The organism is Pseudoduganella albidiflava (genome assembly GCF_004322755.1).
In the GTDB taxonomy this organism is placed as follows: Bacteria; Pseudomonadota; Gammaproteobacteria; order Burkholderiales; family Burkholderiaceae_D; genus Rugamonas; species Rugamonas albidiflava.
This window is the reverse complement of sequence record NZ_CP036401.1, coordinates 1,942,686-2,000,356: the sequence shown is the minus strand read 5'-3', so window position 1 is coordinate 2,000,356 and position 57,671 is coordinate 1,942,686. Positions and strand designations below refer to the sequence as shown.

General features: G+C 67.7%; 41 protein-coding genes (2 of these 41 cut by a window edge). 21 read left to right on the top strand and 20 right to left on the bottom strand.

Going from position 1 to position 57,671, the window contains the following annotated elements; all coding sequences use genetic code 11:
- Nucleotides 1–533, bottom strand: the 5' portion of a protein-coding gene (locus EYF70_RS08555; RefSeq protein ID WP_131145020.1) for a LysR family transcriptional regulator. The gene continues 352 nt to the left of window position 1, outside the view; only the first 533 of its 885 coding nucleotides appear in the window; its start codon is at nucleotides 531–533; the stop codon falls past the left edge of the window.
- Nucleotides 534–624: 91 nt separating this feature from the next.
- Between EYF70_RS08555 and EYF70_RS08550 the strand changes: the two genes are divergently transcribed.
- Complete coding sequence (locus EYF70_RS08550) at nucleotides 625–1,725, top strand: NADH:flavin oxidoreductase/NADH oxidase (RefSeq protein ID WP_131145019.1); 1,101 nt, start codon at nucleotides 625–627, stop codon at nucleotides 1,723–1,725.
- 113 nt (nucleotides 1,726–1,838) lie between these two features.
- On the opposite strand, the gene EYF70_RS08545 is transcribed toward EYF70_RS08550, so the two are convergent.
- Both EYF70_RS08545 and EYF70_RS08540 read right to left on the bottom strand, forming a co-directional pair.
- Complete coding sequence (locus tag EYF70_RS08545) at nucleotides 1,839–2,132, bottom strand: hypothetical protein (protein WP_131145018.1); 294 nt, start codon at nucleotides 2,130–2,132, stop codon at nucleotides 1,839–1,841.
- A 128-nt stretch (nucleotides 2,133–2,260) separates the two neighbouring features.
- The gene (locus EYF70_RS08540; protein WP_131145017.1) at nucleotides 2,261–2,650 is read right to left on the bottom strand and encodes a hypothetical protein; all 390 of its coding nucleotides are present in this window, start codon (nucleotides 2,648–2,650) and stop codon (nucleotides 2,261–2,263) included.
- Between the two features lie 199 nt (nucleotides 2,651–2,849).
- On the opposite strand from EYF70_RS08540, the gene EYF70_RS08535 reads away from it, so the two are divergent.
- The gene (locus EYF70_RS08535) at nucleotides 2,850–3,668 is read left to right on the top strand and encodes an arylamine N-acetyltransferase family protein (protein ID WP_165497596.1); all 819 of its coding nucleotides are present in this window, start codon (nucleotides 2,850–2,852) and stop codon (nucleotides 3,666–3,668) included.
- A 483-nt stretch (nucleotides 3,669–4,151) separates the two neighbouring features.
- On the opposite strand, the gene EYF70_RS08530 is transcribed toward EYF70_RS08535, so the two are convergent.
- Nucleotides 4,152–7,322 carry a TonB-dependent receptor gene (locus EYF70_RS08530; protein ID WP_131145015.1) on the bottom strand — a complete coding sequence of 1,057 codons (3,171 nt, stop codon included), beginning with the start codon at nucleotides 7,320–7,322 and terminating at the stop codon, nucleotides 4,152–4,154.
- Nucleotides 7,323–7,431: 109 nt separating this feature from the next.
- The gene (locus EYF70_RS08525; RefSeq protein ID WP_131145014.1) at nucleotides 7,432–10,449 is read right to left on the bottom strand and encodes a TonB-dependent receptor; all 3,018 of its coding nucleotides are present in this window, start codon (nucleotides 10,447–10,449) and stop codon (nucleotides 7,432–7,434) included.
- 265 nt (nucleotides 10,450–10,714) lie between these two features.
- On the opposite strand from EYF70_RS08525, the gene EYF70_RS08520 reads away from it, so the two are divergent.
- Nucleotides 10,715–12,007, top strand: coding sequence for an SGNH/GDSL hydrolase family protein (locus tag EYF70_RS08520; RefSeq protein ID WP_229420759.1), 1,293 nt, complete (start codon nucleotides 10,715–10,717; stop codon nucleotides 12,005–12,007).
- Nucleotides 12,008–12,046: 39 nt separating this feature from the next.
- Here the strand turns inward: EYF70_RS08520 and EYF70_RS31015 are convergent, their stop codons facing one another.
- From EYF70_RS31015 to EYF70_RS08510, 3 genes are all read right to left on the bottom strand, one after another.
- Nucleotides 12,047–12,220: a hypothetical protein gene (locus EYF70_RS31015; RefSeq protein ID WP_165497595.1), complete on the bottom strand. Its 174-nt coding sequence runs from the start codon at nucleotides 12,218–12,220 to the stop codon at nucleotides 12,047–12,049.
- Between the two features lie 286 nt (nucleotides 12,221–12,506).
- Nucleotides 12,507–16,343, bottom strand: coding sequence for a beta-galactosidase (locus tag EYF70_RS08515; protein ID WP_131145012.1), 3,837 nt, complete (start codon nucleotides 16,341–16,343; stop codon nucleotides 12,507–12,509).
- Nucleotides 16,344–16,463: 120 nt separating this feature from the next.
- Nucleotides 16,464–17,450 carry a GlxA family transcriptional regulator gene (locus EYF70_RS08510; RefSeq protein ID WP_131145011.1) on the bottom strand — a complete coding sequence of 329 codons (987 nt, stop codon included), beginning with the start codon at nucleotides 17,448–17,450 and terminating at the stop codon, nucleotides 16,464–16,466.
- Nucleotides 17,451–17,568: 118 nt separating this feature from the next.
- Between EYF70_RS08510 and EYF70_RS08505 the strand changes: the two genes are divergently transcribed.
- Nucleotides 17,569–18,414, top strand: coding sequence for an MBL fold metallo-hydrolase (locus EYF70_RS08505; protein ID WP_131145010.1), 846 nt, complete (start codon nucleotides 17,569–17,571; stop codon nucleotides 18,412–18,414).
- 9 nt (nucleotides 18,415–18,423) lie between these two features.
- Here the strand turns inward: EYF70_RS08505 and EYF70_RS08500 are convergent, their stop codons facing one another.
- Nucleotides 18,424–20,757 carry a pectinesterase family protein gene (locus EYF70_RS08500; RefSeq protein ID WP_131145009.1) on the bottom strand — a complete coding sequence of 778 codons (2,334 nt, stop codon included), beginning with the start codon at nucleotides 20,755–20,757 and terminating at the stop codon, nucleotides 18,424–18,426.
- 308 nt (nucleotides 20,758–21,065) lie between these two features.
- Between EYF70_RS08500 and EYF70_RS08495 the strand changes: the two genes are divergently transcribed.
- Genes EYF70_RS08495 through EYF70_RS08480 form a run of 4 tightly spaced genes read left to right on the top strand, consistent with a single transcriptional unit; the run spans nucleotide 21,066 to nucleotide 28,969 of the window.
- Nucleotides 21,066–23,885 carry a TonB-dependent receptor domain-containing protein gene (locus EYF70_RS08495; RefSeq protein ID WP_165497594.1) on the top strand — a complete coding sequence of 940 codons (2,820 nt, stop codon included), beginning with the start codon at nucleotides 21,066–21,068 and terminating at the stop codon, nucleotides 23,883–23,885.
- A gap of 7 nt (nucleotides 23,886–23,892) precedes the next feature.
- Entirely contained in the window at nucleotides 23,893–25,512 is a 1,620-nt protein-coding gene (locus tag EYF70_RS08490; RefSeq protein ID WP_131145007.1) for a glycoside hydrolase family 43 protein, read from the top strand.
- On the top strand, nucleotides 25,509–26,885 hold the full coding sequence (locus EYF70_RS08485; protein WP_131145006.1) for a glycoside hydrolase family 88/105 protein: 1,377 nt from the start codon (nucleotides 25,509–25,511) through the stop codon (nucleotides 26,883–26,885). Before EYF70_RS08490 ends, EYF70_RS08485 begins: the two co-directional genes overlap by 4 nt.
- A gap of 14 nt (nucleotides 26,886–26,899) precedes the next feature.
- Entirely contained in the window at nucleotides 26,900–28,969 is a 2,070-nt protein-coding gene (locus tag EYF70_RS08480; protein WP_131145005.1) for a GDSL-type esterase/lipase family protein, read from the top strand.
- Nucleotides 28,970–29,048: 79 nt separating this feature from the next.
- Here the strand turns inward: EYF70_RS08480 and EYF70_RS08475 are convergent, their stop codons facing one another.
- The 5 genes from EYF70_RS08475 to EYF70_RS08455 form a co-directional block, all read right to left on the bottom strand.
- On the bottom strand, nucleotides 29,049–30,461 hold the full coding sequence (locus EYF70_RS08475) for a DUF6630 family protein (RefSeq protein ID WP_229420758.1): 1,413 nt from the start codon (nucleotides 30,459–30,461) through the stop codon (nucleotides 29,049–29,051).
- A gap of 128 nt (nucleotides 30,462–30,589) precedes the next feature.
- Nucleotides 30,590–31,171, bottom strand: coding sequence for a DNA-binding protein (locus EYF70_RS08470; protein WP_131145004.1), 582 nt, complete (start codon nucleotides 31,169–31,171; stop codon nucleotides 30,590–30,592).
- Nucleotides 31,172–31,180: 9 nt separating this feature from the next.
- Nucleotides 31,181–32,389 (bottom strand): cation:proton antiporter, encoded by a 1,209-nt coding sequence (locus EYF70_RS08465; protein WP_131145003.1) that lies wholly within the window; start codon nucleotides 32,387–32,389, stop codon nucleotides 31,181–31,183.
- A gap of 414 nt (nucleotides 32,390–32,803) precedes the next feature.
- Nucleotides 32,804–33,607 (bottom strand): ThuA domain-containing protein, encoded by an 804-nt coding sequence (locus tag EYF70_RS08460; protein WP_165497593.1) that lies wholly within the window; start codon nucleotides 33,605–33,607, stop codon nucleotides 32,804–32,806.
- A 70-nt stretch (nucleotides 33,608–33,677) separates the two neighbouring features.
- On the bottom strand, nucleotides 33,678–33,926 hold the full coding sequence (locus EYF70_RS08455; RefSeq protein WP_229420757.1) for a hypothetical protein: 249 nt from the start codon (nucleotides 33,924–33,926) through the stop codon (nucleotides 33,678–33,680).
- 169 nt (nucleotides 33,927–34,095) lie between these two features.
- Between EYF70_RS08455 and EYF70_RS08450 the strand changes: the two genes are divergently transcribed.
- From EYF70_RS08450 to EYF70_RS08415, 8 genes are all read left to right on the top strand, one after another.
- Nucleotides 34,096–34,800 carry a hypothetical protein gene (locus EYF70_RS08450; protein WP_131145001.1) on the top strand — a complete coding sequence of 235 codons (705 nt, stop codon included), beginning with the start codon at nucleotides 34,096–34,098 and terminating at the stop codon, nucleotides 34,798–34,800.
- 96 nt (nucleotides 34,801–34,896) lie between these two features.
- Complete coding sequence (locus EYF70_RS08445) at nucleotides 34,897–36,366, top strand: alkaline phosphatase (RefSeq protein ID WP_131145000.1); 1,470 nt, start codon at nucleotides 34,897–34,899, stop codon at nucleotides 36,364–36,366.
- A 75-nt stretch (nucleotides 36,367–36,441) separates the two neighbouring features.
- Nucleotides 36,442–37,836, top strand: coding sequence for an alkaline phosphatase (locus EYF70_RS08440; protein ID WP_371861731.1), 1,395 nt, complete (start codon nucleotides 36,442–36,444; stop codon nucleotides 37,834–37,836).
- A gap of 115 nt (nucleotides 37,837–37,951) precedes the next feature.
- Entirely contained in the window at nucleotides 37,952–38,704 is a 753-nt protein-coding gene (locus EYF70_RS08435; RefSeq protein ID WP_131144998.1) for a hypothetical protein, read from the top strand.
- Nucleotides 38,705–39,076: 372 nt separating this feature from the next.
- Nucleotides 39,077–40,204, top strand: coding sequence for a lipase family protein (locus tag EYF70_RS08430; protein ID WP_131144997.1), 1,128 nt, complete (start codon nucleotides 39,077–39,079; stop codon nucleotides 40,202–40,204).
- A gap of 214 nt (nucleotides 40,205–40,418) precedes the next feature.
- Entirely contained in the window at nucleotides 40,419–42,491 is a 2,073-nt protein-coding gene (locus EYF70_RS08425) for a hypothetical protein (protein WP_131144996.1), read from the top strand.
- A gap of 275 nt (nucleotides 42,492–42,766) precedes the next feature.
- A complete protein-coding gene (locus tag EYF70_RS08420) occupies nucleotides 42,767–43,732 on the top strand; it encodes an AAA family ATPase (RefSeq protein WP_131144995.1) in 966 nt (321 codons plus the stop codon).
- A complete protein-coding gene (locus EYF70_RS08415; RefSeq protein WP_131144994.1) occupies nucleotides 43,729–47,394 on the top strand; it encodes an SAV_2336 N-terminal domain-related protein in 3,666 nt (1,221 codons plus the stop codon). The genes EYF70_RS08420 and EYF70_RS08415 overlap by 4 nt, the downstream gene beginning before the upstream one ends.
- Before the next feature lie 10 nt (nucleotides 47,395–47,404).
- On the opposite strand, the gene EYF70_RS08410 is transcribed toward EYF70_RS08415, so the two are convergent.
- The 3 genes from EYF70_RS08410 to EYF70_RS08400 all read right to left on the bottom strand — a co-directional run bounded on the left by EYF70_RS08410 (nucleotide 47,405) and on the right by EYF70_RS08400 (nucleotide 50,023).
- Nucleotides 47,405–48,229, bottom strand: a complete 825-nt coding sequence (locus tag EYF70_RS08410; protein ID WP_131144993.1) for a sterol desaturase family protein — start codon at nucleotides 48,227–48,229, stop codon at nucleotides 47,405–47,407.
- A 9-nt stretch (nucleotides 48,230–48,238) separates the two neighbouring features.
- Nucleotides 48,239–48,979 carry an FxDxF family PEP-CTERM protein gene (locus EYF70_RS08405; protein WP_131144992.1) on the bottom strand — a complete coding sequence of 247 codons (741 nt, stop codon included), beginning with the start codon at nucleotides 48,977–48,979 and terminating at the stop codon, nucleotides 48,239–48,241.
- A 243-nt stretch (nucleotides 48,980–49,222) separates the two neighbouring features.
- Nucleotides 49,223–50,023: a hypothetical protein gene (locus tag EYF70_RS08400; RefSeq protein ID WP_131144991.1), complete on the bottom strand. Its 801-nt coding sequence runs from the start codon at nucleotides 50,021–50,023 to the stop codon at nucleotides 49,223–49,225.
- 166 nt (nucleotides 50,024–50,189) lie between these two features.
- Between EYF70_RS08400 and EYF70_RS08395 the strand changes: the two genes are divergently transcribed.
- On the top strand, nucleotides 50,190–52,034 hold the full coding sequence (locus EYF70_RS08395; RefSeq protein ID WP_131144990.1) for an AI-2E family transporter: 1,845 nt from the start codon (nucleotides 50,190–50,192) through the stop codon (nucleotides 52,032–52,034).
- A gap of 79 nt (nucleotides 52,035–52,113) precedes the next feature.
- Here EYF70_RS08395 and arfB read toward each other — a convergent pair whose 3' ends face one another.
- Nucleotides 52,114–52,509: an alternative ribosome rescue aminoacyl-tRNA hydrolase ArfB gene (gene arfB / locus EYF70_RS08390; protein ID WP_131144989.1), complete on the bottom strand. Its 396-nt coding sequence runs from the start codon at nucleotides 52,507–52,509 to the stop codon at nucleotides 52,114–52,116.
- Nucleotides 52,510–52,601: 92 nt separating this feature from the next.
- On the opposite strand from arfB, the gene EYF70_RS08385 reads away from it, so the two are divergent.
- The 4 genes from EYF70_RS08385 (at nucleotide 52,602) to EYF70_RS08370 (ending at nucleotide 56,106) form a co-directional block, all read left to right on the top strand.
- The gene (locus tag EYF70_RS08385; protein WP_131144988.1) at nucleotides 52,602–52,988 is read left to right on the top strand and encodes a hypothetical protein; all 387 of its coding nucleotides are present in this window, start codon (nucleotides 52,602–52,604) and stop codon (nucleotides 52,986–52,988) included.
- An 82-nt stretch (nucleotides 52,989–53,070) separates the two neighbouring features.
- The gene (locus EYF70_RS08380; RefSeq protein WP_131144987.1) at nucleotides 53,071–54,633 is read left to right on the top strand and encodes a TerC family protein; all 1,563 of its coding nucleotides are present in this window, start codon (nucleotides 53,071–53,073) and stop codon (nucleotides 54,631–54,633) included.
- Complete coding sequence (locus EYF70_RS08375) at nucleotides 54,633–55,244, top strand: exopolysaccharide biosynthesis protein (protein WP_174800391.1); 612 nt, start codon at nucleotides 54,633–54,635, stop codon at nucleotides 55,242–55,244. Before EYF70_RS08380 ends, EYF70_RS08375 begins: the two co-directional genes overlap by 1 nt.
- Nucleotides 55,245–55,263: 19 nt before the next feature.
- The gene (locus EYF70_RS08370) at nucleotides 55,264–56,106 is read left to right on the top strand and encodes an undecaprenyl-diphosphate phosphatase (protein WP_131144986.1); all 843 of its coding nucleotides are present in this window, start codon (nucleotides 55,264–55,266) and stop codon (nucleotides 56,104–56,106) included.
- 142 nt (nucleotides 56,107–56,248) lie between these two features.
- On the opposite strand, the gene EYF70_RS08365 is transcribed toward EYF70_RS08370, so the two are convergent.
- Together EYF70_RS08365 and EYF70_RS08360 are read right to left on the bottom strand one after the other, a co-directional pair.
- A complete protein-coding gene (locus EYF70_RS08365; protein ID WP_229420756.1) occupies nucleotides 56,249–56,698 on the bottom strand; it encodes a GNAT family N-acetyltransferase in 450 nt (149 codons plus the stop codon).
- 263 nt (nucleotides 56,699–56,961) lie between these two features.
- Nucleotides 56,962–57,671: the final stretch of a sensor domain-containing diguanylate cyclase gene (locus EYF70_RS08360; protein WP_131144985.1), read on the bottom strand. It continues 919 nt past the right edge of the window; 710 of the gene's 1,629 nt are visible here — the last part of the coding sequence; its start codon lies beyond the right edge, outside the window; the stop codon is at nucleotides 56,962–56,964.

The window sequence follows — 57,671 nt, the reverse complement described above, 5'->3', positions numbered from 1 at the left end:
TCGCTCCAGCCGCGCACGTCGGAAGCCGCCGGCACCACCAGCTCCAGCGCTTCCTCGGCGAACGGCGCGGCGGCCAGGCGCGCATCGTCCGGTTTCAGGGCGACGATGCCCAGGTCATAGCGCTTGTCGAGCACCTGGGCCAGCGTTTCGCGGTCGGGCGCGAAGCGGTGGCGGATCGCCAGGCCGGGATGGGCAAGCTGGAAGTCCAGCAGCAGCGGATAAAGGAACAGGCCCAGGCTGCCGGGCGTGACCAGCCCGACGTCGCCGCAGCAGGCTTCCTCGTCGGCGATGCGCACGGCCAGCCGCCGGTCGGCTTCCTCGATCTCGGCGCAGTACTGCAACAGCGCGCTGCCGGCGGGCGTCAGCTCGATCGCGCGTGGCCGCCGGATCAGCAGGGGCCCGAGCCGGTCTTCCAGCTGGCGCACATGCTGGCTCACGGCGGCCTGCGTTAGCCCCAGCCGTTCCGCGGCGCGGGTGAAGCTGCCGGTATGGGCCAGCGCGGTAAACGACTGCAGCCATTGCGGCGGATGCATAACAAACTCTAATGGGAGAGATAAGGTGCCATCAGTTTACATGATGCCGGGCCGCGCTTACAGTGCTTCCTCCTCATTTTTTCGAACACACATGTCCGCACTCTTCACTGAATTCACCCTCAAGGATGTCACGCTGCGCAACCGCATCGCGGTACCGCCGATGTGCCAGTACAGCGCCGTCGACGGCTATACCAATGACTGGCACCTGGCCCACTACACGAGCATCGCGCGCGGCGGTGCCGGCCTGGTGATCGTCGAAGCCACCGCTGTCTCGCCGGAAGGCCGCATCACGCCGGGCTGCACGGGCCTGTGGGAAGACGGCCAGGCCGAGGGCATGGCGCGCATCGCCGCCGCCATCAAGGCCGGCGGCGCGGTGCCGGGCATCCAGATCGCCCATGCCGGCCGCAAGGCCAGCGCCAACCGTCCGTGGGAAGGCGACGACCATCTTGCCGAAGGCGACCCGCACGGCTGGCAGACCATCGCGCCCTCGGCGATCGCCTTCGGCGCCAACCTGCCGAAAGTGCCGCAGGCGATGACGATCGCCGACATCGAGCGCGTGAAAGCCGACTTCGTGCAGGCCGCGCGGCGCGCCCGCGATGCCGGTTTCCAGTGGCTCGAGCTTCACTTTGCCCACGGCTACCTGGCGCAAAGCTTTTTCTCGGCGCACTCCAACCAGCGTGACGACATCTATGGCGGCAGCGCGGAAAACCGCGGCCGCTTCCTGCTTGAAACGCTGGCCGCCGTGCGCGAGGTATGGCCGGAGAACCTGCCGCTGACGGCCCGCTTCGGCGTCATCGAGTACGACGGCCGCGACGAGGAAACCCTGCTCGAATCGATCGACTTGACGCGGAAGATGCGTGCCGGCGGGCTGGACCTGCTGAACGTGTCGGTCGGCTTCACGATCCCGAAGACGGCGATTCCGTGGGGCCCGGCCTTCCTGGCACCGGTCGCCGAACGCGTGCGCCGCGAAGCCGGCCTGCCGGTCGCCGCCTCCTGGGGCATCGACGCGCCGGCCAATGCCGACCGCGTCATCGCGGATGGCCAGATGGACCTGGTGATGGTGGGCCGCGCGCTGCTGGCCGATCCGCACTATCCGTACCGCGCGGCGAAGGACCTGGGACTGGCGCGCCCGTCGTGGGTGCTGCCGGCGCCGTATGCGCACTGGCTGGAACGCTACGCGATGCAGGCCTGATTCCCGCCGGCGGCGGCAGGCGTCATTCCGGAAAGCGGCTCAGGCGAGCGTATCGATGATGCCGCTGGTATAGGAAGCGCCGATGACGAACGCGGCGGCGGATGGATTGGCCTTCAGGATCGCCGCCCATTCGCCGCTGCTGGCGAGGCCCCCGCGTTGTTATCGGTGCCCGTACCGCTGCCGCCGGGCGTTGCCGATGCGGTGCCGGCCTGCGCCAGGGTATTGAGCAGTCCGGCCGGAGAATACAGCTGCGCGGCCGGCGAGCCGCCCAGCATGGCCACGATACCGCCCGTCGACGACAGGCTGGTCGCCTTCGCGGCCAGCGAGGCATTGCTGGTGCGGGCGACCGTGGTCGTGGTGGGGGTGTAGACGCCGGAAGCCGGCGCGCTGGTTGCGGAGATGGCCATGGCCCCATGCTAGCGCTGAAAATGCCATAAAGCAATATCTCGACGCCAAAAGCCGGGCCTGCACAGCAGGTTTCCCGCCGCGCTACAACATGGCCCGCGGGATCTTCACAGCGGATCCCGCGCTGCGCTCAACGCAGTTCGCCGCCGGACGAAGCGCAGTTGAAGCTTCCCTTGTCTTCCAGCTTGACGGCCACGCCGGTGCCCACCGGCCGCGCCCACGCCCAGGCACCCATCTTCTGGCTGGTGTTCAGGTTGATCACGGTATCCGCCCCGATGGCCCGCGCATCCGCCGCCATTAATGGCAGCAGTTCGTTCACGCTGCCGTAGGTCTGCTTGGAACTGTTGATGTTGCCGAGGACCTTGTGCTTCACCCCTTCCGGCAACGGCGAGCGCAGCATGCACACCTGGCCGACGTGCGGAGCCAGCTTCGTGGCTTGCGGATCGGCCAGTTTGACATTGGAACGTGCCGCACAGGCGGCCAGGGTGGCGAAAAGGGCCAGCAGGATGATCTTTTGCACGTCATTTCCTTTCGCAAGATTCGGGTGCCCGCATTATGCAAGGTAGCTGCGGAAGGAAATGTATTGAATTGTCACAAAGACAAAATTTTCCTGCCAGGTGCCCGGGGTCAATGCGGCACGCCGGTGACCTAGGAGAATGTCGAGGCTTCCGTCCGCGCCTGAATTACACTGCTCCCGTTATCGTTTCCGGGAGCATCCAGTGTCCGACTCCATCGCTGCATACCTGAACCTGACAGGCGCCGGCGTGCCCGGCATTGCGCCATCCCTCGACACGCTGGCCCGCCTCCAGCGCGGCCATATCCAGGCCATCCCGTTTGAAAACCTGAACCCGCTGGCCGGTCTGCCGGTGTCGCTGGAGATCCCCGCGCTGGTGAAAAAAGTCACCGAGCGCCGGGGCGGGTACTGTTTCGAGCACAACACGCTGTACCGCCACGCCCTTGCAACGCTGGGATTCCAGGCGACGCCGCTGCTGGCGCGCGTGCGCATGACCGCCCCGCCGGACGTGGTCACGCCCCGCACGCACATGCTGCTGCTGGTGGAGATCGACGGCGAACGCTTCATTTCCGACACGGGCTTCGGCAAGATGACGCCGACCGCGCCGCTGCGCCTGGTCGCGGACACCGTGCAGCACACGCCGCACGGCCGCTACCGCCTCGCCAGCCTGGGCGACGAATGGCGGCTGGAAGCGGAGGTGGATGGCGACTGGCTGCACCTGTATGTGTTCGACCTGCGCCCGGCCTACCCGGTGGATTTCGAGATGTCGAACTGGTATGTGTCGACCCATCCCGTCTCCCATTTCACGCGCGACCTGATCGCCGTGCGCACGGTCGACGAGGGCCGCCACGTGCTGCACAACACGCGCTACTCGTTCCAGCCCTCGGAGCTGCCGGCCGAACGCCGCGAACTGGTGTCGGGCGAGCAGATCGCACAAGTCCTGGAAGACACCTTCGGCCTCGCCGCCAGCGACGTTCCCGGCCTGGCGGCAAAGCTCGACGGCATCGCCCGGCGGCCGGCCTGATGGTCGCGTATTAAGTGTGCAAGTGATGATCGTGCATGGTTTCACCCCAACGGCGAAGGGCTGGGGTCAGGAAGGAATGCTGGCATGCATGCCAGCACCGTTCCGCAGGCGCGAAGCATGCTTCGCGAAACCCCTGCATCACCCCGCCGGGGCGTAGCCGGGGTTTCAAGGAGCATGGCTCCTTGCCGGCGTAGCGGTACTGGCCTGCAGGCCAGTACTCCTCCCTGACCCCGGACTTTGCACCGGGGTTGCTTCATGCACGACTGGCCCGCCTGTCCATCAGAACCTGTAGCTCGACCCCAGCACGAGGTCCGTCCCGATTCAATGATCGTCAGCCCGCGCATCGATTGCTTCAACCAGTAACTGCTTGCGGGGAAACACCGGTGTCAGACACCATTTCCGGACGAATCACCCGGAAATGGTGTCTGACACCGGTTCTTTTAGGCCGGCGGCGTTGCTCGAAGCCGCCGGCCCGCCTGCCCATCAGAACTTGTAGCTCGCCCCCAGCACGAAGGTCCGCCCCGACTTCACGAACAGCAGCGTATCCTGCCGCTGCGTATCGTTGTAGTAGCGCGTCGGTTCGTTCGACAGGTTCTGCGCCTCGAACGAAATGCGCAGGTGCGGCGTGACCTGGTACGACGTGCTCATGTCGTACGTGGTGGTGCCGTCCGCGACCAGGTAGTCGTGGCCGTCCACGTTGCCGCGGATGCCCCGGTAATAGCTGGACCGGTTGGCGCGCGAGACGCGGGCGCTGAACTTCTCGTCGTCGTAGTAGACCGTCAGGTTGTTCGCGCGTGGCGACAGGCCGGTGAAGTTCGTGATCATGAACAGTTCCTCGTTGCCCGGCGTGCGCGGGTTGTCGAGGCGCGTCAGGTACTTGATCTTCGACTTCACGCGCGTCACGTTGGCCATCATGCCGAAGTTCGACCAGGCGCCCGGCAGGAACGAGAACGGCGTCTGCCACGAGAATTCCGCGCCGTTCAGCGGGCCGCCGCTGGTGTTGACCTGGCGGCTGACCGACACCATCGTATCGGGCAGCGTCGGGCAGGCCGGCGTGCCGCCGGTGATCGAGCAGCCGGTCGGCGTCTGCAGCAGGTCGTTCGGGATGCCCAGGGACGAGTAGGTCGCCAGTTCCGACACGCCCTGGATGAAGGACTTCATGTCCTTGCGGAACACGCCCAGGCCGATCATCGCGTCCTTCGCGTAATACCACTCGCCCTGCAGGTCGAAGGTGTTGGCGCGGATCGGATCCAGGTTCGGATTGCCGATCGAGACCGACTGGCCGGTGGTGTTGACCGACACCGATGGCGTCAGCCCCACGTAGTCCGGGCGTGACATCACCTTGCCGGCCGAGAAGCGCAGGAACACGTCGTTCGGCAGGATCGCCGTCAGGTTCAGCGCCGGCAGCCAGTCGCGGTATTTCTTGTAGCCGTAGTTCGGCTGCAGCTTGCCGTTGACGTTGATCAGCGCCATCGAGTTCAGCTTCGTCTCGGCGCCGCGTATGCCCAGGTTGCCGCGGAAGGTTACCGGGCCCACGTCATAGTTGAAGTCCACGCTGGCGAACACCGCGTTGATCTTTTCCTCCACCCAGCGGTTCGATTGCGTCAGGTAGTTATACTCGGAGCCCGGCACGGCGGCGCAGTGGCACTCGATGTCCCAGGCGGCGCGGAACTTGTCCAGGTCCACCGTGGCCCACGAGGTCGGCACGCCGGTGCCGCCCAGGTTCTTGCCGAAGCCGGTGATCTGCTGGGTATAGTCGCCCACCGTGGTGCCGGCCGGCAGCGTCAGGCCATTGCCGCCCGAGCCCAGTTCGAGGTTGCCCCAGCGGTTCTTGCGCGCCGACAGGCCCGTCTTCAGCGTGATGTGGTCGTTCACTTCCCACTCCACGTCGGCCTGCGTGGTCTGCAGCCGGTTGGTGGTCTTCAGGTAGCGGCCCACGAACTGGCCGTGCAGCGTGCCGTTGGTCTCTTGCGGCCCGAACGTGAAGTTGTCGGGATTGGCCACGTCGATGCCGAAATTGATGACCGGCACGTCGCGGTTCTGGCGGAAATCGAACGAGAAGCCATCCACGTTCGGCGCGTCGAACTGCACGGTGGCGCGCATCGGCTCGTCCAGCTTGGAGTCGGACACGCCGTGCATGAAGTTGGCGCGCAGCGTGTCGGTGAAGCGGTGGCCGACCGTGAACACGTGCTGCTTGAAGATGGTCTGGTAGACGTCCACCAGGCCCTCGGTGCGGATGTCGACGTCGTTGAACTTGCCGTACATCCAGCGGCCATCGCCGTTGAATTCCGCATCCACGATCGAGGTCTGCGGCTTGCCGTTGGCCTGCGCCATGGTGCGCCCGAACGAGATCGCCGAGATGTAGTTATCGTAGCGGACGTTGTCGAACTTGCCGTACATGAGGTCCAGGTTGACATCCGTATCGGCGTTCGGCTTCCACTGCAGCGCTCCCGTCATGCCCAGGCGCTCGTAGTCGGTCATCGAGCGGCGGAAGCGGGGAATGCGCGGGTGGAACGCGCCGTTGCCGGCGGCCGGATTGGCCACCAGGCCGCCGTAGTCGTCGCGGCGGCCGAACACTTCGTTGTAGGCGGTGGCATCGGTCAACCGGTCGGCGCCGGGGCCGCACGAGGTGGCGGTCACGCCCTTGACAGGGTCGTTGGGCGGCGTCTGCGGGCTCACGCCGACCGGCGAGCAGAAGCCGCCATCGGTGTTGGCCGCCACGATGCTGACGGCCTCGTAGCCCTCTTCCTGCGCGCGCCGCTTGGACCACGCGCCGGAGATCAGCGCGCCGAAGCGGCCGTACGGGGTTTCCCAGCGGTCGGAGATCAGGCCCGTGACGCGCGGCTGCGTCTTCTTGCCCATCTCCCGGTAGGATTCCTGCAAGCCCAGGCTGATGGTGCGGCCCTTGAAGTCGAACGGACGCCCCGTGCGCAGGTCGACGGTGGCGCCCAGCGAGCCCTCTTCCACGGCCGCCTCGGCGGTCTTGCGCACCGACAGGCTGTTGAACAGTTCCGAGGCGAACACGGAAAAGTCGAAGCCGCGGCCCCGGTTCGTGCTGCCGTTGATGTCCGAGGCACCGGTGGCGGCCACGCCTTCGATGCCGTTGATGCGCACCCTGGTGAAGCCGGAATTCAGGCCGCGCACGGTGATCTGCTTGCCCTCGCCGCCGTCCCCCCGTTCCAGCGCCACGCCCGGTACGCGCTGCAGCGACTCGGCCAGGTTGGCATCGGGGAATTTCGAAATGTCCTCGGCCTTGATCACGTCGACGATGCCGTCAGTGTTCTTCTTCGTGTTCAGCGCGCTGTTCAAGCTGGCGCGGAAGCCCGTCACGACGACGGTATTGGTTTCGGCGCCGCTGCCCTGGCTGGCCGGCGGGGCCGAGGAACCGGTGGCCGCCGGCGCGCCGGACTGGCCGCTCGACTGCGCGCCCGGCTGCGCACTGGCTCGTGTATCGGCTGGAGCGCCGGCTTGTGTATCGGCTGGCACCCCGGCCTGCGCAGCTGGCTGCTGGCCCGCCGGCGCGCTTGCCTGCGCGACCTGTTGTCCATCCAGCTGCCCCGCGTCACCCGTCGCTTGCCGGGCATTGGCGTGGGCGGCCATCGCACACACAGCCAGTGCTGCAAGCGCTATCAACTTCGGTTGGGGTCTTTGCATGTCTCATCCTCTCTTGCGTTGATGTCTCGCGCCCTGAATGTTCATTACCGATTCAAGACACTTGCGAATGCACCAAGCCCGCAGTTGCGGGCCTGGTGTTACTGCGGAATCAGAACTTGTAGCTGAGGCCCAGCACGGCCGAGCGGCCCGAATGCACGTACAGCAGCGTGTCGTTGCGCTGCGTGTCGCGGCCGTAGCGCAGCGGCTCGTCGGTCAGGTTCTGGCCTTCGAGGGAGATGCGCAGGTTCGGCGTCAGCTGGTAGGAAACGCTGGCGTCGATATTGGTCGAGCCGTCGACCACCGTGAAGTCGTGGCCCTGCACGTCGCCCAGCACGGCCAGCAGGTACGAGGAACGGTGCGCCTTCGATACCCGTGCCGAGAACTTCTCGTCCTCGTAGAAGAACGTCAGGTTGTGCGCGCGCGGCGACAGGCCCGTGAAGTTGGCGCGCACGCTGAGCAGCTCGTTCGCCTCGGTGCGCGGATTGTCGACCCGCGTGATGTAGGTGATCTTCGACTTCACGTGCGTGTAGTTGGCCAGCAAGCCGAAGTTCTTCCACACGCCGGGCAGGAAGGTGAACGGCGCCTGCAGGTTGAACTCCAGGCCGTTGAGCGGTCCGCCCGGCGTGTTGACCTTGCGGCTCACCACCACCGAATCGGTCGGCGAGGTCGGGCAGCCCGGCGTGCCGCCGGTGATCGAGCAGCCGTTGAAGACCAGCAGGTCGTTCGGCAGGCCCAGCGTGTTGTAGACGGCGCGCTCGGAGACGGTCTGGATGAAGCTGTCGATCTCCTTGCGGAACACGCCCAGCGACACCATCGCGTTCTTGGCGTAGTACCACTCGGCCTGCAAATCGTAGGTCTTGGCGCGGATCGGATCGAGGTTGCCGTTGCCGATGCCGACGGTGCCGGACTGGCCGGACACGGTGGCCGATGGCGCCAGGTCCACGTACTCCGGGCGCGACAGCGTCTTGCCGGCCGAAAAGCGCAGGAACACGTCCTTCGGCAGCTGCGCCGTCAGGTTGAAGGCCGGCAGCCAGTCGCGGTATTTTTTCGTGACGATGTTCGGCTGCAGCTGGCCGTTCACGTTGATCAGCGCCATCGACGTGGCCTTGGTTTCCGCGCCGCGCACGCCCACGTTGCCGCGCCAGCCGATGCCGAACAGGTCGTAGTTGAAGTCGACCATGCCGTACAGCGCATCGATCTTTTCCTCGACGGCGCGGTTGGCCTGCGTCAGGTAGGCGTACTGCGAACCCGGCACCGCGTCGCAGTGGCACTCGATGTCGTAGATGGCGCGCAGCTTGTCCAGGTCCACCGCCGCCCACGACGACGGCACGGCGGCGCCCAGTCCCTTGCCGAAGCCGGACACCTGTTGCGAGATGTCGGCCAGCGTCACGCCGGCCGGCAGGGCCAGGCCGTTGCCGCCCGAGCCGATCTCCACGTTGCTCCACGTGTTCTTGCGGTTCGAATAGCCGCTGCGCAGCGTCAGGTTGTCGTTCAGCTCGAACGTGCCATTGAGTTCCGTGGTCTTCAGCTTGTTGCGGGTGTTCAGGTAGCGGCCCACGAACTGGCCATGCAGCGTGCCGTCCACTTCCTGCGGGCCGAACGTGAAGCTGTTCGGGTTCGATACATCGATGCCGAAGTTCAGTGCCGGCACGTTGCGGTTGCCGCGGAAGTCGTACGAGAAGCCGTCCACGTTCGGCGAGTCGAACTGCACGGTGGCGCGCATCGGCTCATCGAGCTCGGAGTTCGAGGTGCCATGCAGGAAATTGACCTTGAAGCGGTCGCTGAAGCGGTGGCCGCCCGAGAACACGTACTGCTTGAAGGTCGTGGTGTACACGTCGAGCAGGCCTTCGCTGCGGATATCCACGCCGTTGAACTTGCCGTAGTCCCAGCTGCCGTTCTCGTCGAAGTGCGATTCCACGATCGAGGTCTGCGGCTTGCCGTTGGCGGTCTGCAGCGTGCGGCCGAACGAGATCGCCGAGATGTAGTTGTCGTAGCGGCGGTTCTCGAACTTGCCGTACATGAGGTCGAGGTTGACATCGGTGTCCGCCGACGGACGCCATTGCAGCGCGCCGGTGAGGCCGGTGCGCTCGTAGTCCGTCATCGAGCGGCGGTAGCGTGGAATGCGCGGATGGAACGCGCCCGAGCCGGCCGCCGGGCTGGCGATCGTGCCGCCATTGTTGTCGGTGCGGCCCATCACGTCGTTCCATGCCGCCAGGTTCGAGGTGCGCGGTTCGCCGAAGCCGCAGTTGGCGGCATCGATGCCCTTCACCGCGTTGCTGGCGGGGTTTTGCGGCGCCACGCCGGCCGGCGAGCAGAAGCCGCCGTCGGCATTGGCCGACAGCAGGTCCACCGCTTCATAGCCCTCTTCCAGCGCGCGGCGCTTCGACCATGCGCCGGAGACCAGCGCGCCCACCTTGCCGTACGGCGTTTCCCAGCGGTCCGACAGCAGGGCCGTCACGCGCGGCTGGGTTTTCTTCGACAGGTCGTTGTAGTACTCCTGCACGCCCACGCTGGCGGTGCGGCCCTTGAAATCGAACGGGCGCCCGGTGCGCAGGTCGACGGTGGCGCCCAGCGAACCTTCCTCGACGGCCGCCTCGGAAGTCTTCCGGACTTCCAGGCTGTTGAACAGTTCCGAGGCGAACACGGAAAAGTCGAAGCCGCGGCCGCGGTTGGTGCTGCCGTTGATGTCCGACGAACCGGTGGCCGCCACGCCTTCGATACCGTTGATGCGCACCCTGGTGAAGCCGGCGTTCAGGCCGCGCACCGTGATCTGCTTGCCCTCGCCGCCATCGCCGCGCGCCAGTGCCACGCCGGGCACGCGCTGCAGCGACTCGGCCAGGTTCGCGTCGGGGAACTTGGCGATATCCTCGGCCTTGATCACGTCGACGATGCCGTCGGAATTCTTCTTGGTGTTCAATGCGCTGTTCAGGCTTGCGCGGAACCCCGTCACGACGACGACGTTCGGATCTTGTGCGCCCTGTTGTGCGCCCTGTTGTGCGGCCTGTGCTGGCGGTACCGGCTGTTCCTGCGCCGCCGCCTGCGCCGCCAGCGTGGCGATCGCCAACGCCAGGCTCGTCAACCGCGCGGCCGGCAACGCGCGGTTCCCCATGTGCTTCGTGGACTTCATACCGTCTCCTCGCTTTTTTGCTGATTTTTTTTAACCACGCTCCGTTTGCCGGAGTCCATGCGATCTTAGGACGAGATCATTTGCCGAGGGGATGCGTGCAGCAATCACTCACACAGTTGAGCCGTTAGGGCGGGATTCGGTGCAAAAGCTGACGATGCTGTGTGCTTTGAACAACGCCGGTTTCCTCTTGCGCAGCGCGGCATCGCTGCTTACAGTGTCGCCTGCCGCCGGCACCGCCGGACACCAACGAATCGAGGAGAGCACTTTGAAGACACCGCACCTGCCCGCCCGGCGCCGCCTCATTTCCGCGACGCTGGCCGCCGCTGTCGCCATGGCCGCGCTGGCCGGAATGCCGCTGGCGCACGGCGCGCCGGCGGCAGGCCAGGACTGGGTCGCCACCTGGGGCACGGCGCCGGCCGACGCGCCACCGAAGACGCCGCAGGCGTTCGCCGACCAGACGGTCCGGATGATCGTGCGGACCAGCATCGGCGGCAGCCAGGTGCGCGTGCGCCTGTCGAACGAACTGGGAGCCGCGCCGCTGCGCATCGGCGCGGCCCACGTGGCCTTGCGCGCACAGGACGCGGATATCGCCGCCGCATCGAACCGCGCGCTGACGTTCGGCGGCCGCCCGTCCGTGGTGATACCACCGGGTGCGCCGGTGCTGTCCGACCCGGTCGACCTGGCGGTGCCGGCCCAGGCCGACCTGGCCGTGAGCCTGTACCTTCCGGGCCAGGCGCAGGCCACGACGGTGCACGGCAACGCGTTCCAGACCAGCTATGTGTCCGGGCCGGGCAACTTCGCCGGCGCGGCGGCGTTCCCGACGCGCGGCACGATCACCTCATGGCCCTTCCTGACGGCGGTGGACGTGACGGCGGCCGGGGCCGGGACGATCGTCGCGCTGGGCGATTCGATCACCGATGGTTCCAACACCACGGCGGACAGCAACCGCCGCTGGCCGGACGTGCTGGCGCGGCGGCTGCTGGCGGAACGGCCCGATGTGCGCTTCGGTATCGTCAACCGGGGCATCGGCGGCAACCGGCTGCTGCGCGATCCGGGCGAGTGGCCGCCGTTCGGCCGTGCCGTGCTGGCGCGCTTCGACCGCGACGTGCTGGCCACCGCGGGCGTGCGCCACGTGGTGCTCCTGGTCGGCATCAACGATATCGGCCACCCCGGCACCGGCGGCATGCCGGCCAGCGACGGCCCCACGGCGGACGACCTGATCGCCGGCTACCGGCAAGTGATCGCACGGGCGCGCGCGCACGGCATCGCGGTTCACGGTGCCACGCTGACGCCGTTCGAAGGCACCACCTTCGCCGGCTACTACACCGCGCAAAAGGACGCGGTGCGCCAGGCCGTCAACCGGTGGATCCGGGAAAGCGGCGAGTTCGATTCCGTGATCGATTTCGACCGGGCCCTGCGCGACCCTGCACAGCCATCCCGGCTGCTGGCGAAGTACGACAGCGGCGACCACCTGCATCCGAACGATGCCGGCATGGCCGCGATGGCCGCCGCGGTGCCGCTGGAATTGTTCAGCGGCGCTGCTGCCGCGCCGCGCTGATCGCAGGGGAACCCCGCCCGGACTGCCGCATGCCCGGGCTCAGGCAAACGGCCGCACGGCCGTGAGCGGCGTGGCGTTCTCCGCGCTGCCGGGCGGATCGGTTTCATCGAGGGTGCCTTCGATGCCATCCCAGACCTGCACCAGCGCGGCCCAGCAGGCCAGCGCCGGGTCCGTGCGCGTGACCAGTTGCGCTACCGCGGTATCGCTGCTCAACTTTACATACCCTGCGTCCATGCGTCCTCCCGTGTTCAGGCACAGGGTGGACCGTTCGCGGCTCGCCGTCCGTTAGCTGGCGCACACGGTGACGGGATTCAACGGAACCGGACCAGGCCTCGATGCCGCTTAGTGAAGTATTCGCCAAGACATTGAAAGCGCATGCATTCACCCCAACAGCGAAGGGCTGGGGTCAGACCCGGCGGGTCTGACCCCGGAATTTGCACCTGGGGTGGGCTTATTCAAGCGGCATGAGGACCAGGCCCGGTTCCGGCGGCGGATCGCTTCAGCGGCGCGCGTCCTGCGGCGTCGCCACCATGTCCAGCGGCACGCCGCCGCGCGCGGTGCGCAGGTTGACCAGGCGCACGGGTTCCAGTGCGTTGCCCTTCTTGCCGTCGGCGGTGACCGCCAGCGCGATCGTGTTGCGCCCGTTCGGATTCAGGATGCCCGGCGGGATGACGAAGGTGCGCTGCGGGCCGATGTGGGCGATGAACTGGCCCATGTTCCAGCCGTTCACGAAGATCAGCGCGCGGTTCTCGCGCTCCGAGCGGGGTGCCGACGTATCGCCGAACGCCAGGCCCAGCTGCACGTCGTGCGCCTTCGGCAAATCGAGGTCGAAGCTGGTCTTCAGCCAGTACGTACCGGCCGCCGGCGGCGCATCGGTCGGTTTCGCGGCCGTCCAGCCGGCGGCGGTGCTTCCGGCCGAGGGCAGGTGCCAGCCCTCGCGCTCGCCATGCAGGCCGCCATTGTTCAGCGGGCCGCGCGCCACGTCGGCCAGCGTTTCGCCGCCGCGGCGGCCCTGGATGCGCCACGCGATCGGCACGCCGAAGCGCTTGCCGCCCTTCGCGGTCAGCGATGCCGAAATCAGGCCGCGCGCCTCGCGGTGGTAATCGTCGGCCATCAGGTTCCAGTTGTGCGAATTGTTGCGCACCATGACGGCGATCACGTGCTTGCCCGGCTTCAGCTCATTTGCCCCCTCCAGGGCCAGTTTCACGCTGTCGGTGGTTTCCGGGAACGAGCGGCCCGTGTCCATCTCGTGCTGGCCGACGAAGCGGCCGTCGATCCATACCTGCACCATGCCGGCGCCGCCGGCACCGTAGAACAGTTCCAGCTGATTTGTCCGTGGATCGGTAACGTCCACATGGCCGCGGTACCACACGTCGCCATGATGGAAGCCGTAGTCGCTCATCGCCAGCGTGGGCTGGCCGCGCTCGGGCATGGTCCACGTCTGCGCCGCCGAGGGGCGGCTGTCCGCCTTGACCCACGCCGTGTCGTCGAAGCCGGGCTGCGCTTCGGGGCTGTCGGCGCGGCGCATCCACGGCAGCGCCGCCAGGTCGGGCAGCCTGACGGCGGCCGGGCCGGCCACGGCATGCGATTTGAAGCTGCCATCCGGCTGCGCGCTCAGCGACAAGGCCTCGCCGTTGAACGATGCGGCATCGAACTTCGGCCCCCAGATCTCGATCACGCTGGCGGCGGTGGTGTCGCCCGTCAGCGCCAGCTTGCCGCCGGCCAGCGTGGCGCTGCGCACCATCGCCGGCGTGAGTTGCAGCACCTGGCCGGCCGGGGTTTTCTGCGTCCAGAACTGCTGGCTGGTCTTTTCATCGGCCAGCAGCAACAGCAGCGGCGCGCGGCCACCGCCGCTGATGCGCACGCGCGCCAGGCCGTCGTGCGTGTAGCTCAGCTTCAGGTCGCCCTTTGCCGCATCGAAGCTCGACGCCACCTTGCCGGCCAGGACTTCCACCTTCGGCGCGCTGGCGAAGCGCAGCACGGTTTCGCCGGCTTCGCCGCCACGGCCGTGCAGCAGCGCGATATCGCGTTCGCCGTTGTTGAAGTGCGTCTGCAGTTCGGAGCTCGAATACACCAGGTGCTGCCGCTCCAGCGGATAGGCGGCCAGCAGCATCTTGGCATCCTGGCCGTTCAGGCGCAGCGGCACGCGGTAGCTGCCGTCCCGCGTGGCCAGGTCGAAGGTGAAGCTGTCGTCGCTCAGCAGGTCGGACGGGCTGTGCACCGCCAGCAGCACGTGCGCGCCCAGCTTCGGATTGACGTTGTGGTACACCTTCACCCGGTCCGACGACGTGGCGATGGCCGGGCCCTTGTCCATCTGCGCCAGGGCCTGTTCCGCCGCCTGCACCATCATGCCCTGCTGCTTCAGCGCCAGCGCCTTCGGCCGCAGGCCGCGGTCTTCCGAGATCGGCGCGCCGTAATCGTAGGACGTGTACACCACCGGGCCCGCCAGCCAGCCCCACGAGGTGCCGCCGAACGTCATGTAGACATTGTGGATGGTGATCCGGTTGATCAGGTTGGTGCCGTAGAACACCCGCTGGAAGCCCTTGCCCTGGCGCTCGGCGGTGCACTCGTAGGTGCCGTTCGAACCCCAGTAGTCGAACCAGCCGGCGCCCAGTTCGGCCGCGAAGCCGGGCGTCTTCGGCGATGTCAGGGCGCCCGCCTTCGGCCCCGGCTGCGCATAGATACCCCAGTCCGGCGCCTTGTTCGGACCGGACGGATCGGCGAACACGTTGCAGCTGCCGCCCGGGTAGCCGTCGAACGCGTAGATGTCGGTGGGGCCCTTGTTGGCCCACGGCGCCGCGGAATCCTTCGGCGCCCAGTCGGGCAGGCGGCCGGCCGCGTTGTGGAAGAACGGCACCGTGATGCCGTCGGCGCGGGCCTTCTTCGCCAGGTGTTCCATCTGCCGCACGTGCTTCGGTTCCACCTTGCCCAGTTCGTTTTCCAGCTGGTAGGCGATGATGTTGCCGCCGCCGGTGGTGATCTGGTGGCGCGCGATGATCGCGTTAATCTGCGTCATCCATTCATCCGCCGCGGCCAGGTAGGCTGGATCGTCGGTGCGCGCCTCGCCGCGGTTGCGGAACATCCAGCCCGGATAGCCGCCGCCGGTCAGCTCCGCGTTCACGTACGGGCCGGTGCGGGCGATGATGTACATGCCCTCTTCCTCGGCGATCTCGATCGCCCGCTCCACGTTGCGGATGCCGTTGAAGTCGTACACGCCCGGCGCCGGCGAGTGGTAGCCCCAGTCGAAGTAGAAGGCGATGCCGTTGAAGCCGACCGCCTTCATCTTCTGGATCACGTCGCGCCACAGCGAGGGGCTGGGCAGCCGGAACGGGTGCACTTCGCCGGACCAGACGACGATGCGCTTGCCGTCGACCATCAGCGAATGCTCGTCCCACGACACTTTTTTCGGCTGGCCTTTCGGCTTCGTGGCCGCCGCGAACGCCTTGCGTTCTTCCGGGATGACCGATGCGTTGCCGACCATGCCGGACACGCCGCCCACCTGCGCCTTCGGCGACCAGGTGCGCAGGTCGCGGCTGTCCGCATACCAGTACTGCAGGCCGCCGGCATCGGCGAAATAGGCGCGCCAGGTGCCGTCGGCCAGTTTCACCAGCGACTGGCCACCGGACGATGCGCCCGGGCCGCCACCCTGCTGCACGGCCCACGGCCCCGCCAGCGTCTTCGCGGTGGCCACTTCCAGCGCGCCGCTCGAAGCATTGCGCAGCAGCGCCGTGTAGCCGCCTTCGGTGGCGACGATCGACGCGCCGCCCGCGAGGCCTTGCACGGCCTGTGGCGCCGACCAGGTGGTGAAGCCGGCATCCGGCGCGACGATGAAGGTTGCCGTGCCCGCCGCCACCACCACTTTGAGCGCGCCGTCCGCATCGCGCACCCAGCGTGGCGCCGACGGCTTCGCCCCGCCGGCCAGTGCCAGCGGGGCCGTGCGCAAGGTTTCCCACTTCTTCAGGTCGGGCGAACGGGCGATGCCCAGGCCACCGCCGTGCGCGTAGACGGCATAGTATTGACCTTCGTGCCGCACGATCGATGGATCGGCCAGCGCGGCGCCGCCCGGCGCATGCGCCTCCGAAGCGAGCGTGGTGAACGTCACGCCATCGCTGGACGAGTACACGCTGAATTTCCCGTCCGCCGACAGCGGCACCGCCGTCATCAGGAACACCGGCGCGTTGGCGCCGGCATTGGCCTGCGCCTGGCGCTGCTGCATGTCGGACGCCTGCGGAATGCCCAGTTCCTGGGCGCCCGCGTGCAATGCCAGCACGGCGAGGCTCAATTGGACAAGGCGGGGCAGGCTGCGGCGACGGAACGAGGCGGGAATCTTGGGCATCGGGACAGGTTGGCTAAGGGTTCGAACAGTGGCAGATCATAAAGCCTTTTGCCTGTGCAACATGCCCCCTCACTGGTCAATCCATTGAGCGTTTCGCTGGAATGCCGGGCGTTCAGCCAGCTACGCGATGGCGCCCGCGCCGGGCTGGAAACGCTTCCGGTAAGCCGACGGCGAGGTTTGCAGCGCCGCCCTGAAATGCTGGCGCAGCGACAGCGCCGCGCCGAATCCCGCTTCCTGCGCGACCACCTCGATCGATGCGCTGGTGGTTTCCAGCAGCCGCTGGGCATGCGCCATGCGCTGGTTCAGCAGCCACTGCTTGAACGAGGTGCCGGTGGCCTGCCGGAAGTGGCGTGTAAACGTGCGGCGGCTCATCGCGGCGCGCGCGGCCAGCGTGTCGATGCTGTGCTGGTGCTGCGGGTGCCGGGCCACCCAGTCCAGCACCTGGGCGAAGCGGCCATCGCTGCCGGACACCGGCAAGGGCCGCTCGATGAACTGGGCCTGGCCGCCGTCGCGGTGCGGCGCCACCAGCAGCCGGCGCGCCACGCGGTTGGCGGCATCCGCCCCGCACAGCTGCCGCAGCAGGTGCAGGCAGCAGTCGAGCCCCGCGGCCACGCCGGCGGAGGTGAGCACGTCGCCCTCGTCGACATACAGCACTTCCTCGTTGACGTGGACGCGCGGGTGGCGCCGCGCCAGCTCGTCCGCCGCGGCCCAGTGCGTGGCGACCGTGCGGCCATCGAGCAGGCCCGCCTCGGCCAGCGGGAAGGCGCCCAGGCACAAGCCCACCACGCGGGCGCCACGGCCGTGCGCACGCCGCAGCGCGCCGAGCAGCGCCGCCGGCGCCGGCCGGCAGTCGTCGTGCCAGGCCGGCATCACGACGATGTCGGCATCGTCGAGCGCGGCCAGGCCCCGGCGTGTGGCGATGGCGAAGCCGGCGGATGTCTGCAGCGGGCCTTTCCCCTTCTCCGCCGAGCAGACTTCGACGTCGAACCGTGCGGCGCCGGCGCCCAGGTTTGCGCCAAACACCAGGCATGGCACGGACAGGTGGAAGGGCGTGATGCCGTCGAACGCAATGACGGCCACTTTCAGGGGATGGGTAGATTCGGGCATGACCGTATTGTAGGCCCATTTCTATCGAAACAGTGCCTTCGGGCCACTGTTCGCCGCACGCGCCGCAACCGACAATGCTTCTCACCGGGCGCATGCCCTCACCCAACAGGAGAAAAAAATGAACATCCGCGACGCCGCCATCGCCACCGTGCTGGCCGCCACTGCCGGCACCGCCGCCGCACAGGCCGTCAATTACCAGCTGATCCGCAATGCCACCATCAAGGTCGAGTATGCGGGCACCACGTTCCTGGTCGACCCGATGCTGGCGCCGAAAGGCGCCTGGCCCGGCTTCGAGGGCACCGTCAACAGCCAGCTGCGCAATCCGCTGGTCGAGCTGCCAGTCCCCCTGGCCGACGTGCTGAAGGCCGATGCCGTCATCGTCACGCACACGCACATGGACCACTGGGACGATGCGGCGAAAGCGGCGATACCGAAATCCATGCCGGTCTTCGCGCAGGACGAGGCCGACGCCGCCAGCATCCGCAAGGATGGCTTCACCGACGTGCGCGTGCTGGGCGCCGACACGGAGTTCCGGGGCACGCGGCTGGCGAAGACGGGCGGCCAGCACGGCACCGACGCGATGATGGCGGCAGGCCTGGACAAGCGCCTCGGCGCCGTCTCCGGGGTCGTGTTCCGCCGCGCTGGCTTCCAGACCACGTACATCGCCGGCGACACCACCTGGACCGCCGACGTGGAGCGGGCGATCGCCACATACCGGCCGGACGTCATCATCCTGAACACCGGCTACGCGCGCATCCCTGGCCTCGACGGCTCCATCATCATGGGCAAGGAAGACCTGGTCCGCGCCGCGCAGGCGGCACCGCAGGCGCGCGTGGTCGGCATCCATATGGAGGCGGTCAACCACGCCTCGCAGACCCGCGCCGAATTGCGCGACTACGCCGCCAGCAAGGGCATCGCCGCCCGCGTGCTGGTGCCGGAGGATGGCGCGGCGTTCAGGTTCTGAGCGAAACCGTCACGGCACCGGGTTCCAGCCCTTGCCACCGCCGAAACCCGAGAAGAACGCGGCCCGGGAACCGTACGCTTCCTTCGCTTCGGCAGCACCGAGCACACGCCCATGCACCCGCTGGCTCGTATCCAGCGGCTTGCCATCCAGGTCCATCGAGCCGAACTCGCGCCACCCGGCGGTAGCCGTGGCCACGGCCGGATTCGGCACCGGCTGTTTCGCATTCGGACCGGCCCAGCCGGCCGGCGCGATGTGCGGTCCCATCCGGCAATCGATGAAGGCGATGTGGTCCCAGGCGGTCGCATAGCCTGGGCTGCGCGCCAGCCAGGTGGCGCCGGCCGGCACGTCGTTGCCGGTCGGGCCGGGGCCGTGCGTCAGGCGGCTGTTCACGAACAGGAAGCCCCTGTCGCCGGCCGACATGGTCCGTGCCTGCAGCAAATAGCCGCCGTTGTTCGAGTTCGCGCTGTCGCCCACGGTGCGGATCTCGCTGTCCTCGAACAGCGCGGCGCGGTTGTTCCCCCAGATGAAGTCGACGTTCCCGGCGATCAGGGTCCGGTAAAACCACGCGTAGCCGCGCACCTGGATCGTGTCCTGCTCGCTGAAGAAGCTGGCGTTCTTCGCAACCAGCCGGCCTTCGCTGTTGAAGAACAGTGCCTCCACCTGGCCACCGTTGGGCGAGGCGCGCAGCGTGCTGTTGCGGATCGTCAGCGTGTCGAGCGTGAGCAGGTCGGCATCCTCGACGAGGAAGATGGCGCGGCCGCCGCTGATGCCGGGCGATTGCGCATCCTGGGCGGTACCCGAGCCGGGATTCAGGCCGTCGCCGTTCAGCGCATCGATCACCACGCCGTCGCGGCTCTGGCCGCGCAGGGTCACGTTGTCCTTGCCGCGCAAGTACAGCAGCTCCTGGTAACGGCCGTCGCGGATGTCCACCGTCGCGGGCGCGGTGCGGGCGCCGTGCCGCATCACGTGATTGAGCGCGCCCTGCACCGTGCGGAAGTCGGCCGCGCCGTCGTCGTCCACCACGAGCCTGTCGCTGCGCGGGATGGCGGCGCGGGTGCGGAAGGTCCAGCCATGCTCCCTGCCGACGCCGGCGAACGGCTGGCCATTGAAGCGGCCGTTGAAGACGCCGTCGTCGACCGTGACCAGGTATTCCTCGCCCGGCGCCAGCTTCGCACTGTGCAGGTGGACGATGGCGTTGCGTCCCTCGATGGCGATCGGCTGCAGCCGCACGGCGCGGCGGTAGGATTGGCCTTCGTAGCCCAGCCGGTCGTATTCGCCGCCGGCGTGGACGGTGTCCACCAACGCGCCGTCGCGCTTGCGGTAGACGCGGACCGCGCCCGCAGCGCCCAGCGTGGGCATGGCGTCGAAGCGCAGGCGCAGCGGCGTGTCATACGGCACATTGCGCTCGCCGACGGCCGGAGCGACCGCGCCGCCAAGCCGGTAGGCGCCGCCGGAAGCCTCCTTGCGTTCGGCGACCCGCACATCGAACACCGACAGCACGTTTGGATCGTCCACGCTGGCCAGCGTCACGGTCGTGGCGCCTGCCGCCAGCGGTGTCAACGTGACGAAGCCGGCATTCGCCTCCGCGCGCACCAGCGCCGGGTTCGCGGCCGTGGCGGTAAAGCGGAAGGGCATCGCGCCGAAGGCGGTGGCAGTCGGCGGGCTGGCCGTGGTGAGGAAGGTGCCGGGCTTGCCGGTGGGGATGGCGGCGGCCGGATCGCCGGCTTGCCGGTAGGTGCCCAGCGCGCTGACATCGAGCCGCACCGGGCCGTCGCCGAGCGTTAGCTGCGCCAGTTGCGGCGCGCGGGCCAGTGCCAGCCGGGCCGGCTTCTGCGCCGGGTCGCCGGTCACCGGGATGCTTGCCTCGAACGCGGTGCCGCTCGCGACCATGCCGGTGCGGCCGCCCCGCGGCAACGCCGTATCGGTAACGTTGGTGACACGTTCGCCGTCCAGGTAGACGACCAGCGTGCTGCCGGCCATCTCGAGCCGCACGGTATGGAAACGGCCATCGGCGGCGGCGGCGCGACCGAAACCTTTCAGCCGCGTCAGCTGCCCGCCCTGCATGCGCACGATTTCCACCTGCATGCGCTTCGCCGCGGACTGGAAGCTCAGCCCAGCGCCATACCAGTTGCCTTCGTCCTGGTAGCGGCCGACGACGTACAGCTTGCCGTCGCCGCCCTGCGCGGCCAGGGGCCGGAAGCGCGCCTCGACCCAGGCATCAGCCGCAGTCGCCCCGGCGGTGCGTACCGGCGCGCCGGCGTCGATCCGCACGACCTGGCCGGCCGCCGCGGCCGATATCGATACCGCCATCATGGCCGCGCATGCGGCAATCCTTGGACCCATCACCCGTGTCTCCCTCTGTTTTCGTTGGAAGAAAGCGGTATCCAGCGCCATTTCCGTACGAAACAGCCCGGCACCGCTCCTTCTGGCCTGACCACTTTACAACAGGTCAGGCCATCAACGCCAGCGCGTCGATGATTGCGCTACCGGGGCTCGGGAGGCTGAAAAGTGAATTTCCTAACGCCCGTCAGCAGAAAACTGTTTGCGTAATCATGCTTTTTAAGCCATCCTAAAAAAAGGTTGGTCAGGCCACATGATCAGCGGCCTGACCAATGTGCAAGATAGCACCGAACAAGACTCCAGGAGACCAGATGCACCGTATTCCCCAGCGGATCGCGTTGTCCGCGATCGCCCTCGCCGTCCTCACGCTCGCCCAGTCCGCATCCGCCCAGCAAGCCGCGCCATCCGAAGCGCCGATGGCGCGCGTGGAAGTCACCGGTTCCTCGATCCGCCAGCTGGCGACCGAGAATGCCCTGCCCCTCACCACCATCAAGTCCGAAGAGCTGGTGGCGCGTGGATTGACCACGATGTCCGAAGTGGCCACGTCGCTGACGGTCGGCTCCACCAACGAACCGGTCGGCGGCGGCGGTGGCGGCACCATGATCAACATGCGCGGCCTGAACACCAACCGCACGCTGGTGCTGCTGAACGGCCGGCGCCTGCCGAACGAGGCGGTCGGCGCCAGTTCGGTCAATGTCGACGTTGTGCCGATGAGCGCGGTGGAACGGGTCGAGGTGCTGCGCGACGGCGCCTCGTCGATCTACGGTACCGACGCCATTGCCGGCGTGGTCAACTTCATCACCAAGCGCACGCACACCGGCACGACCGTCACCGGCGGCTGGGTGCAGCCGGAACGCCACGGCGGCGGCGACCAGCAGCGCGTCAGCATCGTCAGCGGCATGGGCGACCTCGCTGAACAAGGCTGGAACGTCTATGCCGCGCTGGACTTCCAGCAGCGCGCGCGGCTGGCCCAAAGCGATCGCCCGAACATCAGCGATCCGAACCTGATCGCGCAACTGGGCGGCAATCCGTTCTCCTCGGCCGTGGCGGGGTCTTCCTCGGCGCCGGCCAACTTCACTGTCTACCAGAACGGCAAGCCCACCACCCTCACCGGCAACCCCTATTTCGCCAGCGGTTGCGCCGCGCCCTACGGCGGCGCGCAGTACACGATCCCGTCCACCAAGGCCAGCGGCGCCGGGGTCGGCACCTGCATCCTGGACCCCGACCTGTACCCGCAGCTGCTGCCCGATAACATGCAGGCTTCGCTGTTCACGAAGGCATCGCTGCGCCACCATGGCGACAGCCTGCTGACGGTGGAACTGCTGGCCACCGAATCGTTCATCAAGGCGCAGAATCCGCCGCAGGTGTTCGGCGCGCAAACCGATTACGACAAATACAACCCGGGCGTGCGCAAGCCGCTGTTCATCACGCCATCGTCGAAGTGGTACCCGGGCGGCAGCGGCGGCGTGCCGGGCGTTGCCGGCGTCACCAACCAGGACCTGGCGCTGACCTGGAGCATGGACGAAGCGGGGCCCGCGCGGACGGATGACCGCCAGAACACGCGCCGCCTGGTAATCGCCGACCAGGGCGAATTCATGGGCTGGGACTACCGCGTGGGCGTGACCGCGGCCGAGAGCAAGCGGGCGGTCGGCTGGATCAGCGGCTTCTTCGCCACCGACGGCATCTACCAGGGCGTGGCGAACGGCACGCTGAACCCGTTCGGTGCGCAGGATGCCGCGGGCGCGGAATACCTGGACAGCATCCGCCGCGACGGCCTCACCTACCGTGTCGCCCGGGTCGGCTACGTGGGCACCGACTTCAACATCGCCCGCCCGCTGCTGGACCTGCCAGGCGGCCCGCTGACGCTGGCGATCGGCGGCGACTGGCATCGCGAAACGTACCGCGACGCGACGGACCCGGTGGCCAACGAAGTCACGTACAAGGTGTCCGGCACGCCGAACACCTACCCGCGCGGCGAGCGCAAGGTGACCGCGCTGTACCTGGAAGCGGATGCGCCGATCACGAAGGAACTGACGCTGACGGGTGCCGTGCGCGCCGACCACTTCAGCGACTTCGGCAACACCGTCAACCCGAAACTGAGCGTGCGCTGGCAGCCCACGCAGACCGTGCTGCTGCGCGGTACCGCCAGCACGGGCTTCCGCGCCCCCACGCTGCCGGAGCTGTACGGCACGCCGCTGACGCGCATGCCATCGACCAACAAGTGGGACGATCCGCTGCTGTGCCCGAGCGCCACGCCATCCGTGCGCGCCACCGGCAGCGTGACGACCGACCCGCGCTACGCCGGCCTGAATCTCGATCCGGCCAGGGTGTGCGACACCAACCTCACCACGTTGCAGGGCGCCAATCCCGACCTCGATCCGGAAAAGGCGCGCACCGTCACCGCCGGCATCGTGCTGTCGCCGATGAAGAACCTGAATGTGTCGTTCGACTGGTGGTCGATCAAGATGAAGGGCACCATCGCGCAGATCACCGAGGAAACCATCTTCGACAACCTGGAACGCTACCAGGACCTGTTCGTGCGCAACGCCGACGGCACGCTGGACTACATCGTCAAGACGCGCATGAACATGGGCGGGCTGCGCACGCGCGGCATCGACACCAGCGTCAGCTACACCTGGCCGACCACGCAATGGGGCAAGTTCGGCATCGGCATGGACGGCACCTATGTCGACCGCTACGAAGGCCAGAACGAGCCGGGCGGCGTGTGGGAAGACAGCGTTGGCAGGCCGGGCGCGCTGGCCACCGGGTCCACCTCGGCCAACACCTACGTGTACCGCTGGAAGCACAACCTGCGCCTGTCGTGGAACTACCAGAAGTTCGGCGTGCAGCTGACCCAGGCCTACACCTCGCACTACGACGACACCAACGCGCAGCCGAACCAGAAGCCGGGCCAGCCGTTCTTCAACCAGATCGACCATTACACGCTGTACAACCTGGCCACGAACTGGAATGTGTCGGACAAGCTGAAGCTCACGCTGGGCGTCAACAACCTGCTCGACGAAGATCCGCCGCTGTCGAACCAGCGCATCGGTTCGCGCGTGGTGTTCGCGCAGAACGTCTCCAAGCCGATCGGCCGCGCCTGGAACGTGCGCGTCAACTACACCTTCTGAGGCCACCATGCGGATGACCACCACGCTGCCAGCCTTGTCCCTGCTGCCCATGCTGCTCCTTGCGCTGTCCGGCCATGCGGCCGAAGCGTGGGTGCCGGACCTCGGCAACGGCAAGTACCAGAACCCGGTGCTGAACGCGGACTATTCGGACCCGGACGCCGTGCGCGTCGGCGACACGTACTACATGACGTCGTCGAGCTTCAACAGCGCGCCCGGCCTGCCGCTGCTGCAATCGAAGGACATGGTGAACTGGCGGCTGGTGGGCCATGCGCTGCCGAAGCAGGTGCCGGTGGCGCATTTCTCCGTGCCGCGCCACGGCGGCGGCGTGTGGGCACCGTGCCTGCGCCACCACGACGGCAAGTTCTGGATCTTCTATCCGGACCCGGACCACGGCGTGTACGTGACGACGGCAACCGACTTCGCCGGCCCGTGGAGCGAACCGCGCCTGCTGTTGCCGGGCAAGGGCATCATCGACCCGTCGCCGCTGTGGGACGACGACGGCAAGGCCTACCTGGTGCACGCGTGGGCCAAGAGCCGCGCCGGCATCAACAACCGGCTGACCTTGCGCAGCATGGCGCCGGACGGCAGCCGCCTGCTGGACAGCGAAGGCAAGGTGATCGTCGATGGCGACCGGCTGCCGGGCTACCGCACGCTGGAAGGGCCGAAGTTCTACAAGCACGAGGGCTACTACTACGTGTTCGCGCCGGCCGGCGGCGTGGAACACGGCTGGCAGTCGGTGTTCCGTTCGCGCACCATCGACGGCCCCTACGAAGACCGCATCGTGATGGAACAGGGCGATACGCCTGTCAACGGCCCGCACCAGGGTGCCTGGGTGCGGGCGCAGGATGGCAAGGACTGGTTCCTGCACTTCCAGGACCGCAAGGCATATGGCCGCGTGGTGCACCTGCAGCCGATGGCCTGGCGGGATGGCTGGCCCGTCATCGGCCGGCAGGGGCCGAAGCCCGGCGTCGGCAATCCGGTCGCCACGTACGACAAGCCCGTGGCCGGCCAGCCGGTGGCGGTGCCGGCCACCACCGATGAATTCGACGGTGCGGCGCTGGGCCTGCAATGGCAGTGGAACGCCAATCCACGCGAGGGCTGGTATTCGCTGGCCGCCCGCCCCGGCCACCTGCGCCTGCCGGTGCAGGCGGTGCCGGCGTCGAAGGATTTCATGCGCGCCGCGCCGAACATCCTTGCGCAGAAACTGCCCGCCACCACCTTCACCGCCGAGACGCGCATCGAACTGCGTGGCGCGAAGGATGGCGACCGCGCGGGCCTGATCCTGCATGGCCAGAGCTATGCGGCGCTGGGCCTGCACCAGCGCGGCAAGGACCTGCAACTGGTGTACACCACCTGCACGCCATTCAAGCCGCGCTGTACGGAAAGCGCCACCGTGCTGCTGCCGAAGGCGCCGGCGGCGCTGACGCTGCGGCTGGCGATGGCCGACGGCGCCAGCGCCCGGTTCCAGTACAGCGTGGATGGCAAGACCTTCGCCGACGCCGGCGCCCCGTTCGCCGCCACCAAGGGCCACTGGGTAGGCGCGCAGATGGGCCTGTACAGCGCCAGCGATGCCGTGGCGCCGTCCGGCGCCTGGCTCGACGCCGACTACTTCCGGGTGACCCCATGAAGAAACTGACGCTCGCCGTCCTGCTGGCCGCCCTGGCCGCCACCTCGGTTCACGCGGCCGGCCCGTACCGCAACCCGGACAACAAGAACCTGAACGATCCCCTGGAGGGCACCTATCCGGTGCCGTACAAGCTGCCGGTGGTGGCCGAGATCACGGCCCAGCTGAGCGCCGTGCGCGGCTTCATCGACCGCGCCACGCCGAGCCGCATCGTCGACAAGGCCACCGGCCAGCCGGTGAGCGACTTCGGCACGCCGGTCGCCACCGCCATCGTGGAACCGTCGCCGAACGATTTCGGCATCATGAACTACGAGATGGGCGTGATGCACGCTGGCCTGATGCTGGGCCGCCGCGTCACCGGCGATCCGGCATGGACGGCGATGACCGAGCGCCACCTGGCCTTCTTCCACCAGCGCCTCGGCTATTTCACGGAACAGGAAAAGCAGTTCAAGCTGGGCCGCGCGAACAGCTTTGCACGCTGGGTGAAACCCCATGCGCTGGACGATGCCGGCTCGATGTGCGCGGCGCTGGTGCGTGCCCGGCTGGAGAAGATCGGGCCGGACATGTCACCCGTGATCGCCACGCTGGCCGACTGGGTGCACAGCAAGCAGGTGCGGCTGAAGGATGGCACGCTGGCGCGCAACCGCCCGCAGGCGTGGTCCGTGTGGGCCGACGACATGTACATGAGCATTCCCGCGCTGGCCGAGATGGGCCGCATGACGGGCGAGCGGCGCTACTACGACGACGCCGTGAAGAACGTGCTGGGCATCTCGAAGTACCTGTTCGACCGGCAGGTCGGCCTGTACACGCACGGCTGGAACCAGAACAACCCCGATGCGCCCGAGTTCTACTGGGGCCGCGCCAACGGCTGGGCGGTGCTGGCGATGTCCGACCTGCTCGACGTGCTGCCGAAGAGCCACCCCGGCTACCAGAAGGTGCTGGCGCAGCACCGGCGCGCGCTGCGCGGCATCGCCAGGCAGCAGTCCGGCGAGGGCATGTGGCACCAGATGCTGGACCGGCACGACTCGTACCTGGAAACCTCCGGCACGGCGATGTTCGTCTACGCGCTGGCGCACGCGATCAACCAGGGCTGGATCAGCCCCACCACCTACGGCTCGATCGCCCAGGCGGGATGGGCCGGCATCTCCGCCCGCATCAAGGAAGACGGCAGCGTCGTCGATGGCGTCACCGCCACCACCTTCGCCAGCGACCACGTGTATTACTACAACCGGCCGACCAGCATCAATGCGATGGCCGGCTACGGGCCGGTGCTGCTGGCCGGCTTCGAGATGATCAAGCTGCTCAACAACCCGGACGTGGCCATCACCGACAAGGTGAAGACCTATCATTACGGGCCGAAGAAGCCGCAGCCCTGAAGAGGATCCGCACGATGCCGAAGCCCACCAACCATCGCCGGCGCGCCGCCGCCTTCGCGCTCGCCGCATGTGCGGCGATGCCGGCAGTGCAGGCTGTGGAGCTGCCTGCACCGCAGCCGGCCGAGCTGCGCTTCGACTTCACCGGCCGCCCCGCCCCGGGAGCGGTGGCGGTGGCGGCCAAGGGGAACGGCCAGGCGCCGCTGTACGACGCCGCCACCGGCCATGGCTTCGTCGACCGGACCGGCGCCCTGCCCGCCCGCCCGGTGCACACGGCGGGCATCCGCTGCGGCAGCGACGGCTGCGCGATTACCGAGCCGGCCATCGATGCCAATGCCGGCACCGATCACTACAACCACTTCGGCATGGCCTTCCGCATCAAGGCGGTGCCGGGTGCTTATGCGGTGCGGGTGCGCACCACGTCCGACGCGGCCGATACGACCGTGTCGATCACCGGCCTGCAGACCAGCCGGCTCGTCAATCCCGGCTTCTGGGATGCCGCCGGCCTGATGCCCAACCAGACCCGCGTGACGGCCCAGGGACGCGACTGGTCTTACCGCTACGTCAACGGCCGCGGGTTCATCGACATCGAGATCGAGCCGAAGAAGGCCGGCGTGCCGGTCGGCGTTGCCGAAATCGTGCTGGCGCCGATCCCGCCGCAGCCGCGCCCCGCCGGGGCGCCGCCGGTGCTGTTCACGCTGGGCGACTCCACCGTGAAGACCTATACCTTCGACGAAGCGCCGATGAGCGGCTGGGGCCAGGTGTTCGACAGCCTGTTCGACCCGGCGAAAGTGAAGGTGCTCAACTACTCGATGGGCGGCCGCTCGTTCCGCAACGCCTATGCGGAAGGCCGGCTGAACGACCTGCTGATGGCCGGCCGCGTGGGCGACGTGGTGATGATCCAGTTCGGCCACAACGACGAGAGTGCCGACGAGACGAAGCGCTTCGGCCGCGGCGCCAGCGAAGCGATGTATGCGGAGATGATCCGCGAAGTGTATGTGCCGGCGATCCGCGCGCGCGGCATGGTGCCGGTCTTCGTGACGCCGATGTCGCGGGTGAACGGCGCCCAGGCCCCCGGCGAGCCGTACGTGAATTCGTTCGGCAAGCGCCGCTTCCCCGAGGTGATGAAAGCGCTCGGCGCCGAACTGGGCGTAACGACCGTCGACCTGAATGCGCGCAGCGTGGAGTACTACAACGCCGCCGGCGCCGACGCCATCACGGCGATGGTGATGTCGATCGAAGCCGGCGAGACGCCCGGCAAGACCAACGACGGCAGCTACGCCAACGGCCACCCGGCCAACAAGATCGACGGCACGCACTACAAGGAAGCGCTGTCGAAACAGTACGCCCGGCTGGTGGTGACGGAACTGGCGCGCCTGGCCGCGGCGGGCGACCCGGTGGCGGCCGGCATCGTCGCCAGCCTGGAAGGCGGCGTGCGCCGCGCGGTGGCCGCCGGCGACTGGTCCGCCATCTACCCCGAGATCGCCGGCGACATCGTCCGTGGCGAAGGCGCGTATTACCGCAACCAGATCGAGAAGCTGCTGCAACTGGGCGTGCTGCACAAGGATGCGCAGGGCAATTTCCGCCCGCAGGCGCCGATGCGCACCGGCGAATTCATCGACGCCCTGAAGAAGGCGATGGGCTTGCCGGCCACGTCGCTGGCTGGCCATGCGGACGGCCCGCTGACGCGCGAAACGATGGGCGCCCTCCTGCACGACGCCTATCACGCGAAGTTCACCGCGAAGCCGGCGTACATGACCGACTACAACGGCAAGACCATCCTGCCCGGCAGCCCCGGCTACGATCCGAACCTGGACAGCGGCGCGCAGGGCGCCATGTACTACCCGCTGGTGCGCTGGGCGCAGCTGCAGGACACGGCGGCCGTCGCGCCGGCGCTCGCCGACAAGGTGCGCGATGCGTACGAACTGGGCCTGATCCGCTCCGAGGCGGGCATCGCGCGCGGGCGCATGGTCAACGGACGGCTGCTGGAACCGCGCATCGTGGTCACGCGGGCGAAGGCGGCCAAGGCGCTGTATTTCATGTGGGTGCTGGCGCAGCCGCCGAAGGGGGAGAACGACCGGCGTTGACACGCGCGGCGATGCGCCGCACGATCCCTCATGCCGCACGATCCCTCATGCCGAGCGATCCCTCATGCCGCGCGATCCCTTATTCCAGGTGGTACAGCTCGGCCGGCCGCGCCAGCGGAATGCCGAGGCTCCCGCTCAGGTTCCGCAGCTCTTCCAGGCATTCCCGCCGCACCACCACGGCATGCCAGGCATCGTCGCCCAGGTCGATCGGCACCAGCCGGTACGCGCGTTCCGCCAGCCAGTCGTTCCAGGTGCACAGCAGGGCCATGCAGCGGTCGATGCCGGCGGGCGGCCCGTCCGGTTCGGTGAAGTCGTCCAGCGCGCGGGCCTCGCCCAGCATGTGGATTTGCGCCGCCACGCTGTCATCGTCCTTCAGGTCCGCTGCGATGCCGAGGCGGGCCTCCTCCAGTGCTTCCACCAATTCGTGGAGGTCGACCGGATCGGCCCCCTCGATCATCGCCAGCGCGGCGTCGGTCGCCTGCTGGTCGCCGTCGCTGGCCAGTTCGATCCAGCGGGCCAGCCCGGTGCGCCCGCTGGCGGCCAGGCTGGAGCGCACCGGCAACGGCGGCGCATGGATCGCCACGCCCGCGCCAGCGCCGGCGGCCCGCCACGCATCGCGGCCATGCCGGAGGGTGGACCGGTAGTGCCGCACCAGCTCGCGCGGATAGTAGGGGTGGCCGGCGAAGGCGCTGTCGTCGATGTCCCAGCCGCATACCGCGAGGGCCACCTCGAAGGCGAAATCGCTGAACAGCGGATCCTTGCCGGCGGCCGTGTCCAGGTCCGGCTTCCAGCCGTGCGGACGCATCAGGCGCGTCCATTTTTCCATGTATGCCGCCAGCGCGGCAGGGCGCTCCTGCGCAGGCAGCGCCAGCGCGCGCAGCAGCGGCTCGGTCCACGGCCTGGAAGCGCCATGCCATGCATAAGTCGCGCCGACCGGCTGGGCCGGGTCGAATGCCTTGACCAGCACGTCGAGCAACTGGTTCCGGCTGTCGTACTGCGGCGAGACCAGCCGGTGGAACGTCTTCACGAGCCCGCCATCGGCGACCAGCAGCAGCGCGATCGCCGCGAAGCCGAAGGCGACCCGGTCGTGGCCGGCCAGCGCATGGACGCCGCGCCATTCCTCGCCGCCGTGCTCGCGGACATAGCGCGAATCCTCGTCCAGGCTGGCCATGCACCGCGCGGCTTCCGCCTCCAGCTCGGCGATACCGGCGCCGGCGGCATGCAGGTAGACCAGGTAGTGCGGATCGTCGTAGAGGCGCATGTTCAGCGTGCGCAGCCGGGATTCGGGCTTGTGCCCGACCTTGTGCGGCCTCAGGTCGGCCGCCAGCGTGCGCCGGCGCTCCAGCAGGAGATGAAGGTATTCGCCGTAGCGCTGCGCATTGCCCTGCGGGTCGCGCATCGTGCCCGGGTACTCGGGGAAGCCGGCTTCCGCGGTGTCTTCACGCTGGCGGAACAAGGCGGCGATGCTGGCGGTCACTGAGGAAATGTTCACGCTACTCCCGGGACGAAACAGTGGATCGGTGGCGTTCCCGCCTGGCGAGCGGCCAGCATAACAGCCCGGCGGGGCTGCAAAATACGCACACTGTCACGCCACCAGTCCGCCGGCCGCCGGCCGCCGGCCTACTCCGGCTGCGGCCCTTGCGGCCAGGTGCCGTCGGCGATGACCTCGGAACGGCCGCCGGCCAGCAGGATGCTGAACGGCGAACTGTCGCGGTGGCCGCAGCGCGAGTTCGACAGCAGGGTACCGAAATCGCCGAAGCCTTCGATCCGCCCGCTGCGCGGCGCGGGCCGTTCGCGGGGCACAGCTCCATCCGCGCCCGCAGTGCCCTGCCCTTCCAGTGTCGCCACGCGGGCCGACAGCGCGGCCACCGTGCGGCGCAATTCGGCCAGTTCCTCGTCCTTCCGGCGCAAGGCCCGCTCGCGCTCGGCCAGCAGCGCCTGCACGCTGCCCTCGGCATCGGCATGCAGCCGGTCCGCCAGCTGCGCCACCAGCGCCAGCAAGGCGTGTTCGGTCTCGTCGCGCCGCGCGGCGCTGTCCGGGTCTTCGGCGGCCAGCTCCTTCAGGTACTTGTGGATGGTCGACTTCGAGCCGGTATCGCCCAGCGCCTGCCGCACCGCGTCGGCCGACGGATAGCGGCCCGCCGCCAGCAGCTGGTCCCGGATCGCCTTGACCTGGTGTTTCGTGAGTCCGTTGCGTGCCATGGCGTTCTCCTATGAGCTGGCCTGGCCGGCCAGGCTGCGGTTGGCCGCCCGGTTCAGTTTCGGGTGCACCACGGGGATCGTCAGCATCGTGCTGCCCACCGCCATCAGCAGCAGCGCGGTGAACGTTTCGCTGGTGATGATGCCCTTGTCGAGCAGGATGTTGGCGAAGATGATCTCGATCAGGCCCTTGGTCTGCAGCAGCCAGCCGATGATCGACGCTTCGCCGCTCTTCCACTTCAGCGCCCTGCCTGCCAGGTGCGCGCCAGCCAGCTTGCCGCCGACCGATGCGAACAGCAGCAGGCCGGCGCCGAAGAACACCGCGTAGCCGCCCAGGTCCCATTTGGTCTTCAGGCCCGTGCTGAGGAAGAACACCGGCATCATCACCAGCAGCACGTTCTTGAACAGGTTGTCGAGTTCTTCCTGGCCGAACCAGTCGGCATCCATGACCACGCCGGCCAGGAAGGCGCCGACCATGAAGTGCAGGCCGGCCCAGTCGGCGCCGAAGCCGCAGGCCACCAGCCAGATCAGCGCCACGTACCAGCGGTCGCTCCGCCGCAGGCGCACCATCAGGCGGCGGTACAGCATCGTCAGCACCGTGAAGGCCAGCAGGAAGCCGACCTGGCGGCCCATGCGTTCCCAGTCGAGCATGATCACCGCCAGCACGCCCCAGATGGCCACGTCGTCCAGGCTGGCATAGCGCAGGATGCGCTGGCCCATTGGCTGGCGCAGGATATCGAGCTTTTCCATCAGCAGCACCAGCACCGGCAGCGCGGTTACGGCGCAGGCCATGCCGGTACCGAGCAGGAATTGCCAGGTCGCGGCCTTCGGGCCGATCCAGCCGGGATAGGCAAGCAGCAGCAGCGCGGCGCCACAGCCGCACAGCAGGGGCACGCCCAGCGACAGGCCGGCCGCGGTGGCGCTTTCGCGGCGGTATTGCCACACCTTCTTCAGGTCCAGCTCGATGCCGGCCAGCATCACGAACAGCATCACGCCCCACAGGGCGATGCCGTTCAGCGTCTTGACGACGTCGGGATTGAAGACGAAGGCGTGGTATTCGGGCAGCACGGCGCCCAGTACGCCGGGGCCCAGCACGACGCCCATGATGATCTGCACGATCGCCAGCGGGGCAAAATAATCGGTACGGCCGACGCGCCAGATCAGGAATGGCACGACGAAAATCATCAGCATCGCCAGCAAAAACACTTCGGTGGTGTTCATGGGTCTCCAGTCGTTATTTGTTATGTAATTACGTACTGTCGGGAATGGTAGCGGAGAGTCAATTTTTTTGAAAGCGATTTCATGGGATAGTGGTAGCGTTTCCACAACGGCCAGCGGGGATCGGGCGGGAGATTGTGCGAACTTCGTGGGGAGGATTGCCTGCGGCTGCAGGCATTGCGGCGATGGCTGGGGAGTTGCTGGCAGGAACTAAGTAGGTGATAGCACGCCGTCAAAGTAAATCAACCCCAAGTGCAGAGTCAGGGGTCTGACCCGACGGGTCAGACCCCGGCCCTTCGCTGCTGGGGTAAATGCATGCGCTCTCGATGTGCCGGGTATCGCTAACTCAACGGCATGGGGGCCTGAGCCCACTGTTCGGCGTTGGGGCGCACGCATCCGAAACCAACTGCTCCACGCCTACAGCCGCCCCACCGCCCACAGCACGCCCCGGGCGACCAGGTCGAGGTAGCGGGAATCGGCCATCACGGCTTCGTTGTGGGCCAGCGTGGTGCTGAACACGCGGGCGCGGCGAGGGCCGTAATGATGGGTCCAGGCCACCGTAAACCGTTTGTCCCGGTCCGCCGCGACCGGCGAGTCGGGCTGCACGCCATACAACACCGGTGTCACGCCGAACGTGGCCAGGTTGTTGTACAGCTCATCGCTGGCGGTGGTGTAGGGCTGGAAGCCGGTGGCGACCGGGTGGCCGGTTTCCGCCACCGTCAGCCGGATCGGAGATTGCGGACCATGGCCGCTGGACTGGATGCCGGTGAACTCGAACCAGCGCGCGTTGGCGGCGCCCGCCGTTACCGGATTGCGCCACTCGCCGGAGCGGAACGAGTGCATCGCGCAGTGCAGGTTCACGGCCGGCTTGCCCGCGCGGTGCGGCGCCAGCACGGCGTCCAGCGCGGCGGCGCTGTCTTCGTCGGCGGCGCATTCGTTGTGGATCACCACGTCGAAACCGTCCGCGTAGCGCGGGTTGCCGTAAACCGGCAGCGCGGGGCGGGTCGCCTGCTCGCCCGGCTTCGGATCGTGATACAGGTGGCTGACCTCCGCCGCCATGCGCTTCTTCAAGCCCTCTTCCAGCAGCTTGCGCTGCTGCGGATAGTCATGGCAGCAGCCGCCGCTGACGATCAGGATCTTCACCGGCCGGGCCGGTTCGGCGCGCGCCGGTGCGATGGCGACGATGGCTAGGGCAAGCGCGCCCGCGATGGATTTCAGCATGGCCTGTGCCTTCCTCGATGACAAACCTGCATAGTAAGGTGAAAGCAAGTGAACGCGGCCCGCCAACCGATCAATCGGACGATTTTCCGGCCGGGACCCCGCCATATTCCAGCGGCACCTTGCGCTCGTTCGGCCACTTCATGAAGGCGAACACCCACAGGAGCACGATGTTCACCACGGGAATCCATATCAGCAGCGATAGCACGCCCGGGTAGCCCGCCTTGGCCACGATGCGCCACACCGGCACGGCGACCACGCCGAACCAGAATATGAAGAAGATCAGATAGAAGAGTTGCTGAAACACGCTTGGCGCACCCATGGCGGTCCTTTCCCGTATTGCCCGGCGGATGCCCGGCACCGGCGCAAGCGTAGCACCGCAGGAATCAAAAAAAATGCACACTCTGTCACACTGCCTGGAATGTACGCTGCCTACAATGCACGTTACCTACGATCCAGGTACCGGCGGCGACAGCATCGCGGAGAACACCATGCATTCGGTTGAGAAAGACCATTCGGTCGAAAGACACTATATCGTTTCCTACCTGGCATTGCGCAACACGATCGGCTGGGTGGGCCTGCTGATGCCGCTGGCGGTGCGTGGCGGCGGCCTGCTGCTGGAGGGCATCCGCACCACCGATTCGATCAGCGCCTACTACTACACCAGCATGCGCGACATCTTCGTCGGCGCGACCGTGCTGACCGGCGCCCTGCTGGCGTGCTACCGCACACCGCGGCTGCTCGACAATATCGTCGCCACGGTGGCCGGCCTGGCGGCGATCGGCGCGGCGCTGTTCCCGATGGATCCCACGTATGCCGCGGAATTGCTGGCCCGCTATCCCGACCTGGGCACCCAGGCGCATTACTCGAACCACGGCATCCTCGGCTACCACCTGCTGTTCGCGATCACCTTCGCGGCCCTGTCGTTCTACCTGGTGTTCTTCCGCTTCGGCGCCGCGACACCGCCGGACAATCTCCAGGCGCTGCGACGCAAGGCGGTGTACAAGGTGTGCGGCGCCGTCATGCTGCTGTCGTTCGGGGCGATCGCCTTCATGGGCCTGGCGCTGGAAGGCCAGTCCGTGTTCTGGCCGGAAACGTGTGCGGTGGCCGCGTTCGGCGTGGCCTGGCTGGTCAACGGGCAGACGTTCCTGAAGGATGCGCCGCCCGGCGCGGCCCAGCCTTCCCTCCATCGGTAAGGCGCGCCGGTGGGCCCGCCAGCGCGGGCAGTACCGTCATCACGCGGTCATCTTGCATGGTTAAAGTGGCGTTTTTTACAACCGCCCACCCATCCCATGAACCGCAAGTCCCTCTTGATCGCCGGATTGACCACCGCACTGCTGGCCGCCTGCGGCAGCGACAGCGACAACGCCGCCGCCACCCCGACACCGACACCCACGCCGGGCATCGACGTGCCGCAGCCGAAGAACGTGATCTTCTTCCTCGGCGACGGCATGGGCATGACAACGATGACCGCAGCGCGCATCTACGCGGTCGGCGAGGACGGCGAGCTGACCATGGACACGCTGCCGGAAACGGCCTTCGTGAAGACCTTCTCGAACGATGCGCAGGTGACCGACAGCGCGCCGTCGATGGCGGCCTACATGACCGGCGTGAAGATGAACAATGAAGTCATCTCCATGTCGCAGAACACGAAGGCCGTCGATCCCGTCATCGATGCGGCCGGCAACAGGCTGGGCAACAACTGCGGCACCGGCAACGGTACGCCGGCCACCACGCTGCTGGAACTGGCCAAGGCGCAGGGCCTGGGCACCGGCGTGGTGTCCACCGCCCGCGTCACGCATGCCACGCCGGCGGCGACCTACAGCCACATCTGCCACCGCGACCTGGAAAACGACATCGCCGCGGCTCTCGTGCCGGGCGCCACGGGCTACAACAGCGCGCTGGGCAGCACTGGCCTGGATGTGATCATGGGCGGCGGCAGCCAATTCTTCAAGCCCGTCAAGGATGGCGGCCGGCGCGCCGACGGCCGCGACCTGGTCGCCGAGCTGAAGGCGAAGAACTACGCGGTGGCCGGCAATGCCGCCGAGTTCAGCGCGATCGACGGCACGAAGACCGACAAGCTGCTGGCACTGTTCACGTCCAGCCACATGAGCTACGACCTGGACCGCGACCCGGCGAAGGAACCGAGCCTGGCCGACATGACGACCAAGGCGATGGATGTGCTGGCCCGCAACGGCAAGGGTTACTTCCTGATGGTGGAAGCCGGCCGCATCGACCACGCGCTGCATGAAACCACGGCCAAGAAGGCGCTGCAGGACACGGTGGCCTTCGACAACGCCATCAAGGCGGCCATTGCGAAAGCAAAGGCCAGCGACCCGGAACTGAAGAACACGCTGATCGTCGTCACGGCCGACCATGACCACACGCTGGTGCTGAACGGCTATGCGAAACGCACCGGCAAGAGCGCGGCCGGCAATGCCGGCGTGCTGGGCGTGGTGAAGAACTACGTCACGGGCGAAGTGGACCGGGACCTGGATGGCGCGCCGTATTCGATCATCGGCTTCGGCAACGGCGAGCACCGCGTGCAGGCCAGCCGCGCCGGCCAGGCCGGACTGGACGACAACGCCACCAGCGCCAACACGTACCACCAGGAAGCGGCCGTGCGCATGGGCGTGGGCAGCGAAACGCATGGCGGCACCGACGTGTTCCTGGGCGCCATCGGCAAGGGCGCGGACACATTCTCGGGCACCATCGACAACACCAAAGTGTTCAGCCTGGTGAAGAACGCGGCCGGCCTGTAACCACGAACAATCCGATACGGAATCGAACACATGAAACGCACCCTGCTGAACCATAGTTTGCTAACACCTGCATTGCTGGCCCGTACCTTGCTGAGCACTGCGCTGGCACTTTCGTTCACCGCCGCCCACGCCGCCGGCGAAGCGAAAAACATCATCTTCTTCCTGGGCGACGGCATGGGCCCGTCCACCATCACCGCCGCGCGCATCTTCAAATACGGCGAGGACGGCAGCCTGACGATGGATACGCTGGAGCGCACCGCGCGCATCAAGACGTTCTCCAACGACGCGCAGACTACCGACAGCGCGCCCTCGATGGCCGCCTACATGACCGGCGTGAAGATGAACAACGAGGTCATTTCGATGTCGCCGGACACGGTGGCCACCAATCCGGGCCGCGATGCCAACGGCAACCTGGGCGTCAACAACTGCGCCGCGGGCAACGGCACGCCGGCCGTGACGATCCTGGAACTGGCCAAGGCCAAGGGCAAGGCTGTGGGCACGGTGACCACCACGGAACTGACGCACGCCACCCCGGCCACCGCCTGGTCGCACATCTGCAACCGCAACGCCCAGTATGCGATCGCGGCCCAGCTGGTGCCGGGCGGCGCCGGTTTCAACCCGGCGCTGGGCGATGGCGTGGACGTGCTGATGGGCGGCGGCCGCAACCACTTCACGCCGTTCGCGGCCGGCAGCAACGCCGCGGGACGCGCCGATGGCCGCAACCTGCTGGCCGAACTGGCGGCCAAGGGCTACACGGTGGCGGGCAGCAAGGCCGAGATGAACGCTGCCGCCCCGGGCAAGAAGTTCATCGGCCTGTACAGCAGCCGCAGCCACCTCGAATATGAACTGGACCGCACGGCCACGCCGCCGCTGGGCGAAGGCGCCAGCCAGCCCAGCCTGGCCGAGATGACCGTCAAGGCGATGGACCTGCTGGCGTCGAACACCAACGGCTACTTCCTGATGGTGGAAGGCGGCCGCATCGACCACGCGCTGCACGGCACCAACGCGAAGCGCGCGCTGACTGACACGATCGCCTTCGACGATGCCATCAAGGCCGCCCTGGCCAAGGCGAAGCAGAACGACCCCACGCTGGCCAATACGCTGATCGTCGTCACCGCCGACCACGATCACACGCTGGCGATCAACGGTTATGCCAAACGGGGCAATCCGATCCTGGACATCAACCGCGGCTACCGCGACAACCAGCCGGGCCGCGATGCCGACGGCAACACCTACACCACGCTGGTATTCGGCAATGGCCCGAACCGCCCCAACCTGCGCACCAGCCTGGACAGCGCCACCGTGCTGGCCGACAACTACCTGCAGGAGACGGGCGTGCGGCTGTCCAGCGAAACGCACGGCGGCGGCGACGTCAAGCTGTTCGCCACCGGCGCCGGCGCGAAGGCGTTCAAGGGCACGCTGGACAATACCAGGGTGTTCAGCCTGCTCCGGAGCGCTTCCGGCCTGTAGGATCGCCACGGCTGGGAGGCGGGCCTGGCCCGCTTCCCGCCGTTCACAAGAGTCATTCACAAGACCGCGTCAATCACCCCGCCTTGCATGGCGGTGTATCCCGGAGAACCATCCGATGAAATCGATTCTTTTGCTGGCCGGCGCCCTCGCCATGGCCGGCGGCGCCCATGCCGGCGCGGACCTCGACCTGCACATCACCCGCTACAGCAAGGTCGTCACCGCGGAAGGAGTGACGCGCGAAGCGCGATACGAGGAAACCATGCTGCGCCGCGCCGGCCACGTGTGGACCGCGCGCGTGCTGCCCGGTACCTCGCACGGCCACGGGCACGGCCATGAACAGGAACACGCCCACGAGGGCGGCCATCCGCCCGCACAGGGCAAGGCGCAGAAGGTGGCGGCAAGCAAGGTGGCGGCGCGCCAGAGTGTCGGCCACAAGCATTTCAATCCCGTAACGCTGCCGCGCCACGTGGCCATGGAAGACGGCAAGCTGCGCATGGCCTACGTGGATGCGCACGCGAAGGAAGTGATCGCCATTCCGCCGGGCGAATTCGACAACGTGGGCTTCGACGGCTCATGGGATCACGCCTATCACCTGCTCGATACGCAGGGCCTGCGGGCGATGGCGCCATCCCAGCGCCCTTCCCCCGTGCCCGGCGCGCGCTGGCGCGAGCGCGAGCGGGGCGGCCTGTACGAGCGCGTGCTGTGGGACGACAGGCGGCAGGTCCCGCTGGTGATCGAGAGCGGCGACAAGGCCGGCACCTTCTACACCCGCACCGAGCTGAAAGTGGCTGCGGGCGTCACGCGCGAACTGCCATGGCAGAAGCTGAAGGGCTATGCGCAGCGCGAGTACGCCGATTACCTGGACTGAGTCGACCGGAGCGCATGGGGCGTGCCCGCATGTGTTACTGCTGAGGTTACTGCTGAGGTTACTGCTGAGTCGCGGATCGGCAACGATCTCCGTCCGGCGTGCCGTCGAGGTTGCCAACCTGGCATCTGGACTGTCATAGTGCAAAGACAGGAAGCCCGCTCCTGAAGCGTTGCCGTGCCCGTCGCCACGGGGTTTCGGCGAAATGCGTGCCGTGACGTCGCCACGGGTTCTCGGCGAAATGCGTGCCGTGACGTCGCCACGGGGTTTCGGCGAAATGCGTGCCGTGACGTCGCCACGGGTTCTCGGCGAAATGCGTGCCGTGACGTCGCCACGGGGTTTTCGCGATCGCAGCATACGACCAGGAACAATGCGATGACCAGGAAGATTCTTTTCGTCCATGGAACCGGCGTGCGCGGCGCCAGTTTCGACCGGACGCTGTCGCTGATTGCCGCGAAGGTCCGGCAACACCTGCCCCGCTACGAAGTGGTCGGCTGCAACTGGGGCGATGCGTTCGGCGCGCGCCTGAACGCACACGGGTGCTCGATTCCCGGCTACAGCAGCGGCGCCGCCGCAGGGGCGGTCGAGGCCGCCGCGATGGCACGCTGGACACTGCTCAGCGAAGATCCGCTGCTCGAATTGCGCGTCACCGACCTGGCCGCGCCGCTCGGGCCGCCCCAGGGCCCCGTGGTCTGGCAACTGCTCGCGGATGCCGCCGAAGCACCGGCCGCGCTGGCATTGCTGTCCACCTGGGGGCTGGCGGCGCCATGGCCGGCATTCATCGGCGCGCTGGTCGCCGATCCCACGTGGGCCGGCACGATCCGGCTTCTCGGCGGCACGCGCGCGCAACTGTCGGCACCGGTGTCGCGGGCGGTCGTGGCCGCGTTCCTCGGCTGGCTCCGGCGAGCCGGCGAGCCCGGCATCACGGGCGCCCAGCGCGACGAACTGGTGCTCGCGTTGCAGGCGGCGCTGGGCGGCGCCGCGCTCGGCGTGCGCGACTGGTTCCTCGGCAAGCTCACCGATTTTGCCCTGCCGCGCCGTACCGCGCTGAACGACCGGACCGGCGCCGCGCTGGGCGACATCCTGCGCTACCAGGCGCGCGGCGAAGTGCTGCGCAACTTCATCGGCGACCAGGCCGCCAGGAGCGGCGCCAACGTGATCCTGGCCCACAGCCTCGGCGGCATTGCCGCCGTCGACTGGCTCGCCAGCGGCGCGCGCCAGATCGAGGCGCTCGTGACGGTCGGCTCGCAGGCGCCCTACTTCTATGAAATCGACGCGCTGGCCTCGCGCCCGTTCGGCGCCGGCCTGCCCGAGTTCTTCCCGCGCCGCTGGCTGAACTTCTACGACCCGCGCGATTTCCTGTCCTATGCGGGCCGCGAACTGTTCCCCGGCATCGCGCGCGACGTGGTGGTCGATAACGGGCAGCCCTTTCCGGAGTCGCACGGCGCATACTGGCGGAACGATGCGGAAGTGTGGCCGGAGATCGACCGGTTCCTGCCATGAAGCATCGATGGATTGCCGACGCTTTGCCGGTGCAGCGCTGAATACATGAGCGTTGGGAGCGCATGCATTCACCACAACAGCGAAAGGCTGGGGTCAGACCCACCGGGTCTGACCCCTGGGTTTGCACTTGGGGTGGACTGCCCCCCAGAGCTTGCACTTGGGGTAGGCTGAATCCACGCGGCATCAATCACCGCCGGGCAAGGGAGACCACCGCATGACCACGTTCGCCTGGATCGTTGCCATCGAAAGCTACGCGCCTGCCGCGGGCGACGGCGCGTCGATCGACATCGGCGAACCGATCGGGAAGCTGGCCGTGGAGCTGGCCACCACCATCGCACAACGCGACCCGGACGCCTGCGTGGTCCTGAGCAGTTCCCTGCCGGACACCGCGCAATACCGCCAACTGCTCGCGCAAGTACCGGAGCGGGTCCTGCGCACCGGCGCCAGCCAGCAGGCGCTGCAGGATGCCCTGTCCGCCCTGCGGGGCGAAGGTACCCTGCTGGTGTACTGGATCAGCCATGGCGTGATGGCGCGCGGCCGGCGCCTGCTGCTGTGCGCCGATTCGCGGATCGCCGACCTGCGCGCCATCGATGTCGATTCGCTCCTCACGCATTTACGCGGCGACGCCTATCCGCGCACCCAGATGGGGTTTTTCGATGCCTGCGCCCAGGTGGTGCCGGATCCCGCCGTGCTGTCGCTGGGCGGCTCGGGCGATTGCGATACGGAGCAGTATTTCTATTTTTCCGCCGCCGCGGCGCAGGTGGCGAGTGCCGACACGCAAACCACCGGCTTCTCACGCACGGTCGTTGCCGCGCTGAGCGATGGCGAACGGGCGTTTCCGCCACCGCCCGCCGAACTGTTCGCCGAACTGGGGCGCCGCTTCGACGCACTGCAGCTGTCGACGCGCGCGTTCCCGCTGCACTGGACCACCGGCTCCGGCACCGACTGGTCGAGCAAGGGCGGGGCGGATGACGCGGCGACGGCGCGCCATGCCGCCGCGGCGCGCTGCAGCGCGGGCGAATTCGAGCAGCTGCGCGTGGCAGCGGCAGGCTACCTTCCCGACCATGTACTGTGCGGCGCCTTGCGGGACGGCGGCATGGAACCGATGCTGGAGCTCCTGGCCGGCGCTGCCGACGACGAAGTACAGCTGCGCGGGCAACTGCTGTCCGACGCATGGGGCCGGCTGAAGCTGGCACGCGAGATCGAGGAGGTCTGCCAGGGCATCGGCCTGTCGTGGCGCGAGTGGCAAGACTTGCGCGACCAGGTCGTGGCGCTGGACAACCTGCCGGCCACCCCGCCGCCAGACAGTTTTCCCGCGCTCTTGTGCACCCTGCTCGACCAGGCAAAACCGCAGCGGGGCCTCGATTCGTGCATCCGCCTGCTGGCCCTGGCGGCACGGCGTGCCAGGCGCTCCGGCAAGGGCATCGCCGCCGGCTTCGAACAGGCGGCGCGTGCGCTGCCCCCGCTTGCCGGCCGCTGGACGCGCGCCGTGGCGCACCTGCCGCGCGCCGACAGCCGGGTGTTCCTGCTGATCGGCCTGCATCACGACGGCGCATCGCGCGCCCTGTCCATCGTGGGTTCGTGGCTTTACCTCGACCACGACATGGATACCGGCTGGCACGTCGCGCCGTCCGCCGGCACGCTGGTCGAGCAGGTCAACGAACTCATCCAGGTCGCCAAGGTGCGCCATCCCGAAAGCAAGCTGGTGGTGGAATTGCTGGCGCCGAACGACCTGCTGTGCAGCCCGCGCGCACTGTTCGAAATGACGGACAGCGAACTGGGCACGTGCACCTGGCTGGAGGCGCAGAGCATCTTCATCCTGCGCTGGCACGACCGCATGAAAGGTGCTGCCCGCTTCCAGCCCGGCACCTGGATGCAGCAGGCGGACCATATCGAGCGGTGCACCGCGAACACGCCCCAGCTGGACATCGGCTGGCTGGGCGATCCGCCGCAAGGCCACATCGTGGGGATTCCCTTCCCCGGTCCGGCACCGGACGATCTCGGGCGCAACCGCGCGGCCTTCTTCTCGGCCCTGCTGCGGGGCGCGCCATGGATGTGCTGGCCCCGCGAGGTGCACGACGACGAAGCGGCATTCAAGCAGCGGATCCGCGCCTTCGTGCGCGACCACGGCGCCCTGTGGCCCGGCCAGCCGCACCGCATCGCCGAAGCCTTGCAGCAGGCGCGCAGCAGCGGCACGGATCCCCTGCTGTGCAGCCTCTGGCTGTTCATCGACGATCCGAGGCGCAATCCGTATACCTGGACGTATCTGGAGACGGCACAGCGGTAGCGTTACCCGACACATTGAAAGCGCATGCGTTCACCCCAACAGCGAAGGGCTGGGGTCAGAAAGGAATGCTGGCCTGCATGCCAGCACCGTTCCGCAGGCGCGAAGCATGCTTCGCGAAACCCCTGCTTCACCCCGGCGGGGCGTAGCCGGGGTTTCAAGGAGCATCGCTCCTTGCCGGCGTAGCGGTACTGGCCTACCAGCCAGTACTCCACCCTGACCCCGGAATCTGCACTTGGGGTGGGCTAATCCAAGCGGCATTACCTTCGGGAGGCACCATGGCAATCTGGAAAATCTACGATCCGTCCGGCCAGCCGGCACCGCAGCAGGTCACGTTGCCGCCGGCGCCGCCGTGGCGCCAGCCGGGCAAGGGCCGCGACAGCGTGCTGGCCCGAACCTTCATTCCCGATCCGCTGCTGGTCGACGCGGTGAACTCGGCGCTTTACCTGCGCCGCCCGCTCCTGCTGACGGGCAAGCCGGGCACCGGCAAGAGCGCGCTGGTCCACTCGGTGGCGCGCCAGCTGGCACTCGGCCCCGTCATCGAATGGGCCGTCAACTCGCGCTCCACGCTCCAGGAGGGGCTGTATCAATACGATGCGCTGGCGCGGCTGCAGTACATCCAGCAAGTGAATGCGCGCATCCGCACAGCGGAACAGGAAGACGAAGCCGCCGAACTGGGCATGTTCCTGGCCCTGGGGCCGCTGGGCACCGCACTGGCCTCGCGGCACGCGCCGCGCGCCTTGCTGGTCGACGAAATCGACAAGAGCGATGTCGACTTGCCGAACGACCTGCTGAACGTGCTCGACACGGGCCACTTCGTGATTCCGGAGCTGAAGCGCGCGGCGGGCCGCCACCCGGTGGTGAGCATCGCCGCGCGCGATGGCGAACTGGTGGAAGTGCGCGGCGGCGAAATCACGTTCACGGAATATCCGTTCGTAGTAATGACCAGCAATGGCGAACGCGATTTTCCCGCGCCGTTCCTGCGGCGCTGCGTGCAGTGCCAGATTCCCGAACCGGGCGAACGGGAATTGCAGGACATCGTGGCCGCGCATTTCGCCGAAATGCCCCTGAACGCCGAGCTCCTCGAAGTCATCGCCGATTTCGTCAAGACGCGTGCCTCCGTGCCGCTGGCAACCGACCAGCTGCTCAACGCCATCTACCTGCTGGTCACGCCCGGCGCGGCGCTGCCCGTCGAGGAGCACAAGCGCATTCGCAAGACGCTGTTCCAGGGCCTGGGCGGATGAACACGTCGGACGCCGCCAGGCTGTGCCGGGCGCACCTGCAGGCGCTGGGCGCGGCCGATGCCACGCCACTGGCCGATGCGACGGCGCTGGCCGATGTCGTCTGGCTGGCGCTGCAGCTTGCGGCACGGGGAGCGGCCACCGGTGAAACGCCAGCCGCCGCCATTGCCGGCGAGGCGGGCAGCCCGGCACATGCGCCGCCGCCCGCGCCGGCCGGGAAGGATGACCCACAAAGACCGGCCCCGGGCGGTGCCGCGGGGCGCGATGCCGGCGACCAGTCCGTGCCGCTGTATGCGGCGCACCTGGGGCACGGCGCCGGCACGGTCGCCGCGTCGTTCGTCAGCGTGCCGGCCGGCGAAGCGCTGCCGCAGCGCCTCGCACTGGAACGGGCGCTCCGGCCATTCAAGCGCCGCCTGCCGTCACGCCAGCAGCGCGAGCTCGACCCGGTCGCGACAGCGGAGGCCAGCGCCGACTGGGATGCCATCACGCCCGTCTACCGGGCCACGCCGGAACGCTGGTTCGATGTCGCCCTGCTGGCCGAAGCCACCGACGCCATGCAGGCCTGGGACACCACGCTGGTCGAACTGCGGCGCACGCTGGCCCGCCACGGCGCCTTCCGTGGCGCCCGGCTGTGGCATTACACCATCCGCAACGGTGCGGTGGTGCTGGCCACGCACGGTAACGCGCTCGCCTCGCCGCGGCTGCTGGTCGATCCGCAGGGCCGCCGCCTGTGCTGGTTCGTCACCACGGGCACCTCGCCCATGTGGCGGCATGCCGCGCTGGCCGAACTGGTCGACATCCTCGGCCGCCACGGGCCCACCGCGATCGTCCAGCTGATGCCGCCGCATGCCTGGCCCCATACGCTGCTGGGCGATGCGAGCGAGGATGCCGTGGCGCGGGCCCCGGGCCTGCCCACCTCGCGCCTGCACCTGCGCCATCCCTTCACGGGCGAGCTCGAGCGCGCACCGGATGCCTGGACGGTTCCCGTCACCACGCTTGAACCGGCCGGCATGGCGGCCTGGGCGCGCTTCGCGATGGCGACGCGGCAGGTGTCGCATCCGGCGCTGCGGCTGCCCGCGCCGGCGACAGGCATGGTGCCGGCTCCACAGGCCACAGCAATGCCTCCGCCGCCGGGCCAGCGCATCGCCGCGTTCCGCGCGAATGCCTCGCCGCAGGCCTTCCAGCTGCTGCGGCTGCTGTCCGGCATGCCGCTGAGCCTGCCGATCATGCGCCTGATGCAGATGGGCATGGCCGACCGCGCCCAGGTCCACCTGGCCGAGATCCTGCTGAGCGGGTTGATCGAGCGGGTTTCCCCGGCCGATGCGGCGATCCCGGCGGAGCAGGTCGAATATGATTTCGCCCCCGGCGTGCGGGCCGAGCTGCTCGACAGCCTGAGCATCGGCGAGGAAAACCGCATCGACACCTCGCTGCAGCTGATCGCCGACCAGGCGCGCCGGTACGTGGAAACGCATGCCGGCGGTGCCGACCGCGCTTTCGCCGCTCTGGCGCCGGATACCGCCGGGCAGGAACGCCTGCTCCAGCACGCCAGGGCATTCCTGCGGGTCGGGCGCGACTTCCGGCCGCTGCGGGACAGGGCCGCCCATGGCAACGAAGAAAGCGACGAGGACCTGTCAGCCGCGCCTGTCGCACGGCCAGCGGCGCTGGAACAGCCGGTCGCCTATCCGGTACAGCCGGTGGAGGACCCGGCGTGGCCGGCCGCCGGCACGTTCCTCTCCGAAGTCCAGGTGTGGCAACATGTGCTGGCGCTGCACCCGCCCACCGGTGACGCCGGGCTTCGCTGCCTGCTGTTCTTTTCCACGCGAAAGCAGCACACCTGGCTGGTGGCGTCGGACGATCTGCTGCACTTCATCCTCGACGACGAGAATACCCGGCGCAAGGGACGCCTGCTGCAGCGCACGGTGAGCTGGCTGGACGCACTGCCGGTGGCGGTGGAAGCCGTGGCGGCGGACCATGGCGTCGTACGGTTCGGCCATGGCGAAAGCCGCGGCTGGTACTACAGCCCTTCCCTGTTCGGCCCGGAAAGCGAGCTGCGGACGCGCATCCTCGACCTCCTGCCCGGCGGGAGGCACGGGCCGCTGATCCAGCTAATGGAACTGGCACACAAGTATGAAAGGATCCGCGCCGACCTCAGTCCCGGCGGGACGCGGACCCGGGCGTTGCAGGGAGTCGTCATCGACATGGCCAGCATCGCGCCGCTGTCGAAAGCCCTGGTCGACCGGGCGGTGCAGAAGGATTCGCCGGGCATCCAGCTGCTCGCCATCGTCAACCTGCAACGCCGGTTCGACACGGCGCACATCGACTGGCTGTTCGGGCAAGTAAGGCGCGCCCATGCCTTCCTGGGGTACCAGGCGGCGCGGGCGCTGTACAACGCCGTCGCCGCGGGTCGCATCGACGAGCCGTCGCGCCTGCACCGCAAGGTGGAGGAAACCAGGCAACACCTGCTGGACGCGCGGCTGGACGACGAGGGTATCCACCGCGTGCTCGACGATATCGCGGCGCTGTGCCAACCCGTCGACGCGGTGCCGGCCGAGGCAGCGGCGGTGGAAAGCTGCCGGATCTTCCTGTGCGGCGTGCAGGGCAGCCACGACAGCAACCGGGCGCGCATCGCGGAGGTGCTGAAGCTGCACGGGCACGAAGTGCTGGAAGAGCCGGTACGGCGCGATACGCCCTTCATCCGGGAATCGTCCGGCCGGATGGAAAGCAGCGACCTGGTCGTGCTGGTCGTCGACCGGGAATTCGGGCTCACGATCTTCGATCTAAGGCAGAATCCGGAGAACCTGCCGCTGCAGGAACTGCAATATGACCAGGCAACCCGGCTGGGCAAACCGGTGCTGGTCTTCATCCAGCGGGAATGGTTTCATTTGCTCGACACTACCGCCCGCAAGCAATTTCGCGACAAATCGTTCCATCACGAAGCGGTGCATTTCTTCCAGGATGCCGATGCACTGGAGGGTATCGTGCTCCAGGCGATACGCGATGCCAGGGCCGAACGGAACGCTCCGCCCGCGGTGATGACCGTCCTGGTGTGCGGCACCGTCCGCCCGGAGCCGGAACTCCCCGGCAATATCCGGCGCGCGTGCCGGCTTCTGGGCGAGTCGCTGGCGACTCATGGCTTCGGCCTCGTCACCGGCATCTGGCAGGGGGTCAACCGGATGACGGCGCGCCATTTCGCCGCCCGCCTCGGCGAGATGGGCGTGCCGCTCGCGCAGCGCCTGCGGCAGGTCGCGGAAGAAGGAACGGTTGCCCAGTTCGAGGCCGGGACCATTGCCAGGGTGCCTGCCGGGCAGGTGCTGGAGCACCTTGCCGCAAACGCGAAGGCGGTGGTGGCGATCGGCGGACGGGGTGGCACCGCGACGGCGGTGCGCGTCGCAGCCAGCCGCGGGGCATTCGTCCTGCCCTTGGGCTATACCGGTGGCACCGCCGCACACCTCTACGAGGAACTGCGTGCGAGACAGGTCGCCCCCGCGCCCGAGCCGGATGGTGACGCGGCCATGCCGGGCATTGCCGATCTCCGCCTGAGCGACAGCGAACTTCAGGCGCTGGGCGGTGCCGAGGGCGCCGCGGCCGCCGTGGACATCCTGCTGCGCATCCGCAGCGAGCGCCGTGAAGCGCCTTGGGGCACCACTTTCCCGGGGCCGGCGTGACAGCGAGCGGTCAGCCGCCAGCCCGCGCGGCCCTGTCGCCCGGCAGCAGCGGCTCCAGCAACTGCCCGCCCAGTGATGGCGCCTGCGGCGTATCGGTGCCTACCTCGGCCGGCCAGTGGCGCGGCAGGTAGTGGCTGCCGAACAGCCGGTCCAGCACCGGCAGCGTGGAAGCGTAGTTGCGGTTGATGTGGTCGCGGCGGCTGTGGTGCCAGTGGTGGAACGCCGGCGTCGTGACGAGCCATTCGAGCGGGCCGAGCCGCCAGCGCACGTTGGCGTGGATGAAGAAGCCCCACAGCGTGCCCGCCACCAGCAGCAGCGCCGGCGTGCCGCTGCCCGCCATGCCGGGGCTGGCCAGGCCCAGCAGGTACAGCGGCACCAGGCCGAACAGGCGCGTGACGACCATGTCGACCGGATGCGAGCGCGTATTGGCGAGGAAGTGCATGTGTTCGGTACTGTGGTGCAGCGCATGGAAGCGCCACAGCCAGGGCAGCTCGTGGCTGAGCCGGTGGCCCCAGTAAAACCCGGTTTCGGCGATGACGAACGCCAGCGCGATGCGCGCGGCTGCCGGCAAGCGCCCGATCGCCTCGATCAGCGCGGCAGGCACGACGTGCTGGGCGGCGGCGGCCAGCAGCGCCATCGGCGCGGCCAGCACGACGACGGGCACCAGGCTGCTGATCACGAAGTACGCGAGGTCGTGCAGCCGCTGGCGCCGGGTGCGCGCGGGATGGCGCGCGCCGAACCACCGTTCCAGCGGGACGAACAGCGCCGTCAGCAGCGCCAGCCAGACGAACAGGCGCAGCGCCGTGACGGCGATCTCGTTCAGCAGTGCCGGCATGGAAAAAGCTTACGCGGTTTTCTTGCCGCGGCGGCGCGCCGCGAATCCGACCAGGCCGAGGCCGCCCAGCAGCATGCCCCACGTGGCCGGTTCCGGCACGGCCGATACCAGCGATACGCCATCGAGCAGCAGGAATGGCGGCGCGCCCGGGGCGGTGCCCTTGGCCAGGAACGACAGCACCTGGCTGGCGCCGTCCGCCGTGAACGTCATCGTCGCGGTTTTCCAGCCGCTGAAGCCGCCGTTGGCGATCGACAGCGCCGTGCTGTCCTGGCTGGTGCCGCCGAAGCCGACCTGCCAGTAGTTGTCGGCGTTGGCGCCATCGAAACCAACCTGCTGTGCCAGCGCGTAGTCGAAGGTCAGCGTGTACGCGCTGCCAATGGCCAGGCCGCTCACGGTCTGCGACAGCACGCCGGGGTGGTACTGCGAATCGGAGGCGAAGAAGTTGCCGTGTCCGTCGAGCGGGTCGTAGCCGTTGCCGCTGCCCTTCAGCCAGATCGCCGAATCCCAGGTGGGGGCGGTTTTGCTGTCCAGCACGAAGTTGTAGCCGCCATCGCGGCCATTGCTGCTGGTCCAGCCGGCCAGCGTGGTACGGTCGGCTGCCGTGGTCGGCTTGGCGGAAAGCTGCTTGTTGCTACCGTTGGTGGTTTGCTCGAAGTTGCCGTTGGCAACCAGATTGGTGGCCGCGTGGGCGAAGCCGGTACCCAGCGTGGCGATGGCAACGACGGACAGCAGGGCGGATTTGATGCGCATGAGGCGAACTCCAGTAATGGCGGATAGTGGAAGGAAACTGCCGGCGATGTCTGGGCCGACGACAGCTCGACGGACACTTTCTGCCGAACTGGGGGAATGCTGATTGTTGTATTTGGTTAACAACAATTGCATAAGGAAATTATATCAGCAAATCCGGCGTTGTAACCATTTGTCCAGAACATTCATGCAACGGGGGTTCGCAGTCGCAACGCTGGCGCCGCTGCGACTGTCCCGTGCCACGCACTACTTCCGGTCAGGCATTGCCGCCACCATGCGGTCGCAGTCGGCCGCTTCCTGTTTCTTTTGCGCGCCGATGCCCAGGCCGGCCATCCACTGCGTGAGCGCCGCGATTTCCTCGCCGGCGAACTGCTTCGGGTCGTGCCCGCCGCGGACGAACACCAGCGCGCCCCGATCCAGCGCATCCTTGCGCGGGGCTTCCCAGGCTTTCACGGCCGCGCGGTACCGGTTGGCCCCGGCGGGGAAACGCTTGACGCACTCGTCCATCGTGGCCTGCAGCAGGTCGCGCCGCACCATCAGGCGCAGGTCGGCGCTTTCCGCCGCGGTCATCGGCTTGGGCGCGGGCTGCGGCGCCGTCTGGACAACGCCGTCTCCCGGCACGACCGGCGAAGCCAGCGCGGCCTCCACCTGGGCATAGAACGATTTCGGCGTGTCGTAGTAGATGTTGGCCCGGCCGACGCGTTTGCCATGGTGGAAGACAGCCTGCTCGGGCACGCCGTAGACCTGCATTACCTTGCCGAAATCCGGGATCTCGCGCCACGGCGCGTACTGCACCCGGGCAAACGCGAACTTGCTGCCGGCCGGGGCGGCCGCCATCTTGTCGAACTTCTTGTCCGCGTCGATGCAGTAGCCGCACTTGCGGTCCGGCGACGTCACCTGGACGATGGCATATTCGTGGCGCGCAACGAAGTCCGCCACTTCCGACGGCTTCAGTTCCGTGACCTGTGCCGCGCCCGCGGCGGTGGACAACAATACCGCCCCGAACGGTGCCACCCGGGCGACCGTTTTTACCAAGAATTTCACCATGACTCCCCTCTTGCAAGTAAACGTTATATAAATAACAATTATATAATGCGGCCGCGATGCGGACACCCCTGCTCCGACGGGCCGAAGTGCACTATCATCCGGCAATGTTCAACTCGTCCATTCGGCTGTCCGGCAGCGGCCGGATCGTCAACCACGCCGGTTTTCCATGTTCTTGAAACGCCCCACCAACATCCTCCTTACGGTCACCTGCGCGATCGCGCTGCTGCATTTCGGCCGCGAAGTGCTGCAACCGATCACGCTGGCGCTGGTGCTCAGCCTGGCGCTGGCGCCGCTGATCCGCGCCATTGTCGGGCTCGGTATCTCGCGCACCGTCGCCACCTTCATCGCGCTGGGCCTGTCGATCTCGGCCCTGGCCGGCGCCGGCGTGGTGCTGGTCGCCCAGCTGTACGGCTTGACGGCCGACCTGCCGCAATACCGCGCCGAGATCCGCGCCAAGCTGAAGGAAGTGCAGGTGCTCACCGAGCAGCCGCTGGCCCGCCTGCCGACCGAGCTGCTGGAAGGCGTGCCCGGCGCGACGGCAAGCGGCACCTCGCTGCGCTCGCGCCGCGGCACCACGCAGCCGGTGCCGGTGGTGATCCGCGAGCCGACGTCCACGCAGGATTCGCTGACCCGGGCCATCGGCGTGGTGTCCGGGCCGCTGGGCACCGTCGGCCTCGTGCTGGTGCTGCTGGTGTTCGTCCTGCTCGACCAGGAAAACCTGCGCGACCGGCTGGTGCGCCTGGCCGGGCAGCGCGAAGTGAGCCGCACGCTGAAGGGGCTGGAAGACGCGGCGCACGGCGTGTCGCGCTTCTTCTTTTCCCAGTTCATCGTCAACATCGTGTTCGGCGCCGTCATCGGCGTGGTCTTGTGGCTGCTGGGGATTCCGCACGCGGTGCTGTGGGCGGCACTGTGCGCCGTGCTGCGCTTCGTGCCCTATATCGGCGCGCTGATCGCCGGCGGCGCGATCGCGCTGTTCGCCGCCGCGGTCGATCCGGGCTGGACGCTCGCGCTGGTGGCGCTGGCGCTGTTCGTGGCGCTGGAAGTGGTGCTGGCGTACGTGATCGAGCCTCGCGTGTACGGGCACAGCTCGGGCATGTCGGCGCTGGCGGTGATCGTGTCGGCGCTGTTCTGGAGCGCCGTGTGGGGGCCGGTGGGCTTGCTGCTGTCCACGCCGCTGACGCTGTGCCTGGTCGTGGCGGGCCGCTACATCAAGGGCCTGGAACCGGTGACCATCCTGCTGGCCGAGATACCGGACGCCAGCGCCGCGCAGCGCTTCTTCCACCGGGCGCTGTCCGGCGACGCGGCCGCGATCATCGCCGATGCCCGCGTGTTCCTGCGCAAGTCGACGCTGGCGCGCTACTGCGACCAGGTCGTGCTGCCCGGCCTGGCCCTGGCCATCGGCGACCTGCGCGGCGGGCGGACCGACAAGGTGCAGGAAGAACGCCTGCGCTCGACCATCGCGCTGGTGGCCGACACGCTGGCCGCCGGCAAGCACACCGGGCGGGCACGCCGCCTGACCGTGTCGATGCTCAACGAGAGCATCGGCGCGCACCTGCGGCGCCGGCGCGAGGAACAGCTGGGCCGCTGGCAAGGCTCGCTCGACGTGCCGGCACGGTCGATCGTGCTGAGCGTGGGGTTCTCCAACATCCGCGAGGAATTCCGCAGCGAGCTGCTGGTGCTGGCGCTGCGCGAAGCGGGCATCGATGCGCGCAGCATCATGCTGGACGACGGGGACGACGAAGCGCGGCCGGATGCCGAGCACCTGGTGTCGACGGTGTTCGTGGTCTACCCGATCGACACCCCGTTCGAGGCATGGAACGAGGCGATCGACGCATTGCGCGAAAACCTGCCCGACGTGCCGCTGGTGACGATCCGGCCGCGCGAGGACGGGGCGGCCGATGCCGCGCTGGTGGCCGGGCGCGTGGACATGGTGCTGCAATCGTTCGAGGAAGCGCTGGCCTTCGTGGCGCCGGTGAAGGAAGCCAAGGCGGCGAAGGCGGCCGCGCGCTGACATCGACAGGTGATCCTGGCTGCGGATCTCGGCCGGGGGCCCAGCCAGCGACATGGGGCGCTGGCATGGTTCGCTGGCCTCAGTCCGTAACCTTGCCGCGCAAGGCCTTGATCTTCCCGCTGCGCACCTTGGCATCGACGCGCCGCACCTGCGAGCCGCGGGTGGGCCGCGTGGCGCGCCGGACCACCGGCACGTGCGCCGCCTCGTCGACCAGCGCCTGCAGGCGGCGCAGCGCATCTTCCTTGTTCTGTTCCAGGCTGCGCGAGGCCTGCGCCTTGATGACCAGCACGCCCTCCTGCGTGATGCGCCCGTCGCGCAGGGCCAGCAGGCGTTCCTTGACGCGTGCCGGCAGCGACGACGCCGCGATGTCGAAGCGCGCATGCACCGCGCACGATACCTTGTTGACGTTCTGCCCGCCCGGCCCCTGGGCCCGGATCGCGCTGAACTCCACTTCATTGGGATTGATGACCGCCATGCTGCCGCCTCGATGAACCTGACCGGCCAACCGGCCGCGTGGCGCATGATAACTCATGGTACACTGGCCCGGTTCCGTGCAACGTTATGTCTATGAGACGATTATTCGTCATCTTCCTTGCCCTGCTGTTCCCCCTGAATGTCTTCGCGCTGTCGTTGTCGGTCGCCGCGCACGCGCCGGCGCCCCTCCAGGCCCCCGGCCATGCCATCGAGAGCAAGGCCAACGACAGCAAGGCAGCTGATCACCGCACCGCTGACATCGTGTCCTTCGACAGCCGGGCCGGCACGGGCCTGCCGGGCGAAGCGCTTTGCGACATCGATCCGGGTGAACCGCCCGCCGGCATGGATTTCCACGACACCGTGCACGCCGCCGCGCAACCGCCGCTGGCCGCGCCGCCCGATGCCTCGGTCCCCTGCTTCGTGCCGCCCTGGCGCGGTCGCGATCCCCTGCCCCCGATAAAGCCCCCGCCCTCGGCCTGATACGGCCCTGCCGCTATTTTTCCCGACGTTTTTCCCGACTTTCCCCAACAAGCAGCACCGCAGTCTTTACGAGGTTTTATCAATGGAATGGCTTTTCGACCCGGCAATCTGGGCGGGATTGCTCACGCTCGTCGTCCTGGAAATCGTCCTGGGCATCGACAACCTGATCTTCATCGCCATCCTGGCGGACAAGCTGCCGCCCCACCAGCGCGACAAGGCGCGGCTGATCGGCCTGTCGCTGGCCATGCTGATGCGCCTTGGCTTGCTGACGATCGTCTCCTGGCTGGTCACGCTGACCACCCCGCTGTTCTTCATGGCCGGCCAGGGTTTTTCCGGCCGCGACCTGATCCTGCTGGCCGGCGGCGTGTTCCTGCTGTTCAAGGCCACCATCGAGCTGCATGAACGGCTCGAGGGGGTGACCCACGTGCAGACCGGCTCGAAGGTGTACGCCGGCTTCGGCGCCGTGGTGGCGCAGATCGTCGTGCTCGATGCCGTGTTCTCGCTCGATGCGGTGATCACGGCCGTCGGCATGGTCGACGAACTGGGCGTGATGATGGCGGCCGTGGTGATCTCGATCGGCGTGATGATCCTCGCCTCGAAGCCGCTGACGCGCTTCGTCAACGCGCATCCCACCGTGGTGGTGCTGTGCCTGTCGTTCCTGCTGATGATCGGCCTGTCGCTGGTGGCCGAAGGCCTGGGCTTCCATATCCCCAAGGGCTACCTGTACGCGGCCATCGGCTTCTCGATCGTGATCGAGACACTGAACCAGTTCGCACGCCGCAATTTCCTGAAGAGCCAGGCGCGCATGCCGTTCCGCGACCGCACGGCCGACACCGTGCTGCGCCTGATGGGCGGCCGCAAGCGCACCGAAGCCGCGGCCGACCCGCAGGACGAACAGCCGGCAGAACTGGACGCGTTCGCCGTCGAGGAACGCAACATGGTCAGCGGCGTGCTGACGCTGGGCGACCGCTCGGTGCGCTCGGTGATGACGCCGCGCTCGGCAATGTCGTGGGTGAACCTGGACGATGCCGCCGAGACGATCCTGCGCCAGTTGCAGGAAACACCGCACAGCCTGATGCCGGTGTGCCGGGGCCAGCTGGACAATGTGCTCGGCATCGCGCGCACCAAGGACATGATCGCCGACTTGCTGCTGGGCCGGCCGATCGGCGAAACCGGGGCGCGCCTGCGCACGCCCATCGTGCTGCCCGATACGGCCGGCGTGCTCAAAGCGATGGACACGCTGAAGCGCGCGCACGGGCAGCTGGTGCTGGTGACCGATGAATACGGCGTCGTGCAGGGCCTGCTGACACCGGTGGACATCCTGGAAGCCATCGCCGGCGAATTCCCCGACGAGGACGAAGAGCTGGCCATCCAGCTGAAGGCTCCCGGGTTGTGGGAAGTGGACGGGGCGGCCGACCTGCACCTGCTCGAACAGGTGCTGGAAACGGATGCGCTGGTGCGCGACGATGCCGACTGCACCTCGCTGGCCGGCTTCCTGCTGGCGCATTTCGAAGGCTTCCCGGACGTCGGCCAGTCGCTCGAGCTCGATGGCCTGCGCTACGAGATCCTCGCCGTCGAGGAGCGGCGCATCGCCAAGGTCGCGGTGCGCCGGATCGCCGCCGCCGAATTGGAGGAAGCCGCGTGATGAAGCACCATGCCGCCGGCCCCGCCCTCTCCGACGTCCTCCAGCAGCTGGCCGAAGACGCCACGCGCGAACGCATTTCCATCGGCGACCTGCTGACCGCACTGGCCGACCGGGCGCTGGGCGCCCTGCTGTTCGTGTTCGCCTGCCCCAACGTATTGCCCACGCTGCCCGGCACGTCGGCCATCCTGGGCGCCCCGCTGGTGATCCTGGCCGCCCAGCTGGCGTTCGCCAGGAAGCCGTGGCTGCCCGCCTTCATCGCCACGCGGTCGATCGCGCGCAGCGATTTCCAGGCGCTGATCGGCCGCATCCGGCCCTGGCTGCTGCGCGCCGAACGCATGCTGCGCCCGCGCGGCACGGCCTGGGCGCTGCCGCCGATGGAATACGTGGTGGGCCTGGTGTGCCTGCTGCTGGCCATCGTGGTCTTGCTGCCGATCCCGCTGGGGAACATGCTGCCCGCGCTGGCCATCAGCATGCTGGCGCTGGGCGTGCTGGAACGCGACGGACTGTGGATCGTGGCCGGCCTGGCGACCGCCGCCGCGTCCGCCGTGCTCGTTTCAGGGGTTGTATTTGCTGCAATGAAGGCAATTTTGTATATGATGATGGCTTTTTGACATGACAGGATAGAAACGCATGACCGTATCATCGATCGGATGGCTGGAAGCCGCCTTGCTGGGACTGGTGCAGGGATTGACCGAATTCCTTCCCATTTCCTCCAGCGCGCACCTGCGCATCATCGGTCCGTTCCTGCCTTCGGGCATGGACCCGGGCGCCGCCTTTACCGCCATCACGCAGATCGGCACCGAACTTGCCGTGCTGATCTACTTCCGCCGCGATATCGCGCGCATCGCCACCGCCTGGCTGCGCGGGCTGGCCGATCCGGCCCTGCGCAAGGATCCAGACGTGCGGCTGGGATGGCTGATCATCATCGGCTCGCTGCCCATCGGCATCCTGGGCCTGCTGCTGCAGGACGCCATCGAGACCTACCTGCGCAACCTGTACCTGACGGCCACCATGCTGATCGTGTTCGGCGTGCTGCTGGGCTTTGCCGACCGCTTCGGCAAGCAGCGGCTGTCGCTGGGCCAGATGACGTGGCGCGACGGCATCGTGTTCGGCTTCGCCCAGGCGATGGCGCTGATCCCGGGCGTCTCCCGCTCCGGCGGCACCATCACGGCCGGCCTCCTGATGGGCTACAAGCGCGAGGCCGCGGCGCGCTACTCGTTCCTGCTGGCGATCCCCGCCGTGATGGCATCGGGCGGCTACCAGTTGGTGAAAAGCTGGGGCGTGGCCGGACCCGTCGCCCCCGGCCCCACGGCGCTCGCCACCGTGGTCGCCTTCTTCGTCGGCTACGGGGTCATCGTGGGCTTCCTGAAGATCGTCAGCAGCCGCGGCTTCATGCCGTTCGTGATCTACCGGATCGTGCTGGGCGCCGTGCTGCTGGCCATGCTGGGGGCGGGACGGCTGGCGCCGATCTGACGATCGGCTGTCGGCACGCCTGGGACGGCGGCCTTCGGGCCGCCGGTCCCGGCCGGGTTTCCGGGAGATTTTTCACAGCAGCTCGAGCTGAATGCGCGTGCTCCTCGGCCGCTTCCGTCCCGAAGCGGACCTTGCTAAACGCTTACTCAACTGTTCGCGGCTTCGTCAGCGAGTATGCGACTTCCGTAGAGCTGACTGGCGCACGCATCCATCCTTGTTCGGCATAAAAGCGATCCGCTCTGGTGTTGCTGCCGGTAGTGAGGTACACACACTGATGACCTATCCCGAACAGCCAGTCGACTGCTTGCTTGAGCAGTGATTGTCCAAAGCCTCGCCCTTCATGGCCCGGGCGCACAAAAAGCGCCCAGATAGAAGCGTTTACTTTGTCCGCATAGCAAAAAGCGACGATCTTGCCGTCGCTTTCTACAACCCAGCCACAGCCCATCTTACCCAAGAAATCCTCGTACATCTGGTTTGTGACACGCGTCGGCTCCGAAAGGATATTTTCTACGACGGACAGCCGTATCTGTGACATGGCTGGGATGTCAGCATGGGTAGCGCGCCTGAGCAGTAAACCGAAGTTCTGTGACATGAAGATCTGGATTGGATTGTGAAGGACCTGATACCTGCTGGTACGTAACGGCCGCTTCCGCCGTGAGCAGCCTGTCGCAATGGCTCAGTATATGAAGTCGTTGCTCTCGGGACAAGCGGCCGGTTTTGTCAGGCGCTCTAAGGCGTCGGCGGCGTATCGCGCGATGTGCTGCGTTTGCGTCGTCCCGGAGTAATAGTGCCGCGGCGTATAGGAACTCCTCAAGCCCGCACGCGTTCACGCAAGGCACCTCGTCAAGCCGTCCGCTAGTGCTCGACGCCGCACGCCTTGGCCACGACGCCATCGACGAAAAAGCCATTCCTGCCGGCGGCCTTGGCGACATACAGCGCTTCGTCCGCGCACTTGAGCAAGCTTTCGCGGGTGCTGTCGGCGCCACCGAAGGCCAGGCCGACGCTGGTGGTGACTGGTAATCCGCCAGCAATGACGTCGAACGGCACATGCATGGCCTCGACGATTTTTCCACCGAGGGCCGGCAATTCATCGACGGCATACAGGCCCTCGAAGACGACGACGAATTCATCGCCCGCATAACGCGCCACGAGGTCGGTGCCCCGCACGGCCAGCTTGAGCCGCCTGGCGAATTCGACCAGTACGGCATCGCCGGCAGCATGGCCATGGCTGTCGTTGATCTGCTTGAAATGGTCGATGTCGAGAAACGCCACGCCGATCCCGGTACGGGTCCGGTTCAGGCGCATCAACGCCTTGTCCAACTCGCATTCCATCATGCGGCGGTTGCACAGGCCGGTCAGCGAGTCGGTGCTGGCCAGCCGTGCCGATTCGGCTTCCGCCCTGGCCCGCTCTTCGGTCAGCGCATGGATGGCCCGGCTCAGGGCGCCCACCTCGTCCCGGCGGGCCAGGTCGATGATGTCGATGCCGGCATCGCCGCGGCGGATGCTCGCCACCTGGCGGCGCAAAGTTTCCAGCGGACGCAGCAAGACCACGATTGCAAACAGTC

Excerpts from the sequence above, each read along its gene's own strand:
- EYF70_RS08550 (WP_131145019.1), top strand. The coding sequence starts at position 625 with ATGTCCGCACTCTTCACTGAATTCACCCTCAAGGATGTCACGCTGCGC.
- EYF70_RS08545 (WP_131145018.1), bottom strand. The coding sequence starts at position 2,132 with ATGGCCATCTCCGCAACCAGCGCGCCGGCTTCCGGCGTCTACACCCCC.
- EYF70_RS08530 (WP_131145015.1), bottom strand. The coding sequence starts at position 7,322 with ATGCAAAGACCCCAACCGAAGTTGATAGCGCTTGCAGCACTGGCTGTG.
- EYF70_RS08525 (WP_131145014.1), bottom strand. The coding sequence starts at position 10,449 with ATGAAGTCCACGAAGCACATGGGGAACCGCGCGTTGCCGGCCGCGCGG.
- EYF70_RS08515 (WP_131145012.1), bottom strand. The coding sequence starts at position 16,343 with ATGCCCAAGATTCCCGCCTCGTTCCGTCGCCGCAGCCTGCCCCGCCTT.
- EYF70_RS08510 (WP_131145011.1), bottom strand. The coding sequence starts at position 17,450 with ATGCCCGAATCTACCCATCCCCTGAAAGTGGCCGTCATTGCGTTCGAC.
- EYF70_RS08505 (WP_131145010.1), top strand. The coding sequence starts at position 17,569 with ATGAACATCCGCGACGCCGCCATCGCCACCGTGCTGGCCGCCACTGCC.
- EYF70_RS08500 (WP_131145009.1), bottom strand. The coding sequence starts at position 20,757 with ATGGGTCCAAGGATTGCCGCATGCGCGGCCATGATGGCGGTATCGATA.
- EYF70_RS08495 (WP_165497594.1), top strand. The coding sequence starts at position 21,066 with ATGCACCGTATTCCCCAGCGGATCGCGTTGTCCGCGATCGCCCTCGCC.
- EYF70_RS08490 (WP_131145007.1), top strand. The coding sequence starts at position 23,893 with ATGCGGATGACCACCACGCTGCCAGCCTTGTCCCTGCTGCCCATGCTG.
- EYF70_RS08485 (WP_131145006.1), top strand. The coding sequence starts at position 25,509 with ATGAAGAAACTGACGCTCGCCGTCCTGCTGGCCGCCCTGGCCGCCACC.
- EYF70_RS08480 (WP_131145005.1), top strand. The coding sequence starts at position 26,900 with ATGCCGAAGCCCACCAACCATCGCCGGCGCGCCGCCGCCTTCGCGCTC.
- EYF70_RS08470 (WP_131145004.1), bottom strand. The coding sequence starts at position 31,171 with ATGGCACGCAACGGACTCACGAAACACCAGGTCAAGGCGATCCGGGAC.
- EYF70_RS08465 (WP_131145003.1), bottom strand. The coding sequence starts at position 32,389 with ATGAACACCACCGAAGTGTTTTTGCTGGCGATGCTGATGATTTTCGTC.
- EYF70_RS08460 (WP_165497593.1), bottom strand. The coding sequence starts at position 33,607 with ATGCTGAAATCCATCGCGGGCGCGCTTGCCCTAGCCATCGTCGCCATC.
- EYF70_RS08455 (WP_229420757.1), bottom strand. The coding sequence starts at position 33,926 with ATGGGTGCGCCAAGCGTGTTTCAGCAACTCTTCTATCTGATCTTCTTC.
- EYF70_RS08450 (WP_131145001.1), top strand. The coding sequence starts at position 34,096 with ATGCATTCGGTTGAGAAAGACCATTCGGTCGAAAGACACTATATCGTT.
- EYF70_RS08445 (WP_131145000.1), top strand. The coding sequence starts at position 34,897 with ATGAACCGCAAGTCCCTCTTGATCGCCGGATTGACCACCGCACTGCTG.
- EYF70_RS08435 (WP_131144998.1), top strand. The coding sequence starts at position 37,952 with ATGAAATCGATTCTTTTGCTGGCCGGCGCCCTCGCCATGGCCGGCGGC.
- EYF70_RS08430 (WP_131144997.1), top strand. The coding sequence starts at position 39,077 with ATGACCAGGAAGATTCTTTTCGTCCATGGAACCGGCGTGCGCGGCGCC.
- EYF70_RS08425 (WP_131144996.1), top strand. The coding sequence starts at position 40,419 with ATGACCACGTTCGCCTGGATCGTTGCCATCGAAAGCTACGCGCCTGCC.
- EYF70_RS08420 (WP_131144995.1), top strand. The coding sequence starts at position 42,767 with ATGGCAATCTGGAAAATCTACGATCCGTCCGGCCAGCCGGCACCGCAG.
- EYF70_RS08415 (WP_131144994.1), top strand. The coding sequence starts at position 43,729 with ATGAACACGTCGGACGCCGCCAGGCTGTGCCGGGCGCACCTGCAGGCG.
- EYF70_RS08410 (WP_131144993.1), bottom strand. The coding sequence starts at position 48,229 with ATGCCGGCACTGCTGAACGAGATCGCCGTCACGGCGCTGCGCCTGTTC.
- EYF70_RS08405 (WP_131144992.1), bottom strand. The coding sequence starts at position 48,979 with ATGCGCATCAAATCCGCCCTGCTGTCCGTCGTTGCCATCGCCACGCTG.
- EYF70_RS08400 (WP_131144991.1), bottom strand. The coding sequence starts at position 50,023 with ATGGTGAAATTCTTGGTAAAAACGGTCGCCCGGGTGGCACCGTTCGGG.
- EYF70_RS08395 (WP_131144990.1), top strand. The coding sequence starts at position 50,190 with ATGTTCTTGAAACGCCCCACCAACATCCTCCTTACGGTCACCTGCGCG.
- arfB (WP_131144989.1), bottom strand. The coding sequence starts at position 52,509 with ATGGCGGTCATCAATCCCAATGAAGTGGAGTTCAGCGCGATCCGGGCC.
- EYF70_RS08385 (WP_131144988.1), top strand. The coding sequence starts at position 52,602 with ATGAGACGATTATTCGTCATCTTCCTTGCCCTGCTGTTCCCCCTGAAT.
- EYF70_RS08380 (WP_131144987.1), top strand. The coding sequence starts at position 53,071 with ATGGAATGGCTTTTCGACCCGGCAATCTGGGCGGGATTGCTCACGCTC.
- EYF70_RS08375 (WP_174800391.1), top strand. The coding sequence starts at position 54,633 with ATGAAGCACCATGCCGCCGGCCCCGCCCTCTCCGACGTCCTCCAGCAG.
- EYF70_RS08370 (WP_131144986.1), top strand. The coding sequence starts at position 55,264 with ATGACCGTATCATCGATCGGATGGCTGGAAGCCGCCTTGCTGGGACTG.
- EYF70_RS08365 (WP_229420756.1), bottom strand. The coding sequence starts at position 56,698 with ATGTCACAGAACTTCGGTTTACTGCTCAGGCGCGCTACCCATGCTGAC.